Source organism: Dietzia sp. KRD202 (assembly GCF_017168155.1).
Classification (GTDB): domain Bacteria; phylum Actinomycetota; class Actinomycetes; order Mycobacteriales; family Mycobacteriaceae; genus Dietzia; species Dietzia kunjamensis.
Genome location: NZ_JABFAN010000015.1, coordinates 10,725 through 68,395 on the forward strand (window position 1 = coordinate 10,725; position 57,671 = coordinate 68,395).

General features: G+C 69.7%; 46 protein-coding genes and 3 pseudogenes (1 of these 49 only partly in view). 13 read left to right on the forward strand and 36 right to left on the reverse strand.

Translation table 11 applies throughout. The features are described from left to right. From J1M64_RS10085 to J1M64_RS10105, 5 genes and pseudogenes are all read right to left on the reverse strand, one after another. The coding region (locus J1M64_RS10085; protein WP_307872422.1) for a DUF2786 domain-containing protein at positions 1–816 on the reverse strand (816 nt) is incomplete at its 3' end. 91 nt (positions 817–907) lie between these two features. Beyond that, positions 908–1,747 (reverse strand): bifunctional hydroxymethylpyrimidine kinase/phosphomethylpyrimidine kinase, encoded by an 840-nt coding sequence (thiD, locus tag J1M64_RS10090; protein WP_182633928.1) that lies wholly within the window; start codon positions 1,745–1,747, stop codon positions 908–910. Then, positions 1,740–4,259: a phenylalanine--tRNA ligase subunit beta gene (pheT, locus tag J1M64_RS10095; RefSeq protein WP_206474111.1), complete on the reverse strand. Its 2,520-nt coding sequence runs from the start codon at positions 4,257–4,259 to the stop codon at positions 1,740–1,742. Before pheT ends, thiD begins: the two co-directional genes overlap by 8 nt. Before the next feature lie 43 nt (positions 4,260–4,302). Continuing rightward, positions 4,303–5,352, reverse strand: coding sequence for a phenylalanine--tRNA ligase subunit alpha (pheS, locus tag J1M64_RS10100; protein ID WP_120285900.1), 1,050 nt, complete (start codon positions 5,350–5,352; stop codon positions 4,303–4,305). A 124-nt stretch (positions 5,353–5,476) separates the two neighbouring features. Then, positions 5,477–5,962, reverse strand: a pseudogene (locus J1M64_RS10105) (ATP-binding cassette domain-containing protein); the annotation flags it as partial. Positions 5,963–6,008: 46 nt separating this feature from the next. On the opposite strand from J1M64_RS10105, the gene J1M64_RS10110 reads away from it, so the two are divergent. Both J1M64_RS10110 and J1M64_RS10115 read left to right on the forward strand, forming a co-directional pair. After that, complete coding sequence (locus tag J1M64_RS10110) at positions 6,009–6,269, forward strand: hypothetical protein (RefSeq protein WP_206474171.1); 261 nt, start codon at positions 6,009–6,011, stop codon at positions 6,267–6,269. A gap of 37 nt (positions 6,270–6,306) precedes the next feature. After that, a complete protein-coding gene (locus J1M64_RS10115; RefSeq protein WP_256820506.1) occupies positions 6,307–7,749 on the forward strand; it encodes a recombinase family protein in 1,443 nt (480 codons plus the stop codon). 15 nt (positions 7,750–7,764) lie between these two features. On the opposite strand, the gene J1M64_RS10120 is transcribed toward J1M64_RS10115, so the two are convergent. Next, positions 7,765–7,944 (reverse strand): hypothetical protein, encoded by a 180-nt coding sequence (locus J1M64_RS10120; RefSeq protein WP_206474113.1) that lies wholly within the window; start codon positions 7,942–7,944, stop codon positions 7,765–7,767. Positions 7,945–8,036: 92 nt separating this feature from the next. On the opposite strand from J1M64_RS10120, the gene J1M64_RS10125 reads away from it, so the two are divergent. Further along, on the forward strand, positions 8,037–8,483 hold the full coding sequence (locus tag J1M64_RS10125) for a hypothetical protein (protein ID WP_206474114.1): 447 nt from the start codon (positions 8,037–8,039) through the stop codon (positions 8,481–8,483). Between the two features lie 9 nt (positions 8,484–8,492). On the opposite strand, the gene J1M64_RS10130 is transcribed toward J1M64_RS10125, so the two are convergent. The 16 genes from J1M64_RS10130 to J1M64_RS10205 form a co-directional block, all read right to left on the reverse strand. Beyond that, on the reverse strand, positions 8,493–9,809 hold the full coding sequence (locus J1M64_RS10130) for a hypothetical protein (RefSeq protein WP_206474115.1): 1,317 nt from the start codon (positions 9,807–9,809) through the stop codon (positions 8,493–8,495). Continuing rightward, positions 9,751–10,770, reverse strand: a complete 1,020-nt coding sequence (locus J1M64_RS10135; RefSeq protein WP_206474116.1) for a DMT family transporter — start codon at positions 10,768–10,770, stop codon at positions 9,751–9,753. Before J1M64_RS10135 ends, J1M64_RS10130 begins: the two co-directional genes overlap by 59 nt. After that, the gene (locus J1M64_RS10140; protein WP_033107642.1) at positions 10,767–11,051 is read right to left on the reverse strand and encodes a DUF2933 domain-containing protein; all 285 of its coding nucleotides are present in this window, start codon (positions 11,049–11,051) and stop codon (positions 10,767–10,769) included. The genes J1M64_RS10135 and J1M64_RS10140 overlap by 4 nt, the downstream gene beginning before the upstream one ends. Beyond that, complete coding sequence (locus J1M64_RS10145; protein WP_182610940.1) at positions 11,041–12,099, reverse strand: type II glyceraldehyde-3-phosphate dehydrogenase; 1,059 nt, start codon at positions 12,097–12,099, stop codon at positions 11,041–11,043. Before J1M64_RS10145 ends, J1M64_RS10140 begins: the two co-directional genes overlap by 11 nt. A 38-nt stretch (positions 12,100–12,137) precedes the next feature. Further along, a complete protein-coding gene (locus J1M64_RS10150) occupies positions 12,138–13,784 on the reverse strand; it encodes an AarF/ABC1/UbiB kinase family protein (RefSeq protein ID WP_206474117.1) in 1,647 nt (548 codons plus the stop codon). Beyond that, complete coding sequence (locus tag J1M64_RS10155; RefSeq protein ID WP_206474118.1) at positions 13,784–16,990, reverse strand: HAD-IA family hydrolase; 3,207 nt, start codon at positions 16,988–16,990, stop codon at positions 13,784–13,786. Before J1M64_RS10155 ends, J1M64_RS10150 begins: the two co-directional genes overlap by 1 nt. Then, complete coding sequence (locus J1M64_RS10160; RefSeq protein ID WP_206474119.1) at positions 16,987–19,605, reverse strand: cation-translocating P-type ATPase; 2,619 nt, start codon at positions 19,603–19,605, stop codon at positions 16,987–16,989. Before J1M64_RS10160 ends, J1M64_RS10155 begins: the two co-directional genes overlap by 4 nt. Then, positions 19,602–22,055, reverse strand: a complete 2,454-nt coding sequence (locus J1M64_RS10165) for a phosphoketolase (protein WP_206474120.1) — start codon at positions 22,053–22,055, stop codon at positions 19,602–19,604. The genes J1M64_RS10160 and J1M64_RS10165 overlap by 4 nt, the downstream gene beginning before the upstream one ends. 58 nt (positions 22,056–22,113) lie before the next feature. Beyond that, the gene (locus J1M64_RS10170) at positions 22,114–22,971 is read right to left on the reverse strand and encodes a F510_1955 family glycosylhydrolase (protein WP_206474121.1); all 858 of its coding nucleotides are present in this window, start codon (positions 22,969–22,971) and stop codon (positions 22,114–22,116) included. A 197-nt stretch (positions 22,972–23,168) separates the two neighbouring features. Further along, positions 23,169–23,795 carry a DUF305 domain-containing protein gene (locus tag J1M64_RS10175; protein WP_206474122.1) on the reverse strand — a complete coding sequence of 209 codons (627 nt, stop codon included), beginning with the start codon at positions 23,793–23,795 and terminating at the stop codon, positions 23,169–23,171. 105 nt (positions 23,796–23,900) lie between these two features. Beyond that, positions 23,901–24,392 carry a DUF6153 family protein gene (locus J1M64_RS20190; protein ID WP_206474123.1) on the reverse strand — a complete coding sequence of 164 codons (492 nt, stop codon included), beginning with the start codon at positions 24,390–24,392 and terminating at the stop codon, positions 23,901–23,903. A gap of 155 nt (positions 24,393–24,547) precedes the next feature. Then, positions 24,548–25,129, reverse strand: coding sequence for a hypothetical protein (locus tag J1M64_RS10185; protein WP_021065011.1), 582 nt, complete (start codon positions 25,127–25,129; stop codon positions 24,548–24,550). A 29-nt stretch (positions 25,130–25,158) separates the two neighbouring features. After that, complete coding sequence (locus J1M64_RS10190) at positions 25,159–25,422, reverse strand: YHS domain-containing protein (protein WP_021010667.1); 264 nt, start codon at positions 25,420–25,422, stop codon at positions 25,159–25,161. A gap of 21 nt (positions 25,423–25,443) precedes the next feature. After that, the gene (locus J1M64_RS10195; protein ID WP_206474124.1) at positions 25,444–27,723 is read right to left on the reverse strand and encodes a cation-translocating P-type ATPase; all 2,280 of its coding nucleotides are present in this window, start codon (positions 27,721–27,723) and stop codon (positions 25,444–25,446) included. Continuing rightward, positions 27,720–28,073, reverse strand: a complete 354-nt coding sequence (locus tag J1M64_RS10200; protein WP_206474125.1) for a heavy-metal-associated domain-containing protein — start codon at positions 28,071–28,073, stop codon at positions 27,720–27,722. Before J1M64_RS10200 ends, J1M64_RS10195 begins: the two co-directional genes overlap by 4 nt. A 46-nt stretch (positions 28,074–28,119) precedes the next feature. Then, positions 28,120–28,404, reverse strand: a complete 285-nt coding sequence (locus J1M64_RS10205) for a metal-sensitive transcriptional regulator (protein ID WP_206474126.1) — start codon at positions 28,402–28,404, stop codon at positions 28,120–28,122. A 95-nt stretch (positions 28,405–28,499) separates the two neighbouring features. On the opposite strand from J1M64_RS10205, the gene J1M64_RS19850 reads away from it, so the two are divergent. Continuing rightward, a complete protein-coding gene (locus J1M64_RS19850; RefSeq protein WP_256820492.1) occupies positions 28,500–29,021 on the forward strand; it encodes an ATP-binding protein in 522 nt (173 codons plus the stop codon). A gap of 1,289 nt (positions 29,022–30,310) precedes the next feature. Here the strand turns inward: J1M64_RS19850 and J1M64_RS20375 are convergent. The 3 genes and pseudogenes from J1M64_RS20375 to J1M64_RS10220 all read right to left on the reverse strand — a co-directional run. Further along, positions 30,311–32,392, reverse strand: a pseudogene (locus J1M64_RS20375) (DEAD/DEAH box helicase); the annotation flags it as partial. Beyond that, positions 32,376–33,146 (reverse strand): Hachiman antiphage defense system protein HamA, encoded by a 771-nt coding sequence (locus J1M64_RS10215; protein WP_241261402.1) that lies wholly within the window; start codon positions 33,144–33,146, stop codon positions 32,376–32,378. The gene J1M64_RS10215 and the pseudogene J1M64_RS20375, both read right to left, overlap by 17 nt. A 20-nt stretch (positions 33,147–33,166) precedes the next feature. Then, positions 33,167–33,835 (reverse strand): hypothetical protein, encoded by a 669-nt coding sequence (locus tag J1M64_RS10220; RefSeq protein WP_206474128.1) that lies wholly within the window; start codon positions 33,833–33,835, stop codon positions 33,167–33,169. A 292-nt stretch (positions 33,836–34,127) separates the two neighbouring features. On the opposite strand from J1M64_RS10220, the gene istA reads away from it, so the two are divergent. Together istA and istB are read left to right on the forward strand one after the other, a co-directional pair. Further along, positions 34,128–35,699, forward strand: coding sequence for an IS21 family transposase (gene istA / locus J1M64_RS10225; RefSeq protein WP_241261403.1), 1,572 nt, complete (start codon positions 34,128–34,130; stop codon positions 35,697–35,699). After that, a complete protein-coding gene (gene istB / locus J1M64_RS10230; protein ID WP_206474129.1) occupies positions 35,696–36,478 on the forward strand; it encodes an IS21-like element helper ATPase IstB in 783 nt (260 codons plus the stop codon). Before istA ends, istB begins: the two co-directional genes overlap by 4 nt. 474 nt (positions 36,479–36,952) lie before the next feature. Here istB and J1M64_RS10235 read toward each other — a convergent pair whose 3' ends face one another. From J1M64_RS10235 to infC, 7 genes and pseudogenes are all read right to left on the reverse strand, one after another. Further along, positions 36,953–38,116, reverse strand: coding sequence for an ImmA/IrrE family metallo-endopeptidase (locus tag J1M64_RS10235; RefSeq protein WP_206474130.1), 1,164 nt, complete (start codon positions 38,114–38,116; stop codon positions 36,953–36,955). After that, positions 38,103–38,831, reverse strand: coding sequence for a hypothetical protein (locus J1M64_RS10240; protein WP_206474131.1), 729 nt, complete (start codon positions 38,829–38,831; stop codon positions 38,103–38,105). The genes J1M64_RS10235 and J1M64_RS10240 overlap by 14 nt, the downstream gene beginning before the upstream one ends. Positions 38,832–38,952: 121 nt before the next feature. After that, positions 38,953–40,137 (reverse strand): annotated as a pseudogene (locus J1M64_RS10245) (ATP-binding cassette domain-containing protein); the annotation flags it as partial. Beyond that, positions 40,134–40,997, reverse strand: a complete 864-nt coding sequence (locus J1M64_RS10250) for an RNA methyltransferase (RefSeq protein WP_067714052.1) — start codon at positions 40,995–40,997, stop codon at positions 40,134–40,136. The gene J1M64_RS10250 and the pseudogene J1M64_RS10245, both read right to left, overlap by 4 nt. A gap of 10 nt (positions 40,998–41,007) precedes the next feature. Next, positions 41,008–41,388, reverse strand: a complete 381-nt coding sequence (gene rplT, locus J1M64_RS10255; RefSeq protein ID WP_007630820.1) for a 50S ribosomal protein L20 — start codon at positions 41,386–41,388, stop codon at positions 41,008–41,010. A gap of 69 nt (positions 41,389–41,457) precedes the next feature. Then, entirely contained in the window at positions 41,458–41,652 is a 195-nt protein-coding gene (gene rpmI, locus J1M64_RS10260; RefSeq protein ID WP_007630819.1) for a 50S ribosomal protein L35, read from the reverse strand. 92 nt (positions 41,653–41,744) lie between these two features. Then, positions 41,745–42,329: a translation initiation factor IF-3 gene (gene infC, locus J1M64_RS10265; RefSeq protein WP_082923789.1), complete on the reverse strand. Its 585-nt coding sequence runs from the start codon at positions 42,327–42,329 to the stop codon at positions 41,745–41,747. 353 nt (positions 42,330–42,682) lie between these two features. On the opposite strand from infC, the gene J1M64_RS10270 reads away from it, so the two are divergent. Further along, a complete protein-coding gene (locus J1M64_RS10270; RefSeq protein WP_067714127.1) occupies positions 42,683–43,084 on the forward strand; it encodes a DUF1844 domain-containing protein in 402 nt (133 codons plus the stop codon). 91 nt (positions 43,085–43,175) lie between these two features. Here the strand turns inward: J1M64_RS10270 and uvrA are convergent, their stop codons facing one another. Further along, a complete protein-coding gene (uvrA, locus tag J1M64_RS10275) occupies positions 43,176–46,256 on the reverse strand; it encodes an excinuclease ABC subunit UvrA (protein ID WP_206474132.1) in 3,081 nt (1,026 codons plus the stop codon). Between the two features lie 148 nt (positions 46,257–46,404). Here uvrA and J1M64_RS10280 point away from each other — a divergent pair, with 148 nt between their 5' ends. From J1M64_RS10280 to J1M64_RS10295, 4 genes are all read left to right on the forward strand, one after another. Beyond that, the gene (locus J1M64_RS10280) at positions 46,405–47,106 is read left to right on the forward strand and encodes an MBL fold metallo-hydrolase (protein WP_067714044.1); all 702 of its coding nucleotides are present in this window, start codon (positions 46,405–46,407) and stop codon (positions 47,104–47,106) included. 195 nt (positions 47,107–47,301) lie between these two features. Further along, a complete protein-coding gene (locus J1M64_RS10285; protein ID WP_206474133.1) occupies positions 47,302–48,378 on the forward strand; it encodes a DoxX family protein in 1,077 nt (358 codons plus the stop codon). A gap of 49 nt (positions 48,379–48,427) precedes the next feature. Continuing rightward, entirely contained in the window at positions 48,428–50,824 is a 2,397-nt protein-coding gene (locus tag J1M64_RS10290; protein WP_206474134.1) for an ATP-binding domain-containing protein, read from the forward strand. Next, positions 50,821–51,240 carry a DUF732 domain-containing protein gene (locus tag J1M64_RS10295; protein WP_241261404.1) on the forward strand — a complete coding sequence of 140 codons (420 nt, stop codon included), beginning with the start codon at positions 50,821–50,823 and terminating at the stop codon, positions 51,238–51,240. Before J1M64_RS10290 ends, J1M64_RS10295 begins: the two co-directional genes overlap by 4 nt. Before the next feature lie 39 nt (positions 51,241–51,279). Here the strand turns inward: J1M64_RS10295 and J1M64_RS10300 are convergent, their stop codons facing one another. Then, the gene (locus tag J1M64_RS10300) at positions 51,280–51,729 is read right to left on the reverse strand and encodes a universal stress protein (protein WP_206474135.1); all 450 of its coding nucleotides are present in this window, start codon (positions 51,727–51,729) and stop codon (positions 51,280–51,282) included. A gap of 90 nt (positions 51,730–51,819) precedes the next feature. Further along, a complete protein-coding gene (gene uvrB, locus J1M64_RS10305) occupies positions 51,820–53,949 on the reverse strand; it encodes an excinuclease ABC subunit UvrB (RefSeq protein WP_206474136.1) in 2,130 nt (709 codons plus the stop codon). Positions 53,950–54,030: 81 nt separating this feature from the next. Here uvrB and J1M64_RS10310 point away from each other — a divergent pair, with 81 nt between their 5' ends. Together J1M64_RS10310 and J1M64_RS10315 are read left to right on the forward strand one after the other, a co-directional pair. Continuing rightward, positions 54,031–55,500, forward strand: coding sequence for a DUF4185 domain-containing protein (locus J1M64_RS10310; protein ID WP_307872423.1), 1,470 nt, complete (start codon positions 54,031–54,033; stop codon positions 55,498–55,500). Between the two features lies 1 nt (position 55,501). Further along, a complete protein-coding gene (locus J1M64_RS10315) occupies positions 55,502–57,058 on the forward strand; it encodes a DUF4185 domain-containing protein (RefSeq protein WP_206474138.1) in 1,557 nt (518 codons plus the stop codon). A gap of 43 nt (positions 57,059–57,101) precedes the next feature. On the opposite strand, the gene coaE is transcribed toward J1M64_RS10315, so the two are convergent. Next, a protein-coding gene (coaE, locus tag J1M64_RS10320) for a dephospho-CoA kinase (protein WP_206474139.1) crosses the window boundary here: on the reverse strand, positions 57,102–57,671 show its 3' portion. The gene runs 519 nt beyond the window's last position; only the last 570 of its 1,089 coding nucleotides appear in the window; its start codon lies beyond the right edge, outside the window; its stop codon occupies positions 57,102–57,104.

The following is a 57,671-nucleotide window of genomic DNA, read 5'->3' on the forward strand; positions in this document are numbered from 1 at the left end:
GGCCCCGATCTGCCGGCGGCCGCCCGTGAAGCGGCGCTGGCCGAGATCCACCGAGCCACCGACCCGACGCCCCTCCTCGATCCCGGACGTACCGACCCGCCTGCGGGCACCGCGGACGGCGGTCGGGAAGCGCCGACGGAGTTCGGTCTCCGCCCGCTGCGAGTCGGACCGCAGGACGAGTCCGGCGCCCGCGGCGTCCCGGCTCTCGGCCACCGCGCCCCGCTCGGCGGCCTCCAGTCTCCGCCCCACCTCGAAGGCGAAACCGGTCATGAACGACTTGCGGTGGGTGACCGCGGAGACACCCGGGGAGGGCCGCTGTCTGGCCGCTGCGGCGAGCATGACCCCGGTGAGGGCCCCGGCGAGCATGCCCACCCGCTCGACGTGGCGGCGAACCCCCACGATGTGCACGACCCGGGTGCCGTCGCCGCGGGCGGACGTGACGGCCCGGCAGTGCATCGCGGCGGCGAGGGCGGCCACCAGTCCCACCTGGTCGGGTTGATAGCTCCCGGAGATCACGTGGTCGATGACCGCCACCTCGGCGGCGGCGGTATCCGGACCGGTCCGCGCGAGCGCCTCGTCGACGCCGTACTTGGCGAGCAGGGCGTAGGCACGCTCGAGCAGGACCTCGGCCTCGGGCGTGCCCGCCACGCTCTCGGCTTTGGCGAAGAGTTTGCGGACCCTGTCCAACGCCTTCTCTGACAAGGGGGGCACGGCGCCCTCGTGCCCGTCCTGCGATCGGGTCTGCGAGGTGCCCTGCGAGGTGTTGTGGGAGGTGTTGTGGGAGGTGTTCTGGGAGGTGTTCTGGGAGGTGTTCACTGTCTACTCCTGATCGTCTCGGCCGTTCGGCGGAACCGATACTCGCACAGGTGTACGACACAGTCGGTGCGGACGGCCGCGCCGTCCCAGGTCAGCGGTGCAGGAACCAAGTGTGGTCGAGCGGGCCGGAACCGCGGCCGACCTCCAGGGTGAGACCGCCGTGGAGGGCCCCGTCGATCCACGGGCGGACGCGGCGGTAGGCCGCCTCCCAGTCCCTCTCCCCCACCCGCGCGGTGGCCAGCGCCGAGGACAACGAACACCCGGTGCCGTGCGTGTGCGGGGTGTCGACGCGGACGAACGGCAGACGCAGCGTCGTGCGTCGGTCCCCCTCGGACTCCACCAGCACGTCCTCCGCACTGCCGTCGTCCAGATCGCCCGTGGTGGCGAGCACCGCGCAGCCGGTCTGCTCGTGCACGAGCTCGGCCTGCCCGACGATCGTCTCGATGTGCTCCGCGGGCTCGCCGCCACACAGCACCGCGAGTTCGGGGACATTGGGCGTCACCAGATCCGCCAGCGGGACGAGGTCCCGCAGCATCCGCGCCGCGTCCTCACTGGCCAGCCGGCCTCCGGTGGTGGCCACCATCACCGGGTCGAGGACGACGTGGGGTGGACGACGACGACGAAGCCAGTCGCCGACCGCCTCCACCAGAGCGGCCTCACCGAGCATGCCGATCTTGACGGCGTCGATCGTCACGTCATCGGCAACGGCGTCGAGCTGGGCGATCACGTCGTCGACGGGCACGGCGTGCACCCCGGTCACCCCGACGGTGTTCTGGATCGTGACCGCGGTGACGGCACCCATTCCGTACCCGCCCATCGCGGCGACGGCCTTGGTGTCGGCGAGCAGCCCGGCGCCGCCGGACGGGTCCGTGCCCGCGATGCACAGGACCCGCGGCACCCGTGCACCGGCGGGGCGTCGGCCGTCAGCCACGCAGGCTCGCCCCCACGGCCTTCTCCGCCGCCTCGACGGCGGCCGTGCGCCATGCGCTCGCCTCGTCCTCCGTGAGGGTGCGGTCGTCGGCACGGAACGTCAACGCGTAGGCGAGGGACTTGCGCCCGTCCCCGAGCTGGGCGCCGGTGTAGACGTCGAACAGTCGCGCGCTCTCGAGCAGCTCCCCGCCTCCCGAGCGGAGTGCAGCCTCGACCTGCGCAGCGGGCACGGCCACGTCCACGACGAGCGCCACATCCTGGTTCACGGACGGGAACGACGAGATGGTCGGGGCCGGCAGCACCTCCCGGGCGCCGATCGCGGTGAGGTCCAGTTCGACCGCGCACGTGCGCGCCGGGAGCCCGAGCCGCTCGCACGCCGCGGGGTGTAGCTCACCGGCGTGACCGACCACCACGATCTCACCCGGCCCGGCGTCGCGGTCGCCACCATCGACCAGGACCTCCACGCAGCGACCCGGGTGCCACGGCGCGCGCTCGGCCGCCCGCACCTCGACCTCGGCCCCGAGGGCCCGCCCGACGATCCTCGCCGCCTCCACCGCGTCGAGGGCGTCGGCCTCCCTGCCGGGGCCGAAGTGCCCGCCCGGCTCGCGCCTACCGGTGTAGAGGGCTGCCACGTGGAGCGGCTGGTCGGGCAGCGACGCCGCCAGGCTGTCCCGCTCCTGCGGGGTCGGCTCCCGATCGACCGGCAGCATGTCGACCCCGGACGTCGTCGGCGTTCGGAAGGACACCTGCGCGACCGAGAAGAGCGCGAGGTCGCGGGCCCCGCGCGTGATGTTCCGGCGGGCGATCTCGGCCAGCGAGGGCAGCAGCGTGGTGGCCAGATGAGCCTTGTCGCTCTCGAGGGGATTGACCACGGCCATGGTGCTGCGGCGCTCGTCGTCGTCGTCAAGTCCCATGGCGTCGAACACCGACGGGTCACAGAACGGCGACGTGAGCACCTCGACGTGCCCGGCCGCCGCCAGGGCGTGCCCCACGGCACGGCGGCCGCGCTGGAACGCGGTGAGTCCGCGACCGGCGGGCGCGGTGGGCAGCACCGACGGGATGTTCTCCAGCCCCTCCAGGCGAAGCACCTCCTCGACCAGATCCGCGGGCAGGGTCAGGTCGGGGCGCCATGCCGGGGCGGTCACCTCCAGCAACACCGCGTCATCGCCGGCGACGGTGCACCCGATCTGCTCCAGACGGCGGCGCGTGGTCCCCGCCGGATACCCGACCCCCGCCACCCGCGAGGGACGCTCGGGATCGAACGCGATCGTCGGCATCACGGGCGCCGAGCCGACGTCCGTGAGAGAGGCCTCCACGGAGCCACCCGTGATCTCGGCGAGCAGGGTGGCCGCGCGGTCCAACGCCGCGATCGACGCGGCGGCGTCGACCCCACGCTCGTAACGCTTGCCCGCCTCGCTGGGGAGCTTGTGGCGGCGGATGGTCCGGAACACCGCGAGGGTGTCCCACACGGCGGCCTCGAGCAGGACGTCGGTCGTGTCGGCGGAGACCTCGGTGCTGGCGCCACCCATGACGCCCGCCAACGAGATCGGGCCGCGGTCGTCGCAGATGACGACGTCCTCGGGGTCGAGCGTGCGCTCCACGTCGTCGAGGGTGGTGAGCGTCTCCCCCGCGCGTGCCCGGTGGACGGTCAGCCCGCCCTGCAGGCGAGCGGCGTCGAACGCGTGCATCGGGTGCCCCAGCTCGAGCATGACGTAGTTGGTGACGTCGACGGCCGGGGAGATCGGGCGCACGCCCGAGAGCAGCAGGCGGCGCGCCATCCACCACGGGGTCCGCGCGGACGGGTCGACTCCCGTGACCCGGCGCAGGGCGAACCGCTGGGCACCGGACTCGGCGGTCACCTCGAGCGGCCAGGTCTCCTTCTCCGACGGCAGCCCGAGCTCGGCCGCGGGGTCAGCGAAGTCCAGGTCGAACCCGCACGCCAGCTCGCGGGCCAGGCCGCGGGCAGACAGGCAGTAGCCCCGATCCGGCGTCACGTTGAGTTCGATCACGGTGTCCCGCTCGCCGGCACCCGCGGCCAACACCGGGCCGGCGGGGTCCCCGGGCTCGGCGGTGCCCTCGGCGAGGACGATGATCCCGCTGTGGTCCGAGCCGATCCCCAGCTCGGAGGCCGAACAGATCATGCCCTCACTCGGCTTGCCGTAGGTCTTGCGCTTGCCGATCTCGAACCCGCCCGGCAGGACGGTGCCCGGCAGGGCGACGACGACCAGGTCGCCCTCCGCGAAGTTGCGGGCGCCGCACACGATCTGCTGCGGCTCGTCACCGCCCACGTCGACCAGACAGAAGCGGATGGGCTTCTTGAAGCCCTCCAGCTCCTCGATGGTGCTGACACGGCCGATGGTGAGCGGGCCGTCGATCTCGGGCAACTGCTCCGGTTCACCCTCCACCTCGAGGCCGACGCGCACGAAACCGGCGTCGAGCTCGGCCGGGCTGACGGACCAGCCGTCGTTGGCCCGCTGCAGGATCTCGGTCAGCCAGGACTGCGCAATTCGCACTGTGGGGTCCTTCGTCTTCTGGGGTGGGGGTGGATGCGGCGGGTCAGGAGCGGATGCCGAACGGCAGGGAGAAGCGGACGTCGCCCTCCACCATGTCGCGCATGTCGGACAGGCCGTTGCGGAACTGCAGGGTGCGCTCCAGGCCCATGCCGAACGCGAAGCCCGAGTACTCCTCGGGGTCGATGCCGCACGCCGTCAGCACGTTGGGGTGCACCATCCCGCAGCCGCCCCACTCGACCCAGCCGGCGCCGCCCTTCTTGCGCGGGAACCACACGTCGACCTCGGCGGAGGGCTCGGTGAACGGGAAGTAGTTGGGCCGCATCCGGGTGCGGGTCTCCGGACCGAACAGGGCGCGGGCGAACGCGTCGAGCGCACCGCGCAGGTGCGCCATGGTCAGCCCCTTGTCGATCGCCAGGCCCTCGACCTGGTGGAACACCGGGGTGTGGGTGGCGTCGAGTTCATCGGTGCGGAACGTGCGCCCGGGGCACGCCACGTAGATGGGCGGTTCCCGGTCGAGCATGGTGCGGATCTGCACCGGCGAGGTGTGGGTGCGCAACACCTGCCGGCTGCCCTCGGGCGCGATGTGGAAGGTGTCCTGGAGGGTGCGCGCCGGGTGGTCGGGAAGGAAGTTGAGCGCGTCGAAGTTGTAGTGCTCCGCCTCGACCTCGGGCCCCTCGGTGATCTCCCACCCCATGGCCACGAACACGTCCGCGACCTGCTCGGTGATGATGGTGATGGGGTGCTGCGCGCCCACCGGCGCGCGCCCCGACGGGACCGTCAGGTCGAGCGTCTCGGCCACGAGGACGGCGGCGTCCCGCTCGGCCTGCAGTTCGGCCAGGCGGGAGTCGTACGCCTGCTGGACCCGGGTCCGTGCCACGTTGACGGCCTTGCCCGCGGACGCCTTCTGCTCCTTGGGCAGCGAACCGAGGGTGCGGCGGCCCAGTGCGATGGGGCTGCGGTCACCGAGGTGCGCCGTCTTGGCGGCGGCCAACGCCTCGAGGTCCGCCGCGGCGGCGAACGCGGCCTCGGCGTCCGCGGAGTACCGCGCCAGCGACTCCTCGTCGATCCGGACCTCGCCTGTGTCTTCGCTCACCGGTGCCCTCGTCCTCCCCGTCACGGCGGACTTCCGTCGACCGCCCCGCATCGGGGCCAAGACTAGTCGATCCCCGGTCCCGCCCCCGCTCCCCCCGGCGATGGCCGGGGGGGGGGGAGCCGCGTCAGCGTCGTTCCCGCACCGACCCGGCGTCGACCAGCAGCTCGCGGGTCGCGCGGAAGGCGTCCCGCATCCGCCGGTCGTGGGTGATGAGCAGGACCGTGCCGCCGAACGAGTCCACGGCCTGTTCCAGTTGCTCGATCGCCGGCAGGTCCAGATGATTGGTCGGCTCGTCCAGCACCAGCAGGTTCACCCCGCGCTGCTGCAGGAGGGCCAACGCGGCACGGGTCCGCTCCCCCGGTGACAGTGACGCGCAGCCGCGGGCGACGTGTTCTCCACCGAGCCCGAACTTGGCGAGCAGGGTGCGGGCCTCGGTGGGGTCGAGGCCGGCCGGGTCGGCGGCGACGCAGAACGTGTCCAGCAGCGGGTCCGGCCCGCCGAACTCCGTCCGTGCCTGGTCCACCGTCCCGGGCTGGACCCCCGACCCGACGGTCGCGCGGCCCGAGTCGACCGCCCGCTCCCCGGTGATCGCGGCGAGCAGCGTGGTCTTCTCCACTTGGTGCATCTGACGCACCTAGTCAGTGGAGGTGATCGGCATGGATGTCGAACGCAAGAAGAACGTCGTGGCGTACGTGCGGGTGGCCCGCGCGCGAGCCGTTGGCGGGGATGCAACAGCACAGCGACGAGCCATCGAGCGTTACTGCCGCGAGAACAACCTAGTCGTCGCAGCGACGCTGCAGGCAACCCGCCTGGCAGTCGATCGGTCCTCGAAGGAGGTGCTTCGCGCACTGGCGCGATGCCCCTTCGATGTGTCCTTGAGGCAGGGCTCCGATCGGGGCGGTCGTCATGCTCTCTAGGGCAACGACGAGCAGCACCGGGACGATCACGGAGCAGGTGCTGGTCTATCTGAGGATCAGCGAGGACCGCACCGGGGAGGAGGCCGGGGTCGAGCGACAGCGAGACGACTGCCTCTCGCTGTGCGCCCGGCTGGGCCTGGACGTTGCCGAACCCGACGTTTTCATGGACAACGACACGTCCGCCTACCTCGACAAGAAGCGACCGGACTTCGCGCGAATGCTCGCCCGGATCAAGCTCGGTCCTTCGCGGGTCGTCGTGTGGCACGTCGATCGCCTCTACCGGCGACCCCGTGAGCTCGAGGACTTGATCGACCTCGTGGAGACGCATCCGATCCGCATTGAGGCGGTCATGGGCGGTGCGTTCGACTTGAACACCCACGAGGGTCGGCTGATGGCCCGACAACTCGTCGCGATGGCGGCCTACGAGTCCGGACACAAGGCTGACCGCATTCGCCGCGCGAACCGGCAGAAGGCCGAACGTGGCGACTGGCACGGCGCAGCAAAGTTCGGTTACGGCACCGGCGGCGTCCTCATCCCCGAGCAGGCCGCCGTCGTCCGTGAGATGGCGGACAGGTTCCTCGCCGGCCAGTCCCTGCGCTCGATCACCGCGTGGCTGAACGATGAGTCCGGGTTCCCCGCACCGCAGGCGAAGACCGGGAAGACGCTCGGCGTCTGGCACGCGACCACCGTGAAGTCCATCTTGGTCTCCGCCCGGATCAGCGGGCAGCGAGCGTACGAGCCGACGCGACGGCGCGGTGATGGCCCGAACGGGCGAGAGATCCTCGGACCGGGAAACTGGCCGGCGATCATCACGCCGGAAGAGACAACCCGCATCAGGGCCATGCTTTCCAACCCCGACCGCCGGGTTGGAGCATCTTCGATCAACCTGCTGTCGGCGATCGCGACGTGCGGCAAGTGCGGCTCCGGGCTCGTCGCGGGCAAGGCCAAGCACGGGCCATCCGATGCGAAGCGGAACTACTACCGCTGCATGCCAGTACCAGGACATCCCGAGAGAGGCGGTCTGTCGGTCAGTGCATCCGGCCTCGAGGCTGTTGTCAGAGAAGCCGTGATCGCGCGCCTGGCCGTGACCACCCTTCCGGCCGACACTCCCGAGACAGGCGGGGCAGTCGCGGAAGCGATGGGACGGATCATGGCCGCGCGCGAGCGGATGGAAGATCTCGCCCGCGACTACGGGGCGGGCATGCTGACTCGCAGCGAGTACCACGCCGGTCGCGTCGCCGCCCAGAGCGCCGTTCACGACGCGGAACTGGCCCTCGGCAGGGTAAACCGCGGGTCGGCCCTCAAAGGGCTCCCTATCGGCGATGAGGCGGCTCTGCGGCACGCTTGGGAGCACGAGTGGACTGTGCCGCAGAAGCGCGCGATCCTGACCGCGCTGATCGACAGCCTCGTCGTGCAGCCCTACGCGAACGGTGGTTCGCGCTTCCGGCCCGAGCGGGTGCAGCTCACCTTCAAGGCATAACGGGAGGATGCTGGGTCAGGCCGGATGCTCCATGAGCGCGCGAAGCCGGCCCAACGCCACCGGGTCTTCGACGGCGAACGGCACCCCTGACGCCTCGCATGCCTCTCGCGTCCAGGCCACCACATCGAAGTTGGGCGGGAGCGCGTGCTTCGCGAGATCGCCGCGGGTGGCGTGCTCTGCGCTTGTGCTGCCCATGATGCACAGGTACGCGCATCGCCCCGACCCCACGGCGGCGCGCACCTTCGTGGTGCGGGCGCCTGCCCGCGGCGAAAAAGCGGAGCATCATCATGGCGACCCCTGGATATCGGCCGGAGCAGTTCGTCGACTCGGGCTGGGACTCGGGCACGCCGGAGCGCAAGGCGCGGTTCGTGAACTCCCTGCTGCGCTTCATCGCCGACGACTTCCCCCGTGAACGGTTCACGCGCCCGCTGTATCTGGGGCTCTCCACGCACGGCTACTTCGGGTTCATCGCGCACTACGACATTCACGGCTTCTACGACGAGCAGATGTCGACGCCTGCCCGCCGTGAGCGGTTCCTGAGCGACCTGGCCTGCGACTGCCAGAAGGACGCGCACCTGGACCGCCCGGACCTGTGGAGCGACGTCAAGGCCGTCCTGGCGAGCCGCCTCATGCCCCAGGCCGAGCAGGCGCCCGCGGCGCGGCGGCTGGCGCCGTCGTCTTCGTTCGGGACACGTCCCCCCGCCGCTGGCCCTGACGCGCCGACCCTGTTCTGAGACTCGACCTCAGAGGCCGAACTGCGGTCCTTCGCGCAGCGGCGCCGTCGAACGCTCGGCGACGGCGAGGTCGGCCACAGTGCGGTCGGGGTCGGCTCGCACACCGAGCGCGGGACGGTGCGCTCGGACGGACTCCACAGTGATCCGGGCCTCCTCGACGGCAGGCGGCAGGTCGCCGCCGTCCTGCATCGCGGCGAGCTGCGCCTCGACACGGGCCAGGTCCGCCTCCGACTCGGCCAGGGCGCGCACGTACCGGAACGGTTGACCGATGCGTTCCTCGGTCTCGGCGATGGTCTGCTCGGCGACGGCGAGGTCATCGCGGGCGTGCCCGAGCAGGGTGGGGATGCCCGAGACGCGGTTCTCGATGCGCTGAATCACGCCGACACCACCCTCGAGGAAGATGCCGCGGGAGATCGTGAAGCCGCTGCGGGGCACGCCGTCGAGCGTGACCTCCATGAGCAGATCGCCGAGCATCGGCAGCGTGCTCAGGTGGATGTCGAATCCCCTGATGCACCCGATGACGCCGTAGTCGCGGGTCGCGTACTTCGGCGCCCACTTCAGGTCCGAGTCGTGCGCCCACCGGGCGAGCGCGTGCGCGGCATCGACCCGCGAGTCGTAGTGCGTGCCGCGCAGCTCGATACGGAAGTTCTCGCCGGAGGTCTCTCGGATGCGGGGCAGCGCCGCCTCCAGATGCTCGATATCGTTCCCGGCGCGGCGTGCGTCGCCGCGGGCGCGGTCGCGGCTGTGGATCAGCATCGACTCGTTACGGTGATAGGCACGTTCCAGCCGACGGAGCCTGGTGACCTCGTTCTGGATCGTGGAGTGCTCCAGCAGCAGGGGGTTGCCGGAGCTGATCGCCTTCGCTTCCGCGGCGGACAGAGCCGAGGAGTCGATCTCCTCGATCTCGCGGGTGTCGAGCCGGCCACGCATGAGCTGGGCGATGAACGTCGCCTTCCGCTCGACGCCCTGCCACATGTAGGAGTCGAAGGAGCGCTCCGTCACGAACCGGACGATGGCGACCTCCGCGTTCTGGTTGCCCTGCCGCATGATCCGGCCCTCGCGCTGGGCGATGTCCGAGGGACGCCACGGGCAGTCCAGGTGGTAAAGCGCGACGGCGCGGGCCTGGACGTTGGTGCCGACGCCCATCTTCTCCGTGGAGCCGAGCAGCACGGCGATGTGCCCAGCGCGCGCGGCGGAAAACAGCCGCGCCTTGTCCGTGTCGGTCGCCGAGTTAGGAGGAAGCGGGGGCGTGGGGCGGGCGACGGGTTCATCGTTGTTTCCTTTCCGGCCGGGAGCGCGGGCCGTGGTTTTCGTCAGGGAGGCCATCCGGGTCGGACGTCGCATGATCGGCGGAGGCTCGTGGGGCACGATTGCCGGTTGCCGTGACGGCCGAGGGCTCTGAGCGCCTGGATCCGATGGCGAGCAACGCCATTGCGATCAGCACGATCACGGTCCCGATCCAGCCCCACAGGCCCGGGTCCTCGCGCAGGATCAGCAGCGACAGCAGGATCCCGAAGACCGGCACGAGCAGCGTCCACGCGGCGAGGAGGTCGAGCCGGGCACGTCCGATCTCGGTGAACCAGGCGACCGTGGTGGCGGCGGTGCCGACCAGTGATAGGAACAGCAGGGTGAGGATGAACCGGATGTTCCAGTCGATCGTGGGCGGCCCTTCTGTGACGGCTGCGGTGCCGGCGAGGATCGCACCTCCGATGAGCAGCTGAGCTGCCGCCACGATTCGGACGTCTGCGTGCACGATCCGGCCGATGAGGGTGCCGGCGGTGATCGCGGCGGCGGAGGTCAGTGAGAGCCACGCTCCGGTGCCGAGCCCGGAGGGAAGGACGATGATGAGTAGGCCGGTGAAGCCCAGGCCGATCGCGGCGATCGCGGCGGGGGTGGGACGCTCGCGGTAGAGCCACCACGCGGGCAGCAGGATCAGGATTGGCTGCGCGTTGGCGAGCACCGAGGCGATCCCGGTCGACAGTCCGGTCGCGGCGACGAACATCGTCGCGAATGCCAGGGCGATGTTCACCAGTCCGAGGCAGCCGATCAGTGCCCATGTCTTCGGGTCGCGGGGAAGAGGTGCCCGCTGGATGCCGGCGACGGTTGCGAGCGCGACCCCGGCGATGAGGGCTCTCAGTGCCGCGAGCCACAGCGGCGGGGCGTCTTGCAGGCCGACGGTGATCGCGACGAAGCACGACCCCAAGGCGAGCGTGACCCACAGCATCCGCAGCGGTCGGGGGTGCCCGTGCCGGCTGGCGTCCGCGAGGGGGCGGACGACGGTGTTCACGACGACTCTCGCGTATCGGTCCCGCTGTCGCCCCCGTGGCGTCGATGATTCGAGTCGTGGGCGCCGGTGTGGTGGCGGTGGCCGAACAGGTGCATGGCGGCCATGCCGATGATCGCGACGTAGGGCAGCACTGCGACGACGTGGGGAAGGTGGTCGATGAACAGGTAGATCGCGATCCCGAGCACGGAGATCCCGATGATCAGCCACGCCGTCACAGGCATCCGTCGCCGCGGGTCGCCTTCGCCGGGATGGTCGGCGGGCGGTTGGTGGTCACCGGTCATGGTCGGGCTCCTCCGCCGGTGTGAGGAAGTCCTGGCGCATGCCGAGGCTCTCGTCGGTGAGGCGGATCGAGGTCGCGGCGTCGGGGACGGTGCCCGTCAGCGCGCGGATCGCGTCGATCGTCTCGGGCACGACGATGGCCTCGTTGTAGACCTGGTAGGCGAGGTAGGCCTCGCTGCCGTTCACGGTGACCAGGTCCTCCCACACGGCGACCTCCCACATGTCTCCCCGGGGGCGGCCGAGATCGCGCATCAGCTCGACGGTGGAGTTGAGGGCGACCAGGCCGTCGGACATCCGGATGAACGCGATGCGGGGCGCGGCGCGCAGGGCGTCCAGCACCTCGTCGCGGGTCGCCTCCCGGGTCAGTTGCAGCGTCCAGTAGTGGCTGTGGGTCTGCGTGTGGGCGCCTTTGGCGGCGATGGTGACGACATCGAGTCCGGGGAGCACGGTCTGTGCGTCGGGGCCCTGATGAGAGGGGATGGTCGGTTCTGGGACCATCGTGTTCATGATCCCGCCGAGGTGCGATTCCCACGGGTCGGTGGCGCGGCGGATGAGCACCCCACGGGCGCGCAGCAGGAGTCCGGCCGCATCCAGCGCGCCGAGGATCCGCACGATGCTGGTGGTGTTGCAGGAGACCACCCGGGTGCTGTCCCTGCCGATGGCGCTGGCGTAGTTGGCTTGGGCGACGAAGGAGTGGCCGGTGGTGGAGTGGGACTCGCCGCCTTGGAGCACTGCCTTGACGCCGAGGGCGCGGTAGCGCTCCAGGTTTTCCGCTGCCACATGCTTGGGGGTGGTGTCGACGACGACGTCGCACTGCGCGAGAAGGTCGTCGAGCACTCCCTGTGCGGGCACGTCGGCGCCCCGCATGGCCTGCTGCGCCTCGATGGTGGAGGCGAACACGGGCAGGCGGTTCGCTGCGGACTTGATCCGCCAGTCGGTGGCGATGTCCGCGACGCCGACCAGGTCCATGTCCGACTGCAGCAGGACCGCGTCGGCGACGCGCTTGCCGATGACGCCGTAGCCGTTGACGCCGACTCGAATGGTGTTCATGTGCGTGCCTTTCTGATGAGGGATGGGAGCCGCGGCGGTCATCGCCGTCGCCGCGTGGTCCAGAGCAGGTAGCCGCCGAGTGCGGTGACCACGCTCGCGCCGGCGCCGATCATGACGCCTTCCCGCGAGCGCCATCTCGTGTTCCCGCTGACGAGTTCGCCGATGCCGTTGATCAGGGCGGCGGTGATCATGCCGGCGATCAGGCGATTGCCGATCCGTTCAGCCCGTCCCACGAGCGGTTCCAGTTCGGCCGCGCGCAGGTGCACCTCGAGGCCGCCGTTCTCCAGCACCCGCCGGAGCTGCTTGAGTGTTCCGGGCAGCTCGAGCAGCAGTACTCCGGCATCCGCGGATGCCTGTGCCCAGCGTTTCGCCAGGGCGGGGAGGGAGAACTGTCGCTGCACGATCCGCTCCGAGAAGGGGGTGAGCGCCTGCAGCATCTCGAACTCGGGGTCGAGCCGTGCCGCCAGTGCCTCGCCCATCATCAGGACCTTGAACAGCAGAGCGGTCTGCTGCGGCAGCTGGAGGTGGTGGTGTCGCAGCAGGGCGAGCAGCTCTCCGAGCAGGTGGCTGAGGTTAATGTCGGACAGGGGGCGTCCGAGATACCGCGACACGAAGACGTCCAGGGAGCGGCCGAGCTCGCCGCGGTCGGAGGTGTTCTTGGTGATCGAGAGCGCGAGCAGGGCGGTGGCGAGCGCGTTGGAGTCTCCGCGGGTGAAGGCGAGCAGCACGTCGGAGAGCTGCTCGGTGACCTCTTCGTCGAGTTGGCCGACCATGCCGAAGTCGATGAGGGCGATGGATCCGTCGGTTTGGATGAACAGGTTGCCCGGGTGCGGGTCGGCGTGGAAGAAGCGGTTCTCGAACACCATGGTGAGGATGAGGTCTGCGCCTCGCCTGGCCAGCTGGTTCCGGTCGATGCCGGCCGCGTCCAGGGCGGGCAGGTCGTCGACTCGGATGCCGTGCATCCGTTCCAGGGTCAGCACGCGTGACGTGGTCGTCTCCCAGAACACCTGGGGGACGGCGACGTCGGGTGAGTCGGCGAAGTCGGCGGCGAACCGCTCCGCGTTCCGGCCCTCCTGCAGATAGTCGAGCTCGGCGCGCAGCGTGCGGGAGAACTCCTCGACGATGCCCGGCAGGTTGTACTGGCGGGCGGCATCCCACCGCTTGTCGGCGCGCTCGGCGAGGTTCTGCAGGATCTCCAGGTCTTCGTGGATCTGGGCGACCGCGCCGGGTCGGCGGACCTTCACGACGACCTGGGTGCCGTCGTGAAGGGTCGCGGCGTATGCCTGCCCGATCGACGCGGCGGCCAGCGGTTGCGGGTCGAACTGTGCGAAGAGCTGTCCGGGGTCCGCGCCGAGCTCCTCGCGGATCACCGCCTTCATCGGCTCCCAGGCCTCGGGCGGCGCGGCGTCCTGAAGCTTGACCAACTCGGCGAGGTAAGCGGCGGGCAGCAGGTCGTTGCGGGTGGACAGCAGCTGGCCGAGTTTGATGAAGGTCGGTCCGAGCTCCTCGAGGGCGAGTCGGAGGTGTTCCGGACTGGTGTAGGGCTCGTCCCGGCGCGCATGCCCGAGAACGCCTTTGTTGAAGGGGATCCACTTCTCCAGTCCGAGCAGCCCGAGGCCGAGCCCGAGTCCGTGGTTCTCGAGGATGGTGGCGATGCGCCGATACCGGCTCCGATGCGTGCTCATCAGTCGAGGCCTCCTTCGCGGTTGGTCGCGTCGCGGGCCGAGGTGCCCGGGCCGATCGCGAACGTCTTGGTCTGTCCGGCCGAGAGCGGCACGGCGACCGCGCCGACGCGCACGTGGATCGCGGGTGCTGAGCCGGCGTGCACGCGAATCTCCAGGCTGCGGTCACGGAGCATCACGTAGACGAGGTGGCCGCGGTATCGGATCTGGAACCCGACCCGGGTGAGGTTCGGCGGCAGTCGGGGGGCGAAGACGAGCTCGTCGTCACCGAGGGCCATGCCGGCGAAGGAGCGGACGGGCAGGTCGATGGTGCCGGCCATCGCGCCGAGGTGGATCCCTTCGCGGGTGGTGCCGCCCTGGGAGTCGTCGAGATCGGCGATCAGCGCCTCGCGGAACGCGATCCAGGAGCGGGACGGGTCGATGCCGGCCAGGACGGAGGCGTTCACGACTCGGCTGAGCGTCGACCCGTTGGCGGTGCGGGCGAGGTAGTACTCGAACGTGCGGGTCAGGTCCTGCTCGGAGAACGGGTAGCCGAGCGTGGCGAGCTGCGCCCGGAGCCCGTCGTGACCGAGCAGGTAGACCAGCATGACGACGTCGGGCTGCTTGGCGAGCTTGTACCGGTTGGTGCTGTCGTTCTCGGACTCGAGGATGAGATCGAGCCGGCCGATGTTCCCGTACTCCTCGCGGTAGTGGTCCCAGTCCAGCTCCTGCAGGCTCTCGTAGCCGTCGAACTGGGTGAGGATGCCGTCGCGGTGGAACCCCACCGCCAGTCGTGTGCTGAGCCGGGCCCATCCCGCGATCTCCTCGTCGGTGACGCGGAGCCGGTCGCGGAGGCCCTCGCCGCGGTGCCCGTGGAGCAGGGCGAGTGTCCGGGCCGCTCGCGTGGCGACCCACGAGGCGAGGACGTTGGTGTACGTGTTGTCGCGCAGGCCGCTGCCGGGAGCGTCCGGGGCGCCGTCGTGGAACTCGTCGGGTCCCATCACCCCGGCGATGTGGAAGCGGTCGGTGGCAGTGTCGTGCTCGGCGAGCGAGGCGAACAGGCGGGTGACCTCGATGATGAGCTCGCCGCCGCGTTCGGCGAGCCACTCGAGGTCGCCGGTGGCCTGGTAGTGCTGCCAGGCGTTGTAGGCGATGGCGAGGCCGACGTGGCGTTGACGGTGGGAGTTGTCCGGCATCCACCGACCGGAGCGCGGGTTGTAGAGCGCCTCGGGCGTCTCCTCGCGACCGTCGCTGCCGCTCTGCCAGGGGAAGAGGGCTCCGCGGAGTCCGGCGGCGGTCGCCGCGGCGCGGGCGGCGTCCAGTCGCCGCCAGCGGTAGTCGATCAGCGCCCGGCTGATCTCGGGCGTGCGCAGAGCGATCACGGGCAGGACGAACACCTCGTCCCAGAAGACGTGCCCCCGATACCCCTCGCCGTGCAGGCCGCGGGCGGGCACCCCGGCGTCGAGCTCGACGGTGTGCGGCGAGAGGGTCTGGAGCAGGTGGAAGACGTGCAGGTTCAGGATGAGTCGGCTGTGCGTGTCGGCGTCCAGGGTGACCGCGAAGCGTTCCCAGAGTCGCCGCCACGCCGCCGCGTGGCGTTCCCGCAGCGCCTCGACGTCGCCACCGCGTTCGGTGAGCAGGGTCAGGGCGGCACCACCCGGCTCGCTGATGGCCCGATCGTGGGAGGTGTAGATCGCGGCCGTCTTGGTGAGGGTGACCGGTCGACCCTGCTCCAGAGGGATGCGCAGCTCCCGGGTGTGCTGCGATGGCGTGTCGATGCGGTGATCGGTCGCGCTGTCGGTTCCGGTGAGGGTCGTGCGGACGGCGGTGGCGATGTGGACCCGGCTCTGTCGGGTCCGCACCTCGCAGAGGGTGGTGTCGCCGACGTGGCGGAACGTCGGCTGCGTGAGGTGGGTGGCGTCCGATCCGAGGTACGCGGCCACGTTGCTGTTGCGCACGCCGGCGTCGATCCCGGCGCGAAGGGTGACCGTGCCGCTCCAGTCGGTGGCGGTGAGCGTGGTTTCCAGCACGGCAAGGTGAGGTTCGTCCAGGGAGGTGAACGTCGTCTGCACGAAGTCGAGTCGATCCCCGTTCGGAGCGGTGAGGACCGCGCGGCGGACGACCAGGCCGCGGCGCAGGTCGAGCTCGCGTCGTTCGCTGTGCGTCACGACCTGGCCGGTGGACAGCCACGGCCCGTCTCCGAGGCGGAGGTCCACCGGAAGCCAGTTGGGAGTGTTGACGAGATGCTCCTCCTCGAGCTCGCGCCCGTGGATGGTGCTCGCCAGCCGGTTGTACACGCCGGCGAGGTAGGTGCCGGGATAGTGGATGCCGTCGTCGTGGTGCTCGGGCCGGGCGCCCCGGGTGGCCAGGTAGCCGTTGCCCAGCGCGGTGAGCGCCTCCCGGTGCCCTTCGTGCGCGGGGTCGAAGCCGTCGTAGACCAGCTGCCACGGATCCGTGGTGGAGACGCCCAGGTCGAGCTCGGCGACATCGGCCAAGACGAGGTCGGCGCCCGCGGCCTCGAGCTGCTCCCGCGCTCCGGCGCGGTCGATGCCGACGACGAAGCCGAAGCCTCCGCGCCTCCCGGCCGCCACGCCGGCGACCGAGTCCTCGACGACCGCGGTGCGGGCCGCAGCGACACCCAGTCGCCGGGCTGCCTCGACGAACATGGCGGGATCCGGCTTGCCTTTCAGGTGATGCGAGAGCGCGATCCGGCCGTCCACCACGGTGTCGAAGCAGCCGGCCAGTCCTGCGGCGGCGAGCATCTGGTGCGCGTTCCGGCTCGCGGTGACCAGCCCGACCGGAACGGCCGCGCCCCGCAGGCGATGCAGCAGCGCCACGGTGCCCGGATAGACGCGCAGCCCGCGGGTGCCCAGCTCCGCCAGGAACAGCTCGTTCTTGCGCGCCGCGAGCCCCGCGATCGTCCACGCCGTTGGTGGGTCGTCGGGATCTCCGGCGTCCAGGGCGATCCCACGGGCCGTCAGGTACGCCGATACCCCGTCCTCGCGGGTTCGCCCATCCACATAGCGGCGGTAGTCGGCGACCGGGTCGAAGGTCGTCTCGGGGTCGTCCACCTGCACACGCGGGTCTCGCAGCACCTCGTCGAACAGCTGCTTCCACGCGGCGGCATGGATCGCGGCGGTGTTCGTGACCACGCCGTCCATGTCGAACAGCACCGCGTCGTAGACGGCATCGAGGTGGTGAGTCCCGCGCTCTGCCGACCGCGGAGTCATCGCGGCGCCTCGCGTCCGGTCATGAGGCGCCGCCGGGCGTCGACGCCGGGGCGAGGCTGCTCGCCTCTGCCGGGGCCGCGGGGGGCCTGCTGGGCGGGCAGCCGGAGCCGCTTGAGCAGGAGCGCGTTGACGGCGACGATCACGCTGGAGCCGGACATGGTGATGGCGGCGATCTCCGGGGAGAGCATGATCCCGAACGCGGGGTAGAACACGCCGGCGGCGATCGGCAGCGCGATCACGTTGTAGCCGATGGCCCAGCCGAGGTTCTGCCGCATCTTCCGCAGCGTGCCCTTCCCGATCTTCAGCGCGATCGCCACGTCCAGCGGGTCGGAGCGCATCAGGACGACATCGGCGGTCTCGATGGCGACGTCGGTGCCGGCGCCGATCGCGATGCCGAGGTCCGCCTGGGCGAGGGCGGGGGCGTCGTTGACGCCGTCGCCGACCATCGCGACCTTCTTGCCGGATGCCTGGAGCTCGGCGATCTTGGCGGACTTGTCCTCGGGGAGCACGTCGGCGATCACGGTGTCGATGCCCAGCAGCGAGGCGACGCGCTCGGCGGTGGGCTTGTTGTCGCCCGTGAGCATCGCCACCTCGATGCCCTGCTCGTGGAGTGCGTCGATCGCGGCTTTCGCGGTGTCGCGGGGGGCGTCGGCGAGGGCGATCACGCCGGCGATCTGCCCGTCGACGGCGAACATGATCGCGGTGCGGCCGCCGTCCGCGAGGGCCTGCTGCTGCGAGACGACCGGGCCGGTGTCGATGCCCTGCGCGGCCATCAGCCGGGCGTTGCCGAGCACCACCTGCTTCCCGTCCACGGTGGCGATCGCGCCCTGCCCGGTGACGTTGCGGAACGCGGACGCGGTGCGGCGCGGGATGTTCCGGCTGTCGGCGTAGGTGACGATCGCCTTGGCCAGCGGGTGCTCCGACTCCCGCTCGAGCGCGGCGGCGAGGGCGAGCAGCTCCAGGTCGTCCATGCCGATGGGGATGTAGTCGGTGACCTCCGGCTCGCCCTTGGTGAGCGTGCCGGTCTTGTCCAGCACGACGGTGTCGATGTGCGCGGCGGTCTCGATGCCGGTCGCGTTCTTGATCAGCACGCCGCGCTTGGCGCCCAGGCCCGTGCCGACCATGATCGCGGTCGGCGTGGCGAGCCCGAGGGCGTCGGGGCAGGTGATGACGACGACGGTGATCGCGAACAGGATCGCCATCGGCAGCTCCGCCCCGGCGAGGAACCACACCAGGAAGGTCAGGGTGCCGCCGACGAGGGCGAGCAGAACGAGCCAGAACGCGGCCCGGTCGGCGAGGCGCTGGCCGGGGGCCTTGGAGTTCTGCGCCTCCTGCACCAGCTTCACGATCTGCGCCAGCGCGGTGTCCGCGCCGACCTTCGTGGCACGCACCCGGAGCGTGCCGACGGTGTTCACGGTCGCCCCGATCACCTCCGAGCCGGGCGCCTTCTCGACCGGCATGGACTCGCCGGTGACCATCGACTCGTCGATCTCGGACTCGCCGTCCTCGACGACGCCGTCGGTGGGGACTTTCGCGCCGGGGCGGATGAGCATGAGGTCGCCGGGGACGACCTCGGAGGTGGGGATCTCGACCTCCTCTCCGTCGCGGAGGACGACCGCGCGGGCGGGCGCGAGCTCCAGCAGCCGGCGGATGGCGTCGTTCGCACCTCCCCGGGCGCGCATCTCGACCCAGTGGCCGAGCAGCACGAAGGTGGCCAGCACGGTGGCGGCTTCGTAGAACACCTCGCCGCCTCCGGTGAGGGTGATGACCAGGCTGTAGATCCAGCCGGCGCCGACACCGACCGCGACCAGCACCATCATGTCCAGGGTGCGGGCGCGCAGAGCCCGGTAGGCGCCGTCGAAGAAGATCCAGGCCGAGTAGAAGATCACCGGCAGCGACAGGATCAGCATGAACACGTCGTCGCGCAGCCCGAACGGGGCCGGCACCTCGAAGCCGAGCACCTCCCGGCCGATCGGGGACCACAAGGTGATCGGGATCGACAGGATCAACGCGACCAGGAACCGGTTGCGCATGTCGCGGATCATCGCCGCCATCGACATGCCGCCGTGATGCCCGCCGTGGCCCATCACATCCTGCGCGCTGCGGCCGGCCGGCTGAGCCCCGTGATCGTGCCCACCCTCGGTGGCCGGAGCGTGACCGGCATGCTCACCGGCGTCCACTGCGGAGTGGTCAGCGTGGTCCGCTGCCGGGTGCGGGTGCTCGTGCCCCGCCGGGGTGTCATGACCGGTGGAGACCGCGCGTCCCTCGTGCTCGGCGTGCTCCTGATAGCCGTCGTGCGCGTCATGCTCGGCGTGGGCATCGTGCTCGGCGTGGTCGTGGTGGTCGGCGTGCTCGTGGGGTTCGTGGGCGGGGTCGCAGATGTGGTCCGGGACGGACTGCCCGGCGCAGTGGTAGCCGCATTCGATCACCCACTGCTGCAGGTGCGCGACCGAGGTGGTCTGCGGGTCGTAGGTGACGGTCGCGGTCTGGGAGACCGGGTTCGCGTCGACGGACAGGACGCCCGGCTGGCGGGCGAGGTGGGCTTCGGTGACGTTCTTGGAGGTCGCGCGGATCATGCCGCTGACCTGCAGGGTCACGGTCTTGGTGTCGGTCATCGGATTTCCTTCGCGGTGGAGGGGCGGTTCGGGTCGGTGTCGGGGTGGGGCCAGCGCCAGTCGGCGACGGCGGGGATGTCGGTGCCGTGCTCGCGGGTGTGGGCGCGGGCGCGCAGGCGGGCGTCGACGAGTTCCTGCCGCAGCTGCGCGTGGGTCGCAGCAAGGCCCGGGACGTGGTCGAGGACGTCGATCGCGAGCCGGTAGCGGTCGAGGTCGTTGAGCATGACCATGTCGAACGGGGTCGTGGTGGTGCCCTTCTCCACGAAGCCGTGCACGTGCAGGTTCTGGTGCCCGGCGCGCTTGTAGGTGAGACGGTGGATCAGCCACGGGTAGCCGTGGTAGGCGAAGATCACCGGCTTGTCGGGGGTGAAGATCGCGTCGAACTCCCGGTCCGGAAGCCCGTGCGGGTGCTGGTCCTCGGATTGCAGACGGGTCAGGTCGACCACGTTCACGACCCGCACGGACAGGCCCGGGATGTGCTCGCGCAGCAGCGCGGCCGCGGCGAGCACCTCGAGGGTGGGCACGTCGCCGGCGGCGGCGAGCACCACGTCCGGCTCGCTCCCCTCGGTCTCGGTGCCGGCCCAGGGCAGGATGCCCAGGCCCCGGGTGCAGTGCTCGATCGCCTCGTCCATGGTGAGCCACTGCGGGGCGGGCTGCTTTCCGGCGACGACGACGTTGATGTAGCCGGTGGAGCGCAGGCAGTGGTCGTAGGTGGATAGCAGGGTGTTCGCGTCGAACGGGAGGTAGACGCGGACGATGTCGGGGCTCTTGTTCAGGGCGAGGTCGATGAACCCGGGATCCTGGTGGCTGAACCCGTTGTGGTCCTGCCGCCAGACGTGGCTGGAGAGCAGGTAGTTGAAGCTCGGCACCGGTTCCCGCCAGGGCACCTCGCTGGCGGCTTCGAGCCATTTGGCGTGCTGGTTGAACATCGAGTCGACGATGTGCGTGAACGCCTCGTAGCAGTTGAACAGGCCGTGCCGGCCGGTCAGGACGTACCCTTCGAGCCAGCCCTGGCACTGGTGCTCGCTGAGCACCTCCATCACCCGCCCGGTCGGCGCCAGATGCTCGTCCACCGGCAGCACGGTCGCGTTCCACTGCTTGCCGGTGGCCTCGAACACGGGCGGGGCGAGCCGGTTGGAGGCGGTCTCGTCGGGGCCGAAGATGCGGAAGTTGTCCGGGTTGTGCCGGATCACGTCGGCGAGCCATTCGCCGAGCACCCGGGTCGCCTCCCCGGTTTCCGCGCCTCGCGCCTCGGGGTCGACCGGGTGGGCGTGGTCCCGGAAATCGCCCAGGCGCAGCGGGACGGTCAGCTGCCCGCCGTTCGCGACCGGGCTCGCGCTCATCCGCCGCACTCCCGCCGGGGCGACCGCGACCGTGGCGGGGAACGGGGCGCCGTCGGCGTCGAAGAGCTCGTCGGGCCGGTAGGAGGCCAGCCAGTCCTGGAGGATCTGCAGGTGCTCGGGGGTGTCGCGGACCTCGGCGAGCGGCACCTGGTGGGACCGCCAGGTGCCCTCCACGGGGAGCCCGTCGATCACCGGCGGGCAGGTCCAGCCTTTCGGGCTGCGCAGCACGATCGCTGGCCACGCAGGCCGGCCCTCCAGGGTGCCGGCCGCCGCGGCGGTCTTGATGTCCGCGATCCGGTCCAGCACCTCGTCCAGCACGCCGGCGAACCGGGCGTGGGACTCCCGCGGGTCCTCGCCGTCGAAGCCGACGGTGACCACGAACGGCTCGTGGCCGTAGCCGCGCAGCAGCGCGACCAGCTCGTCCTCGGGGATGCGGGACAGCACCGTCGGGTTGGCGATCTTGTACCCGTTCAGGTGCAGGATCGGCAGCACCACCCCGTCCGCGGCGGGGTTGAGGAACTTGTTGCCGTGCCACGCGGTCGCCAGCGGCCCGGTCTCCGCCTCCCCGTCGCCGATCACACAGGCGACCAGCAGATCCGGGTTGTCGAACGCGGCGCCATAGGCGTGGACAAGGGAATAGCCGAGCTCGCCGCCCTCGTTGATCGACCCCGGCGTGTCCGGGGACGCGTGCGAGGGGATGCCGCCGGGAAAGGAGAACTGCCGGAACAGCGCCCGCAGTCCCTCCTCGGTGCGGTCGATCCGCGGGTACAGCTCCGTGTACGTGCCGTCCAGGTAGGCGTTGGCGACCATGCCCGGCCCGCCGTGCCCCGGCCCGGTCACGTACAGGGTGTTCAGGTCCCGATCGGTGATCGCCCGGTTGAGGTGGGCGTACAGGAAGTTCAGGCCCGGGGTGGTGCCCCAGTGCCCCAGCAGCCGCGGCTTGATGTGCTCCGCGGTGAGCGGGTCGCGCAGCAGCGGGTTGTCGAGCAGGTAGATCTGCCCGATGCTCAGGTAGTTCGCCGCCCGCCACCACGCATCCACCTCCTCCAGTCGGTCCAGGGTGACGTCGGTGGCGCGGTGGGCCCAACGGGCCGCTGCGGTGCTCATGGTAGGACTCCTCGCGGTTCGCGGCCGAGGCCGCCGAATGTGGGCATGATGCTAGCGGTCATTGTGCGGTCCCTGTCGGGAGGACGACGGTGGTCTCGGTGCCGTGGATCCAGACGACGCCGCGGTCGTCGACGAGCACGACCGCCCCATCTGCGTTCCCGAGCGCCTGGACGGTGCCCGTGGCGGCACCGACGCTGTCCCAGGATCCGGTGCCGGTGAGTCGCCAGAGGGTGCCGTCGGTGTCGACGCCGACCAGCCCGCCTGTGGAGTCCGCCTCCACCAGGTAGAGCGGCGGCGCATCCGCGACGAGGTCGAAGGTGGCGCCCGCATCCCGGCTCTCCTGCAGGCCCTGCCGCGTCGCGGCGTAGAGGGTGCCGTCGGTGGTGACGGTCAGGTCGGCGGCGAGGAGCTCGGCGCCGTCGATCCAGGTGGTCCCGCCGTCGGTGCTGGTGCGGATGGTGATCGAGCTGGACCCGATCCCGTGGATCGCACGGTCTCCGGCGGTGAGGACGTGGAAGTCCTCCTGCCCGGTAAACGCGACCGGCTCCCAGGTGGTCCCGGCGTCGGTGCTTCGGATGAGTCCCAGGTTGTGCTCGCCGAGCTCCGCCGGGGTGTTCGGTCCGGGGTGCCCGGAGGCGTAAAGGACGTCGCCGTCGGCGGTCAGGCCCATCGCGTCGAAGTCCGCGCCTCCCAGGGGGCCGGAGATGTCGCCGGTGTCGGTGAGGGTGTAGAGGCCGATGTGGGTGCCCAGCAGCACGGTGCTCCCGCCGAGGTCGACGATGCCGTGCACATGACCGAGACCCGTGTCCGGGGCGGGTGCCGAAATGGCGGTCGGCGTGGAGGTGCAGCCGGTCAGCAGCAGGCCCGCGGCAGCGGCGACGGCAGCGGCCGTGATCGTGGTGGCGTTGCTGCTCATGCGATCGCCTGGATGAAGAGGATGGTCGCCGCGGACAGGATGATCAGGGCGAGGATGATGGCCCACGAAGCACGCGGCCAGAGTCCGGGAAGTCATGATGGGCCTTTCGACGGGCCGGCGCTGTCGGTCAGGACGGATGCGCCGGGCCTCGGGCGGGGCCAGGTGAGGGGTGGTCGGCCCCGCCCGAGGGGTTCGGGTCAGAGGGTGGCGAGGATGTCCTGCATGGTGGTGATCTCGGCGGTCTGTCCGTCGATGATCTGCTGGGCGAGCGCGGCCACGTCCGGGTACTCGCCGTTGTTCAGCACCATCTGGGCCATGGTGACGGCGCCCTGGTGGTGGCCGACCATGCCCTCGAGGAACAGCCGGGTCGCCTCGACCCCGGTGGCGGCGTCCAGGGCGGCCATGTCGTCGTCGGACATCATCCCGTCGCCGTGGTCCATGCCGCCCATCCCGCCCATGTCGGACATGGAGTCGTAGTAGGGGATTCCCCAGTCCTCGAGCCAGCCCTTCATGGTCTGGATCTCGGGGCCTTGGGCGGCTTTGATCTGCTCGGCGAGGGTCACGACCCGCTCGTCGATGCCGTCCTTGGCCAGGATCTGATCGGCCATCTCGATGGCCTGTTCGTGGTGCGGGATCATCATCGTGACGAACATCTCGTCAGCGGAGTTGAACGATGCCTGCTCGGAGGGGGCGGGGGTGCTGCTGGTCATGCCGCCGGGGCCGTGGTCCATGCCGGGCATGGATCCGTCGGTGGGCGCGCAGCCGGCGAGCACGAGCGCAGCGGCGAGCGCGCCGGTGCTCAGCGCGAGAATGCGGAAACGCATGGGTGGGTGTCCTTGTCTAGTCAGTCGAATGGTGAGTTGATTCCCGTGCCGTATGCGGGCACGGCGCAGCATCTCCCGGCACAGCAGCGACGGGAGGGCGGGGAATCAGGTTCGACTGATCGACAGGACGATGAGGGAAGGTGGTCGGGGGTGCGGTAACGCGGTGAGCACATTCCGCCCGTGCAGGCGTAGCAGGGCGAGGACGGTGCCCAGGCGGGCCAGCAGCGCCGGGGCGAGCAGCACGATGGTGGCGGCCAGCAGCGCCAGCACGCACGCCATCATCAGCATCGAATGGTCCGGCATTCCGCCCGAGCTGTCGCAGTCGCCCTCGCAGTGCCCGCCCGAAGCCTCGGTGCCTGTCCCGATGGTGTTCTCGAGCATGCTCCCGGTCGCGACGGTGCCGCCCAGGTCAGAGTCGGGCGCGGCATGGGCGGCTTCGGAGGCCGCTGCGGGGGTGTCGGCGTGCCCGCTGGTGAGCGTGCCGGTGAGGGTGTGCATGGCCAGCAGGCCGGCGATCAGCAGGAGCGCGGTCGCGAAGGTCAGCAGCAGCCGGTGCAGCCCGGATGGGGCGTGCACCAGGGCTCGGATGTGGTTCACCGCCGACCTACTTCCCGCGTCCAGCGTACCCCGGTGTGCCTGGATCCCCCGCCGGCGCCGATCGGGCGCACGGCGGTCCTGCCCAGCCTGGTCGCCCGACCGATGCCTGGCCAGGGGCGATGGTCCCGGATGGGGACCGGTGCGCGGCAACCGGCTCATCGGCGGCCCGTTCCGGCACGGTGGGCCTTCTCCATCAGAGCCAGCAGCCCGAGGGTGTCGTCCTTGATCTGGGTGCGACCGACGACGGCCCAGTTGCGGGCGAGGTGATCGCGGAGATAGTCGAGGATGTGCTCGAGGGGGACGGTGTGCCAGGAGCCGGACCGATGGGGGCGGGCGGTGTTGCCGAACGCGACCGTGCGGATCAGGTGGCCCTCCGGGGCGAGGACCTGCCCGGCCGTCAGCAGCTCCTGGACGAGGGCGGGCGCGTCGGCGGGGGTGCAGCAGCCGAACCGGGCGAACGCGGCCTCCAGCACCGCGGGGTCGCGCATCGCGGGGTTCAGCTTCGGGGCGCCCTCCTTGACCTCGCCGACGATCATGTCCGGCGCCCCGGGGCGGGCGCCGAGGGCCGGGTCGGGGTCGTCGCCGGGGATGTGGTGCAGTCGGATCGCGAGGATGTCCAGGTCGGTGACGGTGCGCGGCCCGTCCGGACCGGTCGCGTCCAGCACCGGGTACTCGGCGACGGTGAAGTACCCGTTCACCCGCAGGTAGGCCTGCACCAGACCGACCGCTGTATCCATCCCGCGCCCCCTTTCCCTGCCGTCGTGGGTCAGGCGGCGTTGGCGTAGCGGGCGGGGTCGCCGTCGAACAGCGGCCCGCACTCGGGGCAGCAGAACCAGTACCGCGCGCCTTCGTAGTCACGGAACAGGCCGCGCTTCTCTGCCCACGCCGGGTCGACCTGATTGCCGGGCATGACCGGGCAGGTGACGAGGTTGGTCGCCCCGGCCGGGGGCTCATGGTGATGGTGCTCGTGGGATCCGTGATCGTGCGCGGCGTGCTCGTGGCCGGTGTGGTGCTCGTGGTCGTGCGTCATGGCGGTCTCCTTGCGTGGGTGTCAGGCGTGGACGGGGGTGGTGTCGCGGCTGGGCGTCAGGACGGTGGGCGTCGGGGCGGGCAGGAGGCGGAAGCGGCGCAGTCGGAGGCTGTTGGTGACGACGAACACGCTGCTGAACGCCATCGCGGCGGCGGCGAGAATGGGGTTGAGCAGGGCGAGCATCGCGACCGGGATCGCGGCGACGTTGTACGCGAACGCCCAGAACAGGTTGCCCTTGATGGTGCCCAGGGTGCGGCGGGCGAGCCGGATCGCGTCCGGGACCAGGAGCAGGTCGCCGGAGACGATGGTCAGGTCCGCGGCGGTGATGGCCGCGTCGGTGCCGGTGCCCATTGCGATGCCGAGGTCCGCTTGGGCGAGGGCGGCGGCGTCGTTCACGCCGTCGCCGACCATCGCGACCACCCGTCCGGATGCCTGCAGCTCGCGGATGGTATCGAGTTTGCCCTGCGGGGTGACTCCGGCGCGGACGTCCTCGATGCCGGCGTCGTCGGCGATGGTGCGGGCGGCGCCGGGGTTGTCGCCGGTGAGCAGGATCGGGGTCAGCCCGAGCCCGCGCAGTCGGGCGATGGCCTCACGGCTGGTGGGCTTGATGGTGTCGGCGACGCTGATCGCGCCGCGCGCCTGCCCGTCCCACGCCACGACGGTCACGGTGGCGCCCGCGGCCTCGTCGGCCGTGATCGTCGCGGCGAGCTCGTCGGGGATCGCGATCGCCCATTGCCTGGTGATCCAGGTGGCGCGGCCGGCGGCGACCAAGCGGCCGTCGACGATGCCCTGCACGCCTTGACCGGCCTCGGCGGCGAATGACTCCACGGCATCCGTCGGGCCGTCGGCTGCGGCGGTGATGGCGCGGCCGATGGGGTGCTCGGAGCCGTGCTCGAGCGCCGCGGCGAACCGGATCAGCTCCGCCTCATCGGTGCCGGGAGCGGGGTGGATGCCGGTGACGGTCATGGTGCCGGCGGTGATGGTGCCGGTCTTGTCGAGCACGACGGTGTCGATGCGGCGGGTCTGCTCGAGCACCTGGGGTCCGCGGATGAGGATGCCCAGCTGGGCGCCGCGGCCGGTGCCGACCAGCAGAGCGGTCGGCGTCGCCAGCCCCAGCGCGCACGGGCAGGCGATGATCAGGGTGGTCACCGCGGCGGTGAAGGCGACCTCCAAGGGCGCCCCCGCGATCAGCCACCCGGCGAACGCGGCCAGGGCGAGGACAATGACTATGGGGACGAAGACGGCCGACACCCGGTCGGCGAGGCGCTGCACCTGGGCCTTGCCGGTCTGCGCCTCCTCGACCAGCCGCGCCATCCGGGCCAGCTCGGTGTCGGCGCCGACGCGGGTGATCTGCACGAGCAGGCGCCCGCCGGTGTTCACAGTCGCGCCGACCACGCGGGAGCCGGGGGCGACCTCGACCGGCACGGACTCGCCGGTCAGCATCGACTCGTCCACCGCGGACATTCCCTCGGTGACGAGGCCGTCGGCGGGGATCTTCTCACCCGGCCGCACCACCACGACATCACCCGGAACGAGCTGTGCGACGGGGACGCGCTGCTCAGTGCCTTCGCGGAGGATCACTGCGTCCTTGGCGCCGAGCTCCAGCAGGGCGCGCAGGGCCTCGCCGGACTGCCGCTTGGCACGAACCTCGAGGTAGCGGCCGAGGAGGATGAACACGGTCACCAGCGCGGCGACCTCCAGGTACACCTCGTGGCCACCGGCCTGCGGGGTGCCGACGAAGGTGACGCTCATCCGCATTCCCGGCATCCCCGCACCGCCGAAGAACAGCGCGTACAGCGACCAGCCGAACGCGGCCAGCACCCCGACGCTGATCAGAGTGTCCATCGTCGCCGCCCCGTGCCGGGCATTGATCGCCGCGGCGCGGTGGAACGGCCACGCCCCCCACACCACCACCGGCGCGGCCAGGGTGAGCGTGAGCCACTGCCAGTAGGTGAACTGCAGGGCGGGGATCATCGACAGCACCGCGACCGGCACCGCCAGCACCGCCGAGACGATCAGCCGCTGCCGCAGCGACGCCAGCTCATCGTCCCGCGGGATGGTCTGCTCAGCCGTGTCGGGCACAGGCGGGGCTGGGAGGCTCGCTCCGTACCCCGCCTGCTCGACCGCCGCGATCAGCTCCTCCACCGGCACCGGGGCCTCCGAGTGCACGCGGGCCTTCTCGGTGGCGAAGTTGACCGTCGCCTCCACCCCGGGCAGCTTGTTCAGCTTCCGCTCGACCCGCGTCGCGCACGACGCGCAGGTCATCCCGGTGATGTCGAGATCGACGTCCAGCGTGCTCATGAGGCTGCGGCGAGGCTGTACCCGGCCTCCTCGACCGCCTCCCGCACCCGCTCCGCGTCCACCGGGGCGGTGCTGGACACGGTCACCGTGGACACGCCGCCGGCGTGCAGGTCGACCTCGACGCCGGAGACCCCGTCGATCGCGGAGACCTCCTCGGTGACGCTGCGCACGCAGTGCGAGCACGTCATCCCCTCCACCAGGAACTGCGCCGACACCTCGCCCGATGCCGGTTGCGCCGTCGCGGAGGCGGTGGTGTTGGCCGTGGCGGCCTGGGAGGTGGGGGCGCAACAGGCGCAGCCACCGCCGTTCGTCGCCTGCAGGCCGAGGTCCTGGAATCCTTGTCCGGTCATGTTGTGCTCCTTTCGTGAGCGTGTCGATGCGTGTGGTGTGAACGTTCTAGGAGCGGACCAGCCGCGCGATCGCGGCGTTCGCCTCGCGGAGCTTCTCCTCCGCGACCGGGCCGCCCTGCGCGGTCGCCTGCGCGACGCAATGCCCGAGATGGTCCTCCAGCAGCGTCAGCGCGACCGACTCCAGCGCCTTCATCGCCGCCGAGATCTGGGTCAGGATGTCGATGCAGTACACGTCCTCGTCGACCATCCGCGCGATCCCGCGCACCTGCCCCTCCGCCCGACGCAACCGCGCCAGCAGCGCCTGCTTGTCATCCACGTATCCGTGTGCCATCTCAGCCACCTCCGACGTCGATCGTATACCCTCTAGGGGTATAAGGTACTTCGTGAAGAGGATATTCCCGGAGCGGGCAGAGCGAAAGGGCGAACGTGACCAACTGGTACGTCATCACCGGCGGGCCCAGCTCGGGCAAGACCACCACCGTGAACCTGCTGCGGGACCGCGGCTACACCACCACCATCGAGCATGCCCGGCACTATCTCGACCTGCAGCGCATCGCCGGCCGCACCGTCGAGGAGGTCCGGGCGAAGCAGCGGCAGTTCCAGCGCGGCGTCCTGGACATGCAGCTCGCGGAGGAAGCACCCCTCGACCCGGACGCCACCGTGTTCCTCGACCGGGCCGTCCCCGACTCCCTCGCCTACTACCGCTTCCTCGATCTCGAGCCCGACCCCGCCCTGCTCACCGCGCTCGAGCACGTCGACTACCGCACGACGTTCATCCTCGACCTGCTGCCCCTGGCCGCCGACTACGCCCGCACCGAGGACACCGCCGCCCAGCAGCGCATCCACGAACTGCTGACCCAGGTGTACGAAGCGCTGCCCTTGCCGGTCGTGCGGGTTCCGGTCCTCAGCGCCGACGAGCGGGTGCAGTTCATCCTGGACCGGCTCTGACCGCTCTCGCCCGATCGGGATGTCCTGTGCAACGCTTGGGGCCCAGGGCACGGCGTCCCGCTACTCGGCTGATGATCGGGGAGCCACGTCACTGCGGCATCCTCGATCGTGTTGATCCAGGTTCTCCCCGGTGCAGCAGTGCTACGGCCGATGAAACCGACCCAGAGATCGTGAGATGACACAGTCGGCCAGTGCGAGTCGCCTGCGCGTCGCCGGACCTCCTCCGAGTTCATCCACTGGTGAAGCTCCGACACGGTCGTGAAGGCGCCGTCTCCGGCCGTGACCGCGGCGAGAGCACCGGCTCGGGAAGAGAATCCGGCCTGCATGAGCAGCGCGGCCGAACGGTTCAGCGTCCCTGTTTCTAGCGCCGCAACTGCGAGTCCGTGCTGGTCGGTGAGGAGCGCCCAAAGATCGCCGACAGGCTCTTCGTGGGCGGTCGCTCGGACCCGGACCGCTTCCAGCGCCCATGGCAGCCTGTACGCCAGCGAGTCCTCAATGAATTCCAGCGTGTCCGTGACCTCCTCCCCCGCTATCTGCGAGGGGTCCTCACCGCGAAGCCAACCAGCGAGGACGCCTTCCCAATGTGGAGGAAGAGCGCGGGGCGCGAAGGGGTGAAAGCCGAATGCGATCCTGGCGAAGCTCGTTAGGGCATCGATTGCGGTATCGGGGTCGCCGATTCGGATGCCCTCGTCTGCGTCGCGCAGGTACTGCTCCAAGATGCTGGCGTGCTCATCGAGTTGGCGTCCGGTCTCGAGACCGACCCCCGCAAGGAAGTACCCTCGGCGCTGTGCCGCAGTTGACTGGCTCCAGAGGAAGCGCGCACGCGCGGTCAGACCGGCTCGAAGCGCTGTCTGAACGGGCTCCTGCCGTCGAGCCAAGCTCCTGGCCCAAAGGGACGAGGCGAGCACGTCATCGAGAGCCCCCTCGACTCCGTCCTCCGCAACCGCGGAATCGTTGAGCAGACTGAGGAGGGCGTTGTCGAGGCTAGCGAGCTGCGAGCGCCACGCAGTTCGGGAACGCTCAGCTTCCTCCTCGCTCTCGGCCGCAACTTCTGGGTAATCCCACGCCGCTGTGCCGGCGACGTATTCCAGCAGCGCGTCCAGGTTCCGGAGACCGTGCTTGGCCTGCATCCGGGCGAACAGGTTCACCACCAGTTGCATTAGGCCGCTTTCCATGTCGCGCAGAGCCGTGTCCTCGACCAGCTGCCTCCAGTTCCGCCTCCCTCGGGACACGTCCTTGAAGATTGGGTGGACGACGAGGCCGACGGAGTCCACGAACGCTCGGCCGGCTCTGCCGACGATGTTGCGAAACTCAGACGCCTTGATCAGTTCCCGGTTGCGCCAGAGGCTGTGCATTACGAGCGCGCTGGCGGAGAGGTTGAGTCCCTGGGCGAGGGTCGGTGAAGAGACCGTAACCTTCAGCGTTCCTCGCTGTAACAGCCTTTCAACCTCTCGTCGGTAGGGTGCGGGCAGCGATCCGTGATGAATCGCTACGCCGAGTCTCAGACAGGCGAGGATCGGGTGATCTCGGCCGAACCATTCCTCTCCGATCGTGATGGCGGAGGCGAGGTCGCCCGGATCTCCTTCGAAGACACTCCCGAGTGCTCCGCGGGCATGAAGGTCGACGATGACTTTGGCAAAGGCGTTCACCGATGACTTGAGTGGGCAGAAGATCAGGACGGTCTGCCCGTCGTCGACGAGCCGCCAGGCGGTAGCCAGCGTCAGCTCCTGCGGATCCTTGGGGAAGGGCGTCGTCCTGCGACCGATCGGTGGAACGAAGGGTTCGAGGAACCGGGGCACAAAGGGCTCCTCGTCTCCCACGATGATGCTCAGGCGGGCTCGATCGCCTTGCCAAATCACTTCGCCATAGCGAAGTTTCGTCGGCCGCCACGAGCTCGCGATGAGACCGTCGGGTTGGTCATCGGTGAGCCAGTTGACGAAGTCCTCGACTTCGTCTCCGTCTGGCAGGATCGCCGAGAGGCAGATGATACGTCTGGTGGCCGCATCCTCACGGCGCAGCAGTCGTTGTACCTGAACTTCGTATCGGACCTCACGTTCATCCGCCCCGATCATGTGCCCCTCGTCGAGGACGACAAGCCCTACGTCGTCGAGGAGTGTTGGGGCGTTGCGCAGGGCGAAGTCGAGCTTCTCGGGAGTGGCGACGACGATGTCCCTCTCTCGCAGCAAGTCCTCGTCGGCGCTGCTGGCCCCGATCGCGCCGTAGAGGGATGTGACGGTCTTCCCCAGAGGGGTGAAGGTGCGTTGCAGGGCCGTTTCGGTCTGGGCTGACAGCGCCCGCAATGGGGTTACGAACACAACCCGCCGGCCCTCGGCTAGGCACGCGAGGATGCAAAGTTCGGCAATCCGGGTCTTGCCGGCGCTCGTCGGGAGAGACAACACCAGGTTCTCGCTGGTGTTCAGCACCCGCTCTGCGGCGGCGAGCTGCGACGGCCATAGGTCGATCTCCGAGCGTCGCCTCCGGAAGAGGGAGGCGATGAACGTCGCACGCAGCCGTGCCCAGTCGCCACCATCACCGTCGATGGGACCGTCCGGGAGCAGGCGATGGAAACTGGCCTCCCAGAGGCCGCGGAGTAGGTGAATCGCAAGTCGATGGCACCACCAATGCGGAACCATGTTCAGTTCGCTGGCGGCTCCTAGACCGACCTGCAGTGTGCTGAGGGCCTCATCCAGCAGCGCTTGCTCACCCCGCTGGAACGCAAGCAGCGCCATGCTGATCGCACCGACGAACGCGTCCGTCAGTGCGAGGTCGACGACGTCGATGACATCGGTGTCGCCGCTGTCAGCGTCCTGGTCCTCATCGCTCGTGGGCTCGAAGAGCCCGCGCAACGTCTCAACCAGGTTGGCGTCTGCTGCCACGTCCTCGTCGCGGTGGCTCAGGATGAGCGCGTCCAGGGTGTCGAGTTCTCTGCGGATGATGTGGATGAGGGATCGCTCGCCAATCGTGACTTCACCGGAATCGAGCGCTGTCTGAAGCAGCGAGTATGCCCGCGCGGAGTAACTGCCGAGGTGGTAGGCGGCTGCGGCGACGACACGGTGGAAGCCCCGTTCGCGCGAGTTAGGTCCTCTGGCGATGACTGATTCGATGGCTGTGGCTGCGCCCTCGAAGGCGCGTTGGGCGAGGCTTTGCGACCCATTCGCCTCCACGAGACGTAGCCCCAGGCCCAGGAGCGAATAGCCGTAGGAGAGAAGGTCGTAGCTGAGTAGCTGATCGAACGCGGGCGCGTCCTCGGGCAGGACGCCGTCACGCCAGATCATCGACCGGGCTTCGCCGCGCGCGAGAAGCTGTTCGCGAAAGCCGGGGGTGGTCGCCTCCTCGATCGCGGCCTCAATGTCCTCAACTGTCTCGGGCATTGGCGATCGCTTTCGAGTACACGTTCGCGATGAACGCTTGATGCTGTGAGACCTGCAGGCCGACGGCGAGGCGCTTTACGCCGCCTCGATATGCGGTCGTGTTTGTCCGAAGGAGGTTGCGTGGGTCGTTGCCCGTGAAGGTGAAGAGCAGTTGCACCACCTGCCGTTGGCTGATCCCTGTAGTCAGTTGAGCGTCGTCGACAAGGTTCGCCAATGCATGCTCGCCGAGTTCGTGGAGTCGGTCAGCGACGAAGCTGAGAGCGTGAGGCGATGGGCGTCCCCGATCGCGTCTGAGCGCAAGGTCCGCGTCTGTGACCGTCGCCGTTCCGAGCGTCGCACGGCTCTTGGCTTCGCCCTTCAGCAATTCGAGCGATCCGTTGGTGGCCGCGCGCACCCCAACCAGGTCATCGCCACGCATCGACATCTCGCGGTGGTCCTTCCACCGCAGGCGTTCCACGACTCGAAACCCCAGCTCAAGCGCCGCGTACTGCGCTCCGATAATCTCTCCGAGGTCGCCCGAGCGGGTGCGCTTGCTTGTAGGGAGCTTCCCTTCCAGGTATTCGGCCGCAGCAGGCTTCCCCAGATCGGCGAGGATCGCGGCGACGCGGTCCGGACCCGTGTACTGGTTCGGGATCTGTGACGCAGCCCAGTCGACCCCCGACCCGATGGTCGCCGACGAGGCAACCATGTGCACCATCGCGTGCCGCCTCAGCGGCTCGCGCGTGGAAGTCGTCCACGAAGAAAGCGGTGCCATCCCTCAATCGTGGCAGAGGCTCAGCTACTGAAACTGTCTGACTCTAGGTAGGCGAGGACGCTGTGCATCGCGAGGATCGCCTGTGTGGCGTCGGGTTGCTCGACCCGCGTGTCGCCCTCATGGACGGCGATGTGGCGCTTCCCGTACAGCGCATCACCCGCAGCCGCAATGTCAGCAGGAGCGTTAGCGAGCCGGCGCTTCACGTCGGGCCCACGTCCGCCGCATGCCGTCTCGACAGCGAGTCGCGCGGCGAGCACGGCCTCGCGGTAGCGGCCCGTGTCGAAGTGCGTCTGTGCCGTACGTGCGTGCGCCTTGGGCGCTGACTCATCCATGAGCTCACGGAACGCGTCCCTGTATGCGGTGTCGGGCGTCGGGCCAAGCAGATAAGTGAGCTCGGCACCGTCGTTGAAGAGCAGCACGTCATAGGAGTCCGTGGCCGCACCTCCGGAAACCAGCACGTAGTCGTCGAAGCCGTCCTTCTGGTAGACGTTCGGCATGTGCGAGTCAGCACCTGTGAATTGCGGGCTGCTGAGGAATGTGAGCAAGTGATCCTGGTCCCTGCCGTACATCTCGACCTTCCGGCCGGTGACCTTCTGGCGAAGACGCAGACCAAGGCCCCCGCCATCGACCGGGTACTCCTCGATGTAGGCCCACACGGACGTCGGAGGAGATGCGACGTCCGCCGTCACGATGTGGACCTTAACCGAGAAGCCCTCGAACGCGACAGCTATCTCGTGAGCGCCTTGTTTCACAATCGGCGCGGAGATGGCGACGTACTCCGCGCGACTCCGTGGCTCAACGAGTGCTAGCGGCCATGCCAATCTCCCTGTAGGCGGACACGTACTTCCCTGCTGACGGTCAGTTGATCTCCCTGTCCGTGGCCAAGGGATCGGGCCGTGTCGGTCCCGCGAAAAGCGCCCCTCCGGGGATGTGCTCGAGGTCTTCGACCACCTTTCGAGCGCTGTTCCACCGGAGGGACGCATGAAGAAGTCTGACAGGGAGATCATGGAAATTCTGGAGGCGTACGACGCCACTGAAAGTGCGCACTCCGCCGCACAGTTGGCGGGTGTGGATCCCAAGACCGTGCGGCGGTACGTCGCCGCTCGTGACCAGGGGCGTCCGGTGACCGGCGCGGGCCGCCGTCCGCGGATGCTCGATGAGCACATGCCCAAGATCGAGGAGTGGGTCGAGCGCGGCAACGGCAAGATCCGCGCCGATATCGTCCACGAGCGGCTGGTGGCCATGGGGTTCACCGGCACCGAGCGCACGACCAGGCGGGCGGTGGCGCAGGTCAAGGCCGCGTGGCGGGCCGGGCATCAGCGCACCTACCGGCCGTGGATCACCGAGCCGGGCCTGTGGCTGCAGTTCGACTGGGGCGAAGGGCCGAAAGTCCCCGGCCCGGACGGGGTCCTGCGCTCGACGTTGCTGTTCTGCGCCTGGTTGGCGTGGTCCCGCTTCCGGGTAGTCATCCCGGTGTGGGACCAGAAACTGCCCACGCTGATCGCTTGCCTGGATGCGACCCTGCGCCGCATGGGCGGGGTACCGACCTACGTGCTGACCGACAACGCCAAGACGGTCAGCGTGGATCACGTCGCCGGTGTGCCGGTGCGTCATCCGCAGATCGTCCAGGCCGCACGTCACTACGGCACCCAGGTGCACACCTGTGTGCCGTTCGATCCGGAGTCCAAGGGCGGCACCGAGTCCACCGTCCGGTTAGCCAAGGCCGATGTGGTGCCCACCGAGGCGAACCTGCGGGAGCAGTACGGCTCCTTCGCCGAGCTCGAGGCAGCATGCGAGCAGTTCTGCGCCAAGGTCAACTCCCGTAAGCATCGTGAATCGGCAAGGGTCCCGAATGAGGCGCTGATCGACGAACGCCGTCGTCTGCACGTACTGCCGGCGGCGCCCCACACCATGGCGCTGGGCCAGACCCGCACCGTGGGCACCGATCAGACCATCCGCTTCGGGTCAGTGCGCTACTCCACCCCGCCCGGGCTGGTCGGCGCTGAGGTGTGGGTCCGCGCCGACGGCATGGACCTGGTCATCGTCGCCGACCTCGACCGGCTGCCCGTGGCCCCGGACTGGGTCGCCGATCGGCGGGGACTGTGCGAGGTGGCGCGGCACCACTTGTCCACCCCGGGCACGCCGCGCATCGATCTGGGCCACTACCCCAATCACCCGCAGGAGCCCGGCGGGGCACCGCGCCCACCCCGGCCCAAGGCTCGATCCCAGGCCGAGAAGGAGTTCCTGGCCTTGGGCGATGGAGCCCAGTCCTGGTTGATCGAGGCCTCCGCCGCCGGGACCTCGCGGATCCGGGCCAAGATGGTCGACGCCGTCGAGCTGGCCGCCCTGGTCGGCGCCGACGACGTGGACGAAGCATTGGGAACCGCCGCCGCGGCCGGACGGTTCGCCGACGGCGACGTCGCAGCGATCGTCCGGCACCTGGCCACCGGCGCGACCGGTGCGGACCTGGTCATCGCCGACGAAGCCCACTCCGCTCAGCCCGGCACAGGAGCCTGGGCCGGCTTCGGCACCCGAAAGGACACCGCCCGATGAGCACACCGACCACCACGCCGGCGGTGCCACTGCCCGAGGACCTGACCGCAGTACTCAAACGAATGCGCATGCCCTACCTGCGGGCCGCCGCCCCCGAGGTCCTGGCCACCGCCCGGGCCCAACGCTGGGACCCCACCGAACTGCTGCGGGTCCTGCTCGCCGAGGAGATCCGCGGACGAGACCAGGCCACCAAAGCCGCCCGCCGCAAGGCCGCCGGACTCCCAGCCGGCAAGACGTTCGACTCCTGGCGCGAAGCCGACTCCTCCATCCCCGCGCCGACCCAGTCAGCGCTCGCCGGACTGGAATGGGTCCACCGAGCCGAGAACCTCGCCATCAGTGGCCCCTCAGGCACCGGAAAGACGCACTTCGTCGAGGCCCTGGCCCACAACGTCATCGACGCCGGCATGCGGGCCTCCTGGTTCACCCTCGAATCGCTGACCGAAGCCCTGGCACGCGCCAACGTCGACGGCTCCGCCGGCAAAATCATCGCCCGCATCACCCGCGCCGAGCTCATCGTCGTCGACGACATCGGGATGCTGCCCGCAGGTCAAGCCGCCGCAGAGGCGTTCTACCGCCTGGTCGATGCCACCTACGAACGCCGCAGCCTGGCGGTCACCAGCAACCTACACCCCGCGGGATTCGACACCTTCATGCCCAAAACCCTGGCCACCGCCGCCGTGGACCGACTACTGCACCACGCCCACGTCATCATCACCGAGGGCACCTCCCTCCGGCTCGCCGAAGCCACCGCCGGCAAGGGGGTGGTCCCATTGCACTAACCGACCACCAGGGAGATCAACTGACCGCGCACAGGGAGATCAGCTGTCCGCGAGCAGGGAGATGAACTGACCGCCCACAGGGAGATCCCAATGTCCCTTGACAAACGAGGCCGCCTCCATGCGCGTAGCAGTCCTGCAGAAGGTTCGACAGCGGCGCGAATGACCTGAACATCTGGTTGTCCGTCAGAACGCGCACGAGCCGCTTGGTTGACTTCTCGCGAAGGCGGAGGTCCGGTGCGCCGACCGCGTTCTCGAACCGCTCGACGTAGCACTTGACGATGCCGGAACTCTGGGCGCTACGAGCAGTCACGCCCGCTGCCCGAGCAGCTCGCCGGGTCTTCGAACTTGATCGGCTCATCCCTAATCCTCCGTCTCGCGGCTGCCGAATCCCATCGCCGCTGGGCGACGTCGTTGCCTTTCCGGAGGGCCGTCATCTGCGCGCTAATCCTCGACCTCGACGACACCATTCCAGCCCTATTCGGGTGAGGGATCGGTGACCAGCTTCAATGTCGGCCTGGGATCGTCGACACCCAGGACTTCGCGCACACGTGCCGGGTGCCATCGCAGCTCGCGGGCGAGGTCTATCTGCGCGAAGCCGATTTGATCGGCAAGCCGGGCAGCCTCGGCCAACATCGACGGCACCTCACCCGGATATGCGTTCACCGGCTCGGGCGCGTCCAGTGAGGAGCTGCGCAGCTGGTTCAGCTTCTGGTAGCCCCGACGGATCGAAGCGTCGGAGACCGTACCGGTCTCCTTCATCCGTAGCAGCAGCGAATCCACCGACACACCCCAATGCCGCGAGAGCTCATCGAGCCGCGAAAGGTTCACGGTCCGCGGCAGCAAGTTCACAATCTGGGAACGTGGAGTCAGGAACTCAGCAGCGAATTGATCGGCTTCTCGCTCCTGCTGCTGGTCACCTGGAACGGCCTCGCCGTGCAGGAGCAGGTGCCCCAGCTCGTGGGCGACCGTGAACCGATAGACGAACACCGACTTCGCACGCTCGGGCGTCACCACGATGACCGGGCGAGCCAAGCGAGACGTCGAGAACGCGCCGACTCGGGCTACGTCGGCGTTCGCCAACGTCAGCAGGCTCACGACGATCCCGTGCGATTCCGTCAGCGCGACCAGATGCTTGACCGGCTTCACGCCCAGGCCCCAATGCTCGCGAAGCGCCTGCGCCGCGGAAGCGGGATCCGCTTGCTGCCGATCCACCACCGGCAAGTCGACATCTGGGAACCGGACCTTCTTCTCTAGCGCGAACGTCAGCTCCCAGACCTGTTCAATGAATGCAATCGCCTTGGATCGATCCCGCGCGGTGGTCGAGCGCAGGCTCCGGAAATGCGCCTCCGAGCCGTCGACGCGGCCGATCGGTCGACCCGTGGCGAAGTAGTCCACCGGAACATCGAGCTCGCGCGCAAGCACCGGCAGCAGGTCGCGGCGCGGCGTTACCACTCGCGACTCGTACTGGCCGATCGCCGCAGGCGTGACTCCGACTAGCTCGGCGAGCTTCGCCTTCGACAAGCCGGCCGCGAAACGCGCCTGGGTCAGACGAGCTGGGTCGAACGCGTCAGCGACGGCGTCGAGATCGGGACGGTCGGCTGTTCCAAGAAGAGAGAAGAGGGTGTCACTGTCGTCCATCAGCCTCTCCGTCCGCCTCGTCGCGCTTCACCCCCAGATCCGGGCGCGGGATCGGCCCGTCGGAGAACGACTCGTCCGTCAGGTCCACATCCACCAGGGAGCCCGCGCCTACTTCGAGCAGCGATTCCATCGACGCGAAGGTGAGGTAGCCGTCGCTTCCCAACGTCGCCTCACCCCAGTCGACGCTGTGGAGCGCGAACGGGTTGCTCGCATACGGGACGACGACCACGCGGGAGTGGGTCGACAGCGCCTCCTCGAGCGCCTTGCTCTCGGCGTCGACCAGCTCCCGCTCTTCCTCGGTCAACTCGGGGTGCTCGAACTCGATGTCCAGACGCTGCTGGGTCGATTCGCGCTCCTCACCGAACAGCGAGACCCGCGTGTCCGAGACGGCGAACGGGCGCGAGCCGATGTCCGTGGACCGCTCCCGCGCGAACCGCCACGGGAACAGGATCACCCCGTTGAACGCGACCAGTTTGTATCCCCGGCGCGGAACGATCTCAGCCGAGGGCAGGCGCCCAAGCACCGTCACGAACTCGTCCAAACACTTCCGCCAGATCTGGCCATACACGCCGGTGTGCTTCATCTCGGCCTCGGCCTGCGCGTTCGCCATCTTCTCGTGGCAGTCGCGGATGATGGACGAGATCTGCTCTCGCACCAGTACGCCGTCGGCTCCCAGCGTTCGCAGCGCCCACGCGTGCCCCTCGTCGATCGCCACAGTGGGCTCCCTTCATCCGGATACCCCGAACGTAGCATATCGCTTTAGTTTTCGACGCCAATCGCTCACACGGAGCTGTCGCGTGTCGCCGACGCGGGGTCCATTGGGGTCAGAGATGCCATGTGGTATTGCCCGAGCCGTTGGAGCCGCTGATGAGGATCCGGTCCCCGGCATCGATCTGCAGGGTCACCGGGCCGAGGACGAAGTCGCCGCGGCGCACGACGGCCTCGGCGAGCACGGCCACCACGGAACCGGAGCGGGGCGCCGTCGCGATCTCCATCTGGAGCTCCCACTCCTTGCGCGGTTCGGCGACCACCTCGAGGCGTTCCATCGCCCGCTCGGACTGGGAGATCTTGGCGGCCTGCTTCTCGGAGCGCTGGCCCGCCCGGTTCCGGATGTGCTTGTCGCGCTCCGCGTCCTTTCCGCCGGTCTTGCGCATCGTGTTGCGCACGCCCTTGTCCAGCCAGGATTTCTGTGTCTGCACGCGGTCCTTCAGCTGATCGACCCGGCCCGCGTACTCCTCGTAGGCGTCGCGGGCCCGTTGCCGTGCCAGCGCCCGTTCGGCGAGGTATGCCTCGTAGCCGCCGTCGAAGACGGCGATCTGCTGCTGGGCCGAGTCCAGTTCGACGATGCCGGTGACGCACCTGGCCAGGAACTCGCGGTCGTGGCTGACCACCACCATCGGGCGCCGTTCGGCCTGCATGAACTCCTCGAGGACGGCCAACCCCGCCAGGTCGAGGTCGTTGGTGGGCTCGTCCAGCAGCAGGATGTCGTACTGGCTGAGCAGCACGGCGCCGAGGTTCACGCGGGCGGCCTGCCCTCCCGACAGCGCCGACATCGGCAGGTCCGGGACCGTGTCGTCGAGCCCCAGCCGGGCTGCGGTGACGGGGATCCGCTCGTCGAGGTCGCCACCGCCGAGCGCCAACCAGCGCTCCAGGGCGTCCCCGTAGGCGTCCGCGGCGGAGTCGGAGTCCGCCATCTGCTCCGCCAGCGCGTTCATCCGCGCGAGCGCGTCCGCGACGCCGGTGACGCGGTGCAGGAAGTCGCGAACCACCTCGTCGTCGTCGCGCTCCACCTCCTGTCGGAGGAGCCCGACTGTGGCGTCCGGCGGGCTGAGGGTGAGCTGTCCCGTCATCTCGGCGACGGGGTCGCCGGCCAGCGCGTGGAGGAGAGTGGACTTTCCGGCGCCGTTAGGTCCGGTGAGGCCCCAGACGTCTCCGGGTGCGACGACGAGGTCGAGCCCGTCGAACAGGGTCCGCGCCCCGCGGGTGGCGCCGAATCCGCGGGCGGTGAGGGTCGCGGTCATGATCCCGCCAGCAGCCGGGCGCTCGTGTGGAGGCAGATGGAGGCGGCGGTGACGATGTTCAGGCTCTCGGCCCTTCCACGGATGGGGATACGGACGCGGAGATCCGCGCGCGCGGCGAGGTGCTCGGGCACCCCGTGGGCCTCGTTGCCGAAGATCCACGCGGTCGGCTCGGCGAGGGCCTCGTCCGCCCGCTCGACGTCCACTTCGCCGTGGGCATCGGCGACCGCCACCTGCAGTCCCGCCCGGTGCGCCCGGTCGATCAGGTGGTCCTCGGCGATCCGCCGCACGACCGGGAGATGGAACAGGCTGCCGGCGGACGCCCGGACCGCCTTGGGGTTCTCCGGGTCGGCCGCCCCCTCGGTGAGCCAGACCGCGTCGGCCCCGAGCGCGTCCGCGACGCGGACCAGGGTGCCGACGTTGCCGGGTTCGGACAGCGCCTGGCCGACGGCGACCAACCGGGGCTGCGGTTCGGTCCCGGACGCGGGCCCGTCGGCGACGGGATCCCCGGTCGCCGTGCGCGCCACGGCGCGGCACAACGCGACGATGCCCGTGGGGGTGACCGTATCCGAGAGTCCCTTCAGGGCCCGGTCGGTCGCCACGGACACCGGGATCCCGGCGGAACGGGCCGCGTCGACCAGGCCGGCGAACCGGTCGAGCGCGTCGGCGGTGCAGAAGATCTCGACCGCGACGCCGGTGGCCACCGCCGCCTCGACCGAGTTGGTCCCCTCGGCGAGGAACCGGCCGGCCTCACGCCTGGCGGCGGCGCGGTGGAGCTTGGATGCGGAAACGACCCGCGGGGTCCGTTCGGTGAACGGATCCGCGGGTCGTCCCGTGCCCTGTGCGGGCGGAGTGTTCGTCAATTCGCGGGTGTCAGGCAGCCGGCGCGTTGACGTCGGCCGGAAGCGCCTTGCGCGCGACCTCGACCAGCGCCGTGAAGGCGGCCGGGTCGGTGACGGCGAGGTCCGCGAGGACCTTGCGGTCGACCTCGACGCCCGCGAGCTTGAGGCCCTGGACGAAGCGGTTGTACGTCATGTCGTTGGCGCGGGCCGCGGCGTTGATGCGGGAGATCCACAGCTTGCGGAAGTCGCCCTTGCGCGCACGACGATCGCGGTAGCTGTAGGTCATCGAGTGGAGCATCTGCTCCTTGGCCTTGCGGTACAGCCGCGAACGCTGTCCGCGGTAGCCCTTGGTGGACTCGAGTACGGTCCGACGCTTCTTCTGGGCGTTGACTGCCCTCTTCACGCGTGCCACTGATCAATCCTCACTGGTTTGGGCCGGTCGCTCGTGGGCGACCGGAAGTCTCTTCGGTGGTGGGAGGGCTCAGAGCCCGAGAAGCCGCTTGATGCGGGGGACGTCGGCCGGGGCGACATCCGTACGGCCGTCGAGGCGACGGGTGCGCTTGGTGGGCTTCTTCTCCATGATGTGGCGACGGTTGGCCTGCTGGCGGACCAGCTTGCCGGTTCCGGTCTTCCGGAAGCGCTTGGCGGTGCCCTTGTGGGTCTTCATCTTCGGCATGATCGGTCTTCCTCACATGGTTCGTCCCGGAAGGCCCGGTGGGACCTCGGGTGTGCGGACGTCGGGCGTCCGTGGTCTGGGCGGCGGAGGGCCTATTCGGAAGCGGGGTCCGTGACCTTGGACTCCTGCGCCTTGGCGCGGGTCTTGGCGCCCTTGTGGGGGGCGACGACCATGGTCATGTTGCGGCCGTCCTGCTTGGCGCTGGTCTCCACGTATCCGTACTCGGTGATGTCGTCCGCCAGGCGCTGGAGCAGACGGAAGCCCAGCTCGGGGCGGGACTGCTCACGTCCGCGGAACATGATCGTGACCTTGACCTTCGAGCCCTTCTCCAGGAAACGGACGACGTTCCCCTTCTTGGTCTCGTAGTCGTGGGTATCGATCTTCGGACGGAGCTTCTGCTCCTTGACCACGGTCTGCTGCTGGTTCTTCCGCGACTCGCGCTCTTTCTGCGCCGCCTCGTACTTGAACTTTCCGTAGTCCATGATCTTGCAGACCGGCGGGCGCGCGGTGGGCGCGACCTCGACGAGGTCCAGATCGGCCTCCAGGGCCAGACGAAGTGCATCCTCGACGCGAACGATCCCCACCTGCTCGCCCCCGGGGCCGACGAGTCGGACTTCGGGGACACGGATTCGTTCGTTGATACGTGCTTCGGCGCTGATGGGCCCTCCTCGGTAGATGGTGCTCTGTCGCGACCACTGGCGCGGTCGCGCATCCGCCCTCGAGGGACCCCGGGCCACACCGGGTACGCCGGTGAAACCGAGAAGGCCCCACGGCAGGGATGCCGGGGGCCTCTCACTCCTCACCCGTCGACGACGAGACTTCCGCGGTCGCTCGCGGCCCCTCGTCGGGGTGGTGACCATCAAACTGCCTTCCGGCGTCGGATGGTGGGAGATCGGGCTCCTCTTGGACGATGGAACCCACTACGTAGCGGGTTCCCACAGTCGGGAGTTGACTGTACCAGTCGTCGGCGTTGCCCCCAAACCGGTGGCTGGCGACACGATATCGACCGGTCCGTGGGACAGTGTTCGGCATGACCACCGACCAGCCCGCCTCCACCGACCAGGCCGCCGCCGAGAACCTGCTCGAGGGGCACCTCGACGCCCGCGAGGTCGAGGTCGTCGATCTGGCGGACGTCGCCGCACAGGAGATCATCTTCCGTTCGATCGTCGTCCTCATGAGTGCCGCTGCTGAGAAACTGGGGCTCTCCGACGACGACCCCTCCGCCAGCCCGCGACTGGATCTCGACGAGTCCCGCAAGCTCATCACGGCCCTCGCCGGCCTGGTGGCCGGGTCGGCCGAACACCTGGGGCCGCAGGCCCGGGTCGTCAAGGACGGTCTACAGGGGCTGCAGCGCGCGTTCCGCGAGGCCAGCGCGTACCCCGATGAGCCCGGCGAGGGCCCCGGCGAGAAGTTCACCGGCCCGGTCTACTGACCGCGCCGCGCTGACCGCGCCGCCCACTGACCGCGCCGCGCTGACCCGACGGGCCCCGGTCCGGGGCCATCCGTCCCGGACCGGGAAGCCGTCAGCGTAGGGCGCGCGCCTTACGTGCTGCCTTCGCAGCGGTCTTCTTGGCCGTCGCGGACGCCGCTGACCCCGCCTCGGCGGTCTTCTCGGCCTGCTTCTTCGAGGACTGGTTCGTCGTGGTGACAGCCTTCTTCGTCGGTGACTTCCTCGCCGACGCCTTCTTCCCCGTCGTCTGCTCGGTGACCACGCACTCCCTCGCGTCCTCGTCCTCCCCGTCGGCCACCCCGGGGAGCACTTCGGCAAGGAAACGGCCGGTGTGGCTCCCGGGTACGGTCGCCACCTGCTCCGGGGTGCCTTCGGCCACGACCGAGCCGCCCCCGGCACCGCCCTCGGGCCCCATGTCGATGACCCAGTCGGCGCTCTTGATCACGTCGAGGTTGTGCTCGATCACGATCACCGTATTGCCCTTGTCGACCAGCCCCTGGATCACCAACAGCAGTTTGGTGATGTCTTCGAAATGCAGGCCGGTGGTCGGCTCGTCGAGGATGTACACCGTCCGTCCGCTCGACCGCTTCTGCAGTTCGGCAGCCAGTTTGACGCGCTGGGCCTCACCACCCGAGAGCGTGGGGGCGGGTTGACCCAACCGCACGTATCCGAGCCCCACCTCGGTGAGGGTCTTGAGGTAGCGATGGATCGAGGTGATCGGCTCGAAGAACTCGCACGCCTCCTCGATGGGCATGTCCAGCACCTCGGCGATGGTCTTGCCCTTGTAGTGCACCTCCAGGGTCTCGCGGTTGTACCGCGCCCCGTGGCACACCTCGCACGGCACGTAGACGTCCGGCAGGAAGTTCATCTCGATCTTCAACGTCCCGTCACCTTGGCAGGCCTCGCAGCGCCCACCCTTGACGTTGAACGAGAACCGGCCCTGCTTGTACCCGCGGACCTTGGCCTCGGTGGTGGCGGCGAAGAGGGTGCGGATCTTGTCGAACACGCCGGTGTAGGTGGCGGGGTTGGAGCGCGGGGTACGACCGATCGGCGACTGGTCCACCTGGACGAGCTTGTCGAACCCGTCCACGCCGTCGATCCGGGAGTGCCGGCCGGGCACCTGCCGGGCCCGGTTGAGCTGATTGGCCAGCGAGGTCGCGAGGATGTCGTTGACCAGGGTGGACTTGCCCGAGCCGGAGACGCCGGTGACCGCGCACAGCACGCCGCCGGGGAAGACCACGTCGACGTTCTTGAGGTTGTTCTCCCGGGCGCCCTTCACGTGCAGACGCTTGTCGGGGCTCGGCGCGCGCCGCTTGTCCGGGATGGCGATCTGACGACGCCCGGCGAGGTAGTCGCCGGTCAGCGATTCGGAGTTGGCCAACAACCCCTTGTAGTCGCCCGAGTGCACGACCCGGCCCCCGTGCTCACCGGCGAGCGGCCCGATGTCGACGATCCAGTCCGCCGAACGGATGGTGTCCTCGTCGTGCTCCACCACCAGCAACGTGTTACCGAGGTCGCGCAGCCGGACGAGGGTGTCGATCAGTCGCCGGTTGTCCCGCTGGTGCAGACCGATGGACGGTTCGTCCAGGACGTAGAGGACGCCCGCGAGACCGGATCCGATCTGCGTGGCCAGGCGGATTCGCTGGGCCTCGCCACCGGACAGGCTGCCGGCGACGCGGTCGAGCGACAGGTAGTCCAGCCCCACGTCGAGCAGGAAGCCCATCCGTGCCTGGATCTCCTTGAGGACACGACCGGCGATCATCGCCTGGCGTGAGTCGAGTTCGAGCCCGTCCAGGAACGCAGCACAGTCCTCCACGGACATGCGGCTGATGTCGGCGATCGAACGCTCCGTGCCCCCGGGGCCGGCGAGAGTGACGGCGAGGATCTCGGGCTTGAGCCTCGTGCCGTCGCATCCCGGGCACGGCACCTCGCGCATGTAACCCTGGTAGCGCTCCTTCTGCGACTCCGATTCGGTCTGGTCCAGGCGACGCTTGAGGAACGACATCACGCCCTCGAACTTGGCGTCGTAGGTCCGGACGCGGCCGAACCGGTTGCGGTACTGCACCCGGACCTTGGTGGGGGCGCCGCCCATCACGGCCTTGCGCACCTTCGCGGGCAGGTCCTGCCACGGGGTTCGGAGGTCGAAGCCCATGTCCCCGGCCAGGCCGGTCAGCAACTGCTGGAAGTAGTCGGCGCTCTGGCCACCCGACCATGGTGCGATCGCGCCGTCGGCGAGCGACCGCTCGGGGTCGGGAACGACCAGGTCCGGATCCACCTCGAGGTGGGAGCCGAGACCGTCGCACACGGGGCAGGCCCCGTAGGGGTTGTTGAACGAGAACGCGCGGGGCTCCATGTCGTCCAGCGCGATCGGGTGTCCGTTCGGGCAGGCCATGTGCTCGGAGAACCTGCGGTGCCGGGCGGGGTCGGAGTCGTCGAGGTCGACGTACTCGATCACGATCACGCCGTCCGCCAGCCCCAGAGCGGTCTCCACGGAGTCGGTGAGCCGCTGCCGTGAGGACGGCTTTGCCGCCAGTCGGTCCACGACCACCTCGATATCGTGCTTCTCCTGCTTCTTCAGGACGGGCGGCTCGGCGAGCGTGTGCAGCTCGCCGTCCACCCGCACACGGCTGTAACCGTCGGCGGCGAGCTGGGCGAAGAGGTCGACGAACTCGCCCTTGCGTGTCCGGACGACGGGGGCGAGCACCTGGAACCGGGCACCCTCCTCGCCCTCCAGGATCTGGTCGACGATCTGCTGCGGGGTCTGACGGGATATCACCTCCCCGCAGGTGGGACAGTGCGGAACCCCGGCGCGGGCGTAGAGCAGGCGCAGATAGTCGTGCACCTCGGTGATCGTGCCGACGGTCGAGCGGGGATTACGGTTGGTCGACTTCTGGTCGATCGACACGGCCGGGGACAGCCCCTCGATGAAGTCGACGTCCGGCTTGTCCATCTGCCCGAGGAACATCCGGGCATAGGAGGACAGCGACTCGACGTAGCGGCGCTGGCCCTCGGCGAAGATGGTGTCGAACGCCAGCGAGGACTTGCCGGACCCTGACAGTCCGGTGAACACGATCAGCGAGTCGCGGGGGACGTCGATATCCACGCCCTTGAGGTTGTGCTCCCGTGCGCCGCGGACGACCAGACGGTCCACCATGGGTTCTCCTTCCGAGTCGGGAGGCCGCCACGTCTCCGTGGCGAAAGCCGCACCTGCCGCATGGCTGCCGTTCCCGCAGACGAAGGTACCAACGTAGTACGACACGCTTCCGGCCACCGACCGCGCCCGACGTCGGTAGCCTGCCGTTATGTCGAATCCCACCGAGTCACTACCCGACCGCATCACCCTCACCGAGGGCTACTCCGGCCGCACGGGCGGCCGACTGACCGGCGAGCGCTGGACCGTGGGCCCCGCACGGCTGACCAAGATCTCGGTCGGCGAGATGGACAACAACGTCTACGTGATCGAGTCGACCGAGACGGGCGAGGTACTGCTCGTCGACGCGGCCAACGACGCGCCGCAACTAATTTCCCATCTACGGGACCGCGCACCCGGGGTCACGGAGGTGCTCACCACGCACCTCCACGCCGACCACTGGATCGGTCTCGCCGAGACCGTCGCTGCCCTCGGCCTGACCACCATCGCCTCCCCCGGCGACGCCGGGGGCATCGACGTGCCCACCGACCGCCATGTCGCGCACGGCGACGAGCTCGTGGTCGGCGACCTCCGGTTGGAGGTGATCGGCCTGCGGGGTCACACTCCGGACGGCGTCGCACTCGTGCTGCGCACCGACGCGGGCACCCACCTGTTCTCCGGGGACTCCCTCTTCCCGGGCGGGCCCGGGAAGACGGGCTCGGCAGCCGAGTTCGCCTCGCTGATGGACGACCTCGAGGCGCGGGTCTTCGACGTCCTCGATGACGACGTCGCGGTCCATCCCGGACACGGGGACGACACCACCATCGGTGCCGAGCGACCGCATCTGGGCGAGTGGCGGGAGCGCGGGTGGTGACGGCGACGGGGACCCTGTGCCCATCGCCCGGCGTGCCGACACCCAATCGTTATCAAACCGCCTCGGTGTGCGATCACCGCAGCACACTCCCCCGGTGACGGTCCGTCCACCGGCCGCCCCGTCTCGCGACCGGAGGCGCCCTCACCGGGTTCGGACTAGGTTCGACCACGCACTCCCACCTATTCAGGAGGAACGATGATCCGACGACTCGCACGACCCATGCTCGCCACGGTGTTCGTCATCGACGGCGTTGAGACGCTTCGCAATCCGCAGGCCCATGTCGCGGACGCGGCGCCGCTCGTCGACAAGGCCACCCCGCTGGTGGAGAAGGGCGAGCAGGCGGTGAACGAGGCGGTCTCCGCGTCGGTGCCGCCCGTCCCCAAGGACACCGAGACGCTCGTCAGGGCGCTCGCCGGGGTCAAGATCGGCGCGGGCGTCCTGTTCGCGCTGGGCAAGGCCCCCCGCCTGTCGGCGCTCGCGCTCACCGCCGCCCACGTGCCCTCGACCGTCAGCCGCCACGCGTTCTGGATGGAGTCCGACAAGGACGCCCGCAGTCGCAAGACCACCGGTCTGGCGACCGACGTGGCGCTCCTCGGCGGGCTCATCCTCGCCTCGGTCGACACCGCCGGACAGCCCGGGGTGGCCTGGCGCGCCCGGAAGGCCGGCGACAAGGTGGCCGCGAAACTGCCCGGGGCGAAGGCCGAGTCGGCGGCGGCCGGTGCGGCGCTCGCCGGTGTCGCACACACCGTGGCCGATCAGGCGCGTGGCGCGGCGGACGTCGTGCGCGACAAGGCTCCCGAGGTGGCCGACACCGTGCGGGCGAAGGCCCCGGAGGTCGCCGATCAGGTGCGTGACCAGGCGTCCGGCTTTGCCGGGGTCGTGCGTGACACCGCTCCGGTGGTCGCCGCTCGCGTGCGGGATCGCGCGGCCACCGCCCGGGAGCAGGCCGCCCCGATCGCCGCCCAGGTCCGCGAGCAGGCGGGCGCCGTGGCCCACGCAGCGGCCGACGAGGCCCGGCCCTACACCGCGCAGGTCCGCGACCAGGCCGGTGTCGCCACCCGACTCGCCGCGGTCCGGGCCGAGGAGGCCCGCAAGGCCGCGCAGGCCAAGAAGAAGGACGCGCAGAAGGACGCCCGCAAGAAGGCGGCCCGCGCCGGCAAGGACGCCAGGAAGAAGTCCGCCCGGTTCGAGAAGGAGGCCGGCAAGAAGGCCTCCGAGGCCAAGAAGATGACGGACGAGGTCCGCGCGAAGGCCGCCGGCGGTTCCCGGTAGCCTGGTCATCCTGCCCGAACCGACCACGCAGACCCCGGAAGGAGCGCCCGTGACGGGACACGACGCCGTCGACGAGGAACAACGTCACCTCGGCCGCCTCCTCGATCGCCTCGAGGAGTTGCGGGCGGACACGCGTGCGCGCCTGGACGCCGTCCTGCGCGGGTCGGGCGGCACCCCGCAGGCGCGGTCGGAACGGGAGTCGTTCGCCCGGCTCTACACCTCCGAGCTCGCGGCGTTCAGCGCCGCCAATCTGGGCCTGTACTTCGGCCGGTTGGACATGGGGGACGGCGAGGTACGTCGGATCGGGCGCGTGGGTCTCCGCGACGACGACGACGACCTCACGACGCTGCTCCTCGACTGGCGCGCCGACCACAGCCGACCCTTCTACCTGGCGACGACCGCCCGGCCGGAGGGCGCTCACCGGCGCCGTCACCTGCGGACGATCGGTCGCCGGGTGATCGGGATCCACGACGAGTACCTCACGGCTCCGGAAGACGGTGAGCTCCCCGAGGACCACGACGACGTGGTGGGCGAGTCCGCCCTGCTCGAGGCGCTGGACACCGCCCGTTCCGCCCACATGACGGATATCGTGGCCACCATCCAGCGGGAGCAGGACGAGATCATCCGGAACCCGCACTCCGGCGTCCTGGTGGTCCAGGGCGGCCCGGGTACCGGAAAGACCGCCGTGGCGCTGCACCGCGCCGCCTACCTCCTCTACACGCACCGGCAGCGGTTGGACCGCAGCGGTGTGCTCATCGTCGGACCCAATGCGCGGTTCCTCGACTACATCGCGCGCGTGCTGCCGTCCCTCGGCGAGTCGGGGGTGGTCCTGCGGACGCTCGCCGATCTCTATCCGGGCGTCCGGGCGACCGGACCGGAGACACTGCGCGGCGAGGAGGTCAAGGGCTCCGGCGAGATGGTGGGGATCCTCAAGGCCGCGGTGCGGGCCCGCCAGCTCGCCCCGGAGGCCGACGTCGTGGTGCGGGTGGAGGGACACGATCTGACACTGACCCCGGCGACGGTGCGGGCGGCGAGGGGGCGCGGACGGATGACCCGGCGACCCCACAACCAGTCCCGCGACGCGTTCGCGACGCGGATCATCGACGCCCTCACCGAGCAGTACGTCTCCGCGCTCACCGACCCGGTCGGGCGGGCGGAGGACGAGGCGTGGTCACCGGAGGGCGACGGTGTCGGCGACCTCGGCGACGCCGCCCGCCCCCTGTTGGACGCGGATGACCGCGCGGAACTCCGCCGGGAGGTCGAGGCCTCCCGCGAGGTCGCCGAGGCGATCGACGGGTGGTGGCCGGTGCTACGGCCCGAGCAACTCCTCGCCGACCTGCTGTCGAGCCGCGACCGGATCGCCGAGGCGGCGGGTGACTACGTCGCGGAGGACCAGGATGCGCTCTTCCGGGAGAACGGTGCCGCGTTCTCGGTGGCGGATGTACCGCTGCTGGACGAGCTCGCGGAACTCCTCGGCGAGGACCCGACCGCCGATGGCAGTGAGGCGGACCGCGCGTGGGCGGAGCAGGTCCGACAGGCGGAGGAGGCTCTCGAGATCCTCACGGGTTCGGCCGTGCAGGACATCGAGGACGACCTCGATCCGGAGGTGCTCATGGCCTACGACGTCGTCGACGCCGAGTCCCTGGCACGCCGCCACAGCGAGGACTCCGATCTCACCGTGGCCGACCGGGCCGGCGCGGACCGGACGTGGGCGTTCGGGCACGTGATCGTCGACGAGGCGCAGGAACTGTCCACCATGGCGTGGCGGGTGCTCATGCGCCGCTCCCCCAACCGGTGGATGACGCTCGTCGGTGACGTCGCCCAGACCTCGAGCCCGGCGGGCATCGACTCGTGGGCCGATGCCCTGTCGCCGTATGTGGACGACCGGTGGGTGCTGTCCGAGCTGACCGTGAACTACCGCACCCCGGAGACCATCTCCGCCGTGGCCGAGCTGCTGCTCGCCGAGATCGACCCGGCCGCGTCGTCGCCGCGGACGGTGCGCGCGGGGCGACGGCCGGTCGCGTGGCGCGAGCCGGACGGTCGTTCGGTGGCGCAGGCGGTCGCCGAGGAGGTCGCGGCGGTGCCGTCGGAGCGGGCGGTGGCGGTACTGGTGCCCGACCCCGGCGGCGACGAGGACTCCCGTCGAGACGACGACGACGAACTCGCCGGCGCCGGTTATCCCGCGGTCCACGAGGCCGCCGAACTGGCCCGGCCGGGCACGTCGGTGTTGCCGCTGGCGTTGGCCAAGGGGCTGGAGTTCGACGTGGTCGTGGTGGTGGACCCCGAACGCGTCCTGGCGCGCTCGCCCCAGGGGATGCAGGACCTGTACGTCGGCGCCACCCGGGCGACCCAGGAACTCATCCTCGTCCAGCCCGGCGGCTTCGGCCCGCTACTCTCGGGTATACGGGACCGTCTCGACGACAGCGCACAGGAGCTCACCGCATGACCCACACCCGATCCCGCGTGCTGGCGGCCTCGGCCCTCATCGCGGTCGCGGCGGCCGGCGGGTGCGGCACCCGGGCGGAGGCCCCGGTCGACAGCGTGTCCGCCGTCGCCGAGCCCCGACCCGTGACCTCCGCACAGACCGGGGCCCGGGACAGGCCCGAGCCGCGCACCGACGACGAGCAGGAGTTCCTCGCAGAATTGTCCGGATTCGGCCTCCCCACCGAGATGACCGCCGTCACCACCATCGAGGTGGGCGCCGGCATCTGCGGGGGGATCGCCGACGGCGCGGACGACGAGACGATCCTCGAACGAATCCGCCCGCTCACCAGCGCGATCGCGGCCCAGAATCCGGACCTCGACACCGCCGAGGTGGGTCGGGCGATCGTCGATGCGAGCCGGACCCACCTCTGCCACTGATCCCGGCGGCCGCGTGGGACGCCGGGTGAAGCGCGCGGTCTAGGTGGTATGGACGATGAGCACGTCGCAGGTCGCGCGCCGAGCGGCGTCGGCGGGCACGGACCCGAGCAGCCGACCCGTCAGGGAGTTGAGTCCCTTGTTGCCCACCACGAGGAGGTCGGCCCCCATGTCGTCGGCCAGCTTGATGAGCGATTCGACGGGCGCCCCCTTCACGGTGCGCGCCTCGATCTTGGTCGCTCCGGCCTTCTGGGCCCGGTCCTTGGCGCCGCGGACGATGTCCTCGGCAGGATTGTCCCCGCGGATCTGGTAGGCGTCGTCACCGAGCTGATCCGCGGCCTGGCTGACCGAACGCGGATCGGCGGGCACGTAGGCGCAGGCGATCACCAGGTCCGCCGAGGCGTCGGCGGCCAGCTGCGCGGCGCGATCGACGGCACGGTAGGACGACTCGGAACCGTCGGTTCCCACCACCACTTTGGTGTAGGCGCTCATTTGCTTCCTCTCCTCGGGAACACGTTTCACCCAGAGTAGTCCGAGGACGCCGCCGACGGGCGGGGTAAACGCGGGAGAAAGCGGCCCGGGTCAGTCGACCCCGGCCTCACGCATCCCCTTGAGTTCCTTGCGCAGTTCGGCGATCTCGTCCCGGAGCCTCCCCGCGAGCTCGAATCTCAGGTCGGTGGCCGCGGACATCATCTGCTCGGTCATCTCCTCGATGAGCTTCTCCAGCTCCTTGCGGGGTCGCGCCGACCCGTCGGCAGCCCGGGCGCCCACGAGCTCCGGTCGGTCCTGGGGTTCCGCGTCGTCCCCGCGTTCCTCTCCGACCCGGTCGAGGATGTCGGCGATCTTCCTGCGGAGCGGCTGCGGGTCGATGCCGTGCTCGGTGTTGTACGCGACCTGCTTCTCACGCCTGCGATCGGTCTCGTCGATGGCCTGCCGCATGGCCTCGGTGACCGAGTCCGCGTACATGTGGACCTCACCGGAGACGTTGCGGGCCGCACGGCCGATTGTCTGGATGAGCGAGGTGGCCGAGCGGAGGAAACCCTGCTTGTCGGCGTCCAGGATCGCCACGAGCGAGACCTCCGGCAGGTCCAGTCCCTCCCGGAGCAGGTTGATGCCGACCAGGACGTCGTACTCCCCGCGCCGCAGATCCCGGAGTAGTTCCACCCGCTGGAGAGTGTCGATCTCCGAGTGGAGGTACCGAACCCGGATCCCCAACTCGAGCAGGTAGTCCGTGAGGTCCTCCGACATCTTCTTGGTCAGCGTGGTCACCAACACCCGCTCGTCGCGTTCGGCGCGCTGACGGATCTCCCCGATCAGGTCGTCGATCTGCCCCTTGGTGGGCTTGACCACGATCTTCGGGTCGACGAGCCCGGTCGGCCGGATGACCTGTTCGACGAACTCCCCACCGGCGCGCCCCATCTCGTAGGGTCCGGGCGTGGCGGAGAGGTAGACGGTCTGACCCACCCGGCCGGAGAACTCCTCCCACGTCAGGGGACGGTTGTCCAGGGCGGACGGCAGGCGGAACCCGAAGTCGACGAGATTGCGTTTGCGGGAGGCGTCGCCCTCGTACATGGCGCCGATCTGCGGCACGGTCACGTGGGACTCGTCGATCACCGTGAGGAAGTCCTCGGGGAAGTAGTCGATGAGCGTGGCCGGCGAACTGCCCGCCGGCCGGCCGTCGATGTGCCGCGAGTAGTTCTCGATACCGGAGCAGAAGCCCACTTGCTGCATCATCTCGATGTCGTAGGACGTCCTCATGCGCAGCCGCTGCGCCTCGAGCAGTTTGCCCTGATTCTCCAGCTCCGCCAGGCGCTCCTCCAGCTCGGCCTCGATGGAGGCGATCGCCTTGGCCATCCTCTCGGGACCGGCGACGTAGTGGGTGGCCGGGAAGATCCGCACCTCGTCGACCCTGCGCACGACGTCACCGGTCAGCGGGTGGATGTAGTACAGCGCGTCGATCTCGTCCCCGAAGAACTCGATGCGGACGGCGAGTTCCTCGTAGGTGGGGATGATGTCGACGGTGTCGCCCTTCGCACGGAACGTGCCCCGGGTCATGGACACGTCGTTGCGCTCGTACTGGACGTCCACGAGCAGCCGGAGCAACTGGTCGCGGTCGACCTCCTGCCCGACGGCCAGCGCCACCGACCTGTCGAGGTAGGACTGGGGTGTGCCGAGACCGTAGATGCACGAGACCGAACTGACGACGACGACGTCGCGCCTGGACAACAGGGACGACGTCGCGGAGTGCCGGAGCCTCTCCACGTCGTCGTTGATGGACGAGTCCTTCTCGATGAAGGTGTCCGTCTGGGCGATATACGCCTCCGGTTGGTAGTAGTCGTAGTACGAGACGAAGTACTCGACCGCGTTGTTGGGCAGCATCTCGCGCAACTCGTTGGCCAGCTGCGCGGCGAGAGTCTTGTTGGGCGCCATCACCAGGGTCGGCCGCTGCACCTTCTCGATGAGCCAGGCGGTGGTCGCCGACTTACCGGTGCCGGTCGCACCTAGCAGTACGACGTCGCGCTCCCCGCGTGCGAGGCGTTCGGTCAGTTCCGCGATCGCCGTGGGCTGGTCGCCCGACGGGGTGAACTCACTGACGACCTCGAAGCGGGTCGCACTTCGTTCGACATCGCCGATCGGTCGGAACTCCGAGTACGAGAGCACTGTCGGGTCGGCGGGGACCCCGTCGTCGGGGATCTCTGTCGCGAAAGCCATACCACCAGCGTACGAGCAGCCGTTCACCCCCGCCCACCGGTGTCGCCGCAGCGGATGTCAGGGGTGCCAACTATCGTAGCTGTGAGCAACCCCTCACCGTCCCTGTCATGTCGTCTGGAGAACCCCGTGGCCCTCAGCCCACTTCGTCGTCGTACCGCCCGCCCCCACGGCGTACGTCGGCCGATCACGGCGGTCACCGCCGCCTCACTCGCGGCGGGGGCCCTCACCCTCCTCGCGCCGGTCGCCACGGGCGCACCGTGTGACCCGTGGCCCCCGGCCGGCGGCACCGCGGGAGGGTCGGGCTCCCTCTCCGGCTCGCTGGGGGCGCCCGCGTCCGCCCCTGCCACCCCGTGGGCCGACGGCGGGAACGGGTACATCCCGGTCCTCTTGGGCCGGACCACCACGGTCGAGTTGCTGACGGGACCCACCAGCCCCAACGACACGGTCGACAGATTCGGCATCTCCGGCACCGACCTGGGAATCCTCTGGGACAACGGCGACGCCTCGGATCCGCAGATGATGATGGCCCTCGGGGACACGATGGGCGACTGTGACGAGCCCGGTGACCAGTGGCGCAGCAACATCCTCTTCCGATCCGGCGACCGCACACTGGCCGACGGGATGCGCATCACCGACGCGCCGATGGAACGGCCCGGTATGGCGAAGTCGATCCTCCCCCGCACCGACCACCCCGACGAGACCACGGTGATCCCCACCGCCGGCGTCGAGGTGGGCGGCACCCAGTACCTGCGGTACATGTCCGTCGAACGGTGGGGCTCGCCCGGCGAGTGGACCACCAACTACTCCGCTCTCGCCCGGTCGACGGACAACGGCGAGAACTGGGTCCCCGTACGCGATACCGCCCGGCGGGGTACTGCACCGATGCCCCTCCCGGTCGACCTGGGCCCGGAGTCCACCACCCACACCGCCGGGCAGATGAGCGCGTTCCTCAAGCACGACGGGTTCGTCTACGAGTACCTCACACCGTCGGGTCGGAGCGGGTCCGCACGGCTCGCGCGGGTCCCCGAGAACCGGATCGAGGAGATGGCGGCCTACCGCTTCTGGGACGGCGGCGACTGGGTCGTCGACCACCGCGACGCCGTGCCGGTGCTCGGCGCTCCGACGGTCAACTCGGCCGTGAGTGAGTTGTCGGTGTCCTGGAGTGAGCACCTGGGTCGCTTCATCGCGTTGTACAACAACCGCGCCAACAACATCGTCATGGCCCAGTCCGCCACCCCCTGGGGCCCGTGGTCGGGTGAGGACATCCTGCTCTCGTACCAGCACGTCCCGACCCTCTACGGCGCCTTCGTCCACCCGTGGAGCCCCGCCGTGGAGACTCGCGGCGAGGACCTGTACTTCACCATGTCCACCTGGGACGCCTACAACGTCTTCCTCATGAGGACCGACCTCACCCAGATCCCGCCGCGGACCCTTCCCGACGCCCGGGCGCGGATGCGGACGACCGACGACAGCTGGACCCGCAACTCCCCGGACCCGGCGGACACCGGCGAGACCGTCCTGGTCGAGCGTCGGCCCATCCCGGAGGCGTGACATGACCCGACCTCTCCCCCGCCGCCTGAGCTCGGTCGTCGTCGCGTCGATCACGGCCGCCGCGTCGGTCGTGACCCTCGGCACGGTCGGAGCCGGAACCGCCGCGGCCGGCCCGTGCAGCGAGATGTTCGGCAACTTCGGTTCCCTGCTGGAGAACCGGACCGGGGCCGGTATGGGCACCGGTTCCCTCGGTTCGCTCGGGTCCTCCGGTGACTCCGGGTCGCTGGGCTCCGCCTCCCGCGCGCTGGGCTCCGCCGACCGTTCGGGATCGCTGGTCCAGCAGTTGGAGACCGGCTCCCTGGGCAACGGACTGTCCGGCTCGCTCGATCCGATGATCGGGTCGGTCTACGGGATGCCACCGTGGATCACCGGAGAGGAGGGCACGGTCCCCGTCCTGCGTGGACCCACCCGGTTCGAGCAGCTCGTCACCGGGCCCACGAGTCCCGGCGATTCCATCAACCGGTTCGGAGTGGCCGGAACGGACCTGGGCATCATGTGGGACAACGGTGATCCCGCCGACCCACAGGTCCTGATGGCGTTCGGCGACACCATGGGCGACTGCACGGTGCCCGGCAACCAGTGGCGTTCCAACGTCCTGTTCCGCTCCGCCGACACCGATCTGACCGACGGCATCACCATCGATTCCGCCGCCATGGGCACCGACGGTCTCGCCAAGTCGCTGGTCCCGCGATCCGGGCTGCCCGGTGAGGTCACGATCATCCCGACCTCGGGCATCTCCGTCGACGGTGTCCAGTACCTGCGGTTCATGTCCGTGGCCCACTGGGGCCAACCCGGATCGTGGACCACCAACTACTCGGGGATGGCGTACTCGACGGACAACGGCGAGAACTGGGCCATCGTCCCGTCTCTGGCCCGCCCCATCACCGACACGGTCCCTCTCGGCGCCGGAGCCCCGGCCGTGGATCCTGCGTGGCGCGGCTCCCAGATGAGCTCGTACCTCAAGACGGACACGCACCTGTACGAGTACCTCACCCCCTCCGGGCGACAGGGCGGGGCGGTCGTCGCACGCGTTCCGCTCGCCGGTTCCCCGACCGCGGACAAGCTCGAAGGATCCGCCACCCCGCCCGCCGCGGGCGTCCTCGACCCCGAGGCGTACGAGTACTGGAACGGCTCGGCGTGGGTGTCCGATGTCGGCGCTGCCGAGCGGGTCCTGCCCGCCCCGGCGAGCGAGATATCGACCATGTACAACGAGTACCTCGGGAAGTACACGGCGATGTACTCACAGGGGTACGACTCGGTGGTCCTCCGCACCGCCGACCGCCCCGAGGGTCCGTGGAGTTCCGCCACCACGCTGGTGGACTATTCGGTGCTTCCCGGCGTCTACGGGGCGTTCATGCACCCGTGGGCGCAGGGCGAGGACCTCTACTACCTCGTCACCACCTGGAACGCATACAACGTCTTCCTCGTGCGCACCCGGCTGTCAGAGGTGTTCCCCAACCCGAACCTGCGCCGGGCCAGCTCGCAGCCGGCGCCGACCGAGGTCGTCCGGCAGGTGCCGGTCTCCGAGTTGGTCGACGGGATGGTCCCGACCGAGTGAGACCCGGCCGGGGGCGGGGCTGCGGACCCGCCCCCGGCCGGCGCTACCGCCCCCGCAGCACGGCCTCGCTCAGGGTGCGCTCCCACTGACGCGTCTCCTCGCGGTCCGCGCGACGCAGGATCTCCGCGTACTCGGCCCGTGCGCCGGGGTCCGCGCCGATCACCTCGGCCATGAGTAGCGAGAACTCGTGCTCGGGGTCGTCCTCTGCCAGGATCGACACCTCCAGCGGCCTGGCGGGGTCACACCAGTGCAGCAACGGCCGTTCGCTCGACCGATCACGCACGTATCCCGCCTCGGTGAGCGTGCGCAGGGCGACCTCGACCGCTGCCGCGTCCCGCACCGTCACCTGCAGATCGATGACGTCGGGCGCGTCCAGACCCTCGACCGCGGTCGGACCGACGTGGTCGATCCGGGTGGCGATCTTCCCCACCACGTGGCGTAGGCGCGCGCACGCCCGCTCCGCCTCCCCGGCCCACTCGGGCCGGAACGGGACGACGGTGCGGTCGCCCACCACCGGGGTCGCGGTGCGCAGGTTGTGCTCGAACGGGCGGAGACGGATCTCGACCAGGGCGTTGGTGAGGTCCACGGCAGTCTGTCGGTCCCCGGAGTTGTC

Coding starts and splice junctions, on each gene's coding strand:
- J1M64_RS10110 (WP_206474171.1), top strand. CDS start 6,009: ATGGATGTCGAACGCAAGAAGAACGTCGTGGCGTACGTGCGGGTGGCC.
- J1M64_RS10120 (WP_206474113.1), bottom strand. CDS start 7,944: ATGGGCAGCACAAGCGCAGAGCACGCCACCCGCGGCGATCTCGCGAAG.
- J1M64_RS10125 (WP_206474114.1), top strand. CDS start 8,037: ATGGCGACCCCTGGATATCGGCCGGAGCAGTTCGTCGACTCGGGCTGG.
- J1M64_RS10130 (WP_206474115.1), bottom strand. CDS start 9,809: ATGGCCTCCCTGACGAAAACCACGGCCCGCGCTCCCGGCCGGAAAGGA.
- J1M64_RS10140 (WP_033107642.1), bottom strand. CDS start 11,051: ATGACCGGTGACCACCAACCGCCCGCCGACCATCCCGGCGAAGGCGAC.
- J1M64_RS10145 (WP_182610940.1), bottom strand. CDS start 12,099: ATGAACACCATTCGAGTCGGCGTCAACGGCTACGGCGTCATCGGCAAG.
- J1M64_RS10150 (WP_206474117.1), bottom strand. CDS start 13,784: ATGAGCACGCATCGGAGCCGGTATCGGCGCATCGCCACCATCCTCGAG.
- J1M64_RS10155 (WP_206474118.1), bottom strand. CDS start 16,990: ATGACTCCGCGGTCGGCAGAGCGCGGGACTCACCACCTCGATGCCGTC.
- J1M64_RS10160 (WP_206474119.1), bottom strand. CDS start 19,605: ATGACCGACACCAAGACCGTGACCCTGCAGGTCAGCGGCATGATCCGC.
- J1M64_RS10165 (WP_206474120.1), bottom strand. CDS start 22,055: ATGAGCACCGCAGCGGCCCGTTGGGCCCACCGCGCCACCGACGTCACC.
- J1M64_RS10170 (WP_206474121.1), bottom strand. CDS start 22,971: ATGAGCAGCAACGCCACCACGATCACGGCCGCTGCCGTCGCCGCTGCC.
- J1M64_RS10175 (WP_206474122.1), bottom strand. CDS start 23,795: ATGCGTTTCCGCATTCTCGCGCTGAGCACCGGCGCGCTCGCCGCTGCG.
- J1M64_RS10185 (WP_021065011.1), bottom strand. CDS start 25,129: ATGGATACAGCGGTCGGTCTGGTGCAGGCCTACCTGCGGGTGAACGGG.
- J1M64_RS10190 (WP_021010667.1), bottom strand. CDS start 25,422: ATGACGCACGACCACGAGCACCACACCGGCCACGAGCACGCCGCGCAC.
- J1M64_RS10195 (WP_206474124.1), bottom strand. CDS start 27,723: ATGAGCACGCTGGACGTCGATCTCGACATCACCGGGATGACCTGCGCG.
- J1M64_RS10200 (WP_206474125.1), bottom strand. CDS start 28,073: ATGACCGGACAAGGATTCCAGGACCTCGGCCTGCAGGCGACGAACGGC.
- J1M64_RS10205 (WP_206474126.1), bottom strand. CDS start 28,404: ATGGCACACGGATACGTGGATGACAAGCAGGCGCTGCTGGCGCGGTTG.
- J1M64_RS10215 (WP_241261402.1), bottom strand. CDS start 33,146: ATGGCACCGCTTTCTTCGTGGACGACTTCCACGCGCGAGCCGCTGAGG.
- istA (WP_241261403.1), top strand. CDS start 34,128: ATGAAGAAGTCTGACAGGGAGATCATGGAAATTCTGGAGGCGTACGAC.
- istB (WP_206474129.1), top strand. CDS start 35,696: ATGAGCACACCGACCACCACGCCGGCGGTGCCACTGCCCGAGGACCTG.
- J1M64_RS10235 (WP_206474130.1), bottom strand. CDS start 38,116: ATGGACGACAGTGACACCCTCTTCTCTCTTCTTGGAACAGCCGACCGT.
- rpmI (WP_007630819.1), bottom strand. CDS start 41,652: ATGCCGAAGATGAAGACCCACAAGGGCACCGCCAAGCGCTTCCGGAAG.
- J1M64_RS10270 (WP_067714127.1), top strand. CDS start 42,683: ATGACCACCGACCAGCCCGCCTCCACCGACCAGGCCGCCGCCGAGAAC.
- uvrA (WP_206474132.1), bottom strand. CDS start 46,256: ATGGTGGACCGTCTGGTCGTCCGCGGCGCACGGGAGCACAACCTCAAG.
- J1M64_RS10280 (WP_067714044.1), top strand. CDS start 46,405: ATGTCGAATCCCACCGAGTCACTACCCGACCGCATCACCCTCACCGAG.
- J1M64_RS10285 (WP_206474133.1), top strand. CDS start 47,302: ATGATCCGACGACTCGCACGACCCATGCTCGCCACGGTGTTCGTCATC.
- J1M64_RS10295 (WP_241261404.1), top strand. CDS start 50,821: ATGACCCACACCCGATCCCGCGTGCTGGCGGCCTCGGCCCTCATCGCG.
- J1M64_RS10300 (WP_206474135.1), bottom strand. CDS start 51,729: ATGAGCGCCTACACCAAAGTGGTGGTGGGAACCGACGGTTCCGAGTCG.
- uvrB (WP_206474136.1), bottom strand. CDS start 53,949: ATGGCTTTCGCGACAGAGATCCCCGACGACGGGGTCCCCGCCGACCCG.
- J1M64_RS10315 (WP_206474138.1), top strand. CDS start 55,502: ATGACCCGACCTCTCCCCCGCCGCCTGAGCTCGGTCGTCGTCGCGTCG.